The following is a 56,452-nucleotide window of genomic DNA, read 5'->3' as shown; positions in this document are numbered from 1 at the left end:
GGGGAGCGGGCACGCTGGCGAACAGTTTCTCGAGCTCCGCCCGGCGCACGGAGAGGGGTTCACCGGCGAGGTCACGGTCGCCGATCGACAGCACGTCGAAGGCGACGAACGACGCGGGGGTCTCCTGTGAGAGGCGTGTCACGCGGCTCTCGGCGGGGTGGATGCGCTGGGTCAGCGAGTCCCAGTGCAGGCGGCGTTTTCCCTCCCATTCGATCGTGACGACGATCTCACCGTCGAGCACACACGGCGGCAACAGCCGGCCGAACGCGTCCACCAGTTCGGGAAAGTAGCGGGTGAGCGGCTTGTCGCCACGACTGCCGATTTCGACTCCTGCCTCGCTGACCTGCACGATGCCCCGAAAGCCGTCCCACTTCGGCTCGTACTGCAGGTCGCCCTCCGGCACCTTCTCGACGGACTTGGCGAGCATCGGGGCGACGAGCGACATGCACCGATTCTCGCCCCGGTAGCATCGGAGGCGTGAGCACGCGTGGCAGATTCATCGTGCTCGAAGGCCTCGACGGCGCCGGCACCACCACGCAGGGGGCGCTTCTCGCTGCCCGCCTCATCGAGCACGGCATCCTGGTCGAACTCACGAAAGAACCGACCGACGGGGCGATCGGCCGGATCGCGCGGGCCTTCACCGACGGCGATCTGCACCTGGAACCCGAGACGGTCGCGCTGACGTTCGCCGCCGACCGCATCGAGCACACCGTCGAGATCCGAGCGCTGCTGGATGCCGGCACCTGGGTCGTGAGCGACCGGTACGTGGCGTCGTCGCTCGCGTATCAGACCTCGCAGGGGCTGCCGTTCGAGTGGGTGCGCACCCTCAACTCGCGGGCGATGGAACCCGACGCCACCGTCTTCGTCGACACCTCGGTCGAGGCGTGTGTCGCCCGCCTCGAGGCGCGAGGGGAGTTCAACACGGGTCCCTTCGACAAGGCGTCGGCACTCGAGAAGGCTCGCGACCTGTATCTGAAGGCCTTCGCCAGCGACGTGCCGCTCGGGCAGCTCGTCGAGATCGGCGGCGACGCGACGCGCGAGATCGTGGCCGACGCAATCTGGGACGCGCTCGCCCCGTTGCGCTGATCGGGATCAGCGCTGATGGGTTTCACGCGCGCCGAACTTGAGGCGTATCGCGACGTCGCAGTTCCCGACCTCGTCGGTGACGGGATGCAGCTGCTGTTCGTCGGCATCAACCCGGGACTCTGGACGGCGGCGACCCAGACCCACTTCGCCTACCCGGGCAACCGGTTCTACCCGGCGTTGCTCGCGGCGGGGATCATCGAGACCCTGCCCGACTTCGCATCGGGAATGACGGATGCCGAGCGCGCGGCCGTTCTCGCGCGCGGCATCGGCATCACCAACTTCGTGAATCGGGCGACGGCCCGGGCCGACGAGCTCTCGCGTGACGAGCTGCGCGCGGGGGCTCGGCGTCTCGTCGAGACGGTGCGGCGCCAGCGCCCCGCTGTCGTCGCGGTCGTCGGCATCACCGCCTACCGGCTGGGGTTCGATCGGCCGAAGGCAACAGCGGGCGAGCAACCCGACGGAATCGCGGAGGCGAGGCTGTGGGTCGTGCCCAACCCGAGCGGGCTCAATGCGCACGACACCGTCGCGACGCTCGCTGCCGCGTACGCGGAACCGGCGCGAGCCGCCGGCCTGATCCGCGGGGATCAGTCGGGGTTGTAGCCGAGCAGGTCGCCCGGCTGGCAGTCGAGCACGCGGCACATGGCGTCGAGCGTCGAGAACCGCACGGCTTTCGCCCGCCCGTTCTTGAGCACGGCGACGTTCGCCGGGGTGATGCCGATCGCTTCGGCGAAGTCGCCGACGCTCATCCCGCGCTCGACCAGCAGGCGGTCGATCGAGATGCGGATCGCCATCAGACGACCTCATCCAGTTCGGTGCGCAGGATGATGGCGCGGCGCAGCAGGGAGCGCAACACGAGCAGCAGCAGGTCGAGCACGAGCAGGCCGACTCCGCCGAGCACGAGGATGAGCATCGCACCGGGAGGCAGCGCGTCGACGATCCGCAGGATGATCACGAGCGCGACGGTGATGAGGCCGGCGAGCGTCACGGCTGCGACCAGCACGTCGACCCAGCGGATGGCCCGCGGTTCGAGGATGGTGCCGGCGCGCACCCGGGCCACGAGCACGATGGTCGCGATCACGCCGGCCTGCACACACACCCCGCCACCGATCATCAGCGCGAACAGGGGCGTGCGCAGGTGCGCGTACTGCGGAAGCTCTTCGGCGTAGTAGCCCGACAGCACGAACAGTCCGTATTGGACGACCGCGACGCCGAGAAAGAGGATGCCGAGGGCGACATACGCGGCCACCACGATGGGCAGCCACGGGCGGGGGAGCTCGACAGGCAGAGAATCGGTCATCTATCGAGTATCGATAGAAACCTATCGAAAAGCAATAGATGATCTATCGCGCGAGCGTCGCCAACCGCTGCGCCGCCTCACGCAACACCTCGGGCCGCTTGCAGAAGGCGAACCGCACAAGACCGGCGTAGGCACCGGCTGTCGCGGTGAACGCCGAGACCGGGATGCCGACCACGCCCGCCGTCGTCGCCAGCTCGCGACAGAACGCGGCGGCATCCGTCGCTCCGAAGGGAGCAGCGTCGGCCACGACGAAGTACGACCCCTCGGGAACCGACACCGTCAGGCCCGCGCGCCGCAGGCCGTCGACGAGGATGTCGCGGCCGGCGCCGAGGTCGGCGGCGATCCGCGCGTAGAACGAGTCGGGGAGGTCGAGCCCGGCGGCGATCGCCGGCTGGAACGGCGCGCCGTTCACATACGTCAGAAACTGCTTGACGCTGAGGATGGCGGTTACCAAGTCGGCGCGGGCGTGCAGCCAACCGATCTTCCAGCCGGTCGTCGAGAAAGTCTTCCCGCCCGACGAGATCGTGATCGTGCGCTCGGCCGCCCCGGGAAGGGTCGCGATCGGCTCGTGCGGCGATCCGAAGCGCAGATGCTCGTAGACCTCGTCGGTGACGATGAACGCGTCGTGACGCGTCGCGAGTTCGACGATCAGCTCGCGCGTCGCACGGTCGAGCACCGCACCCGTCGGGTTGTGCGGGTCGTTGACGAGCACGATGCGAGTGCGCGCTGTGACGGCCGCTCGAAGTCGGTCGGAGTCGGGCGCGAAGGCCGGCCACTCGAGCGGCACCGTCACCAGTCGAGCGCCCGCGAGGGCGACGATCGCGGCGTACGAGTCGTAGTACGGCTCGAAGGTCACGACCTCATCGCCGGGTTCGAGCACGGCGAGCAGCGTCGCGGCGAGCGCCTCCGTCGCTCCCGCGGTGACGAGCACCTCGGTATCGGGGTCGACCGCGAGACCGTAGAAGCGCTGCTGGTGCCGCGCGATCGCCTCACGCAGCACCGGCATCCCGCGCCCCGGCGGGTACTGGTTGATCCCGGCGGCGATCGCCTCCCGCGCGGCCTCGAGCACTTCGGGTGGGCCGTCGGTATCGGGGAAGCCCTGGCCGAGATTGATCGCACCCGTGCTCGCGGCGAGGGCGCTCATCTCGGCGAAGATCGTCGCGCCGACCGAGCCGTCGGCTGCGACGAGACCCGCGCCCGCCGCGGTGCGCAGCCACGGGCCGGGGATCGTCACGTGGTCGAGGTTAGTGGCCGAGGGCCGGCTTGATGTCGCGCACGATCGATTCCAGGATGCGAGCGTTGAAGTCGACGCCGAGCTGGTTCGGCACGGTCACGAGGATCGTGTCGGCCGCCTGCACCGCGGCATCCTGAGCCAGCTCTTCGGCGATCTTGTCGGGCGCGCCGATGTACGACCGGCCGAAGCGCGCCAGCCCGCCGTCGAGATGGCCGACCTGATCCTGACCGTCGGCTTGGGCGCGCAACCCGAAGTAGTGCTCGGTCTCGTCGTCGATGATCGGCAGGATGCTGCGGCTGATCGACACGCGGGGCTCGCGTTCGTGGCCGGCAGCTTTCCACGCGTCGCGGTACAGCCGGATCTGCTCGGCCTGCAGATCGGCGAGCGAGGCGCCGGTCTCTTCGGTGAGCAGCGTCGACGACATGAGGTTCATGCCCTGCTCCGCGGTCCAGACGGCGGTCGCCCGGGTGCCGGCGCCCCACCAGACGCGGTCGGGCAGCCCGGGGGAGCGGGGCTCGATCGGAAGGGGCTGGGAGACGCCGGTCAGCTGCGGGTTGGACATCGCGACGCCCGCCCCGGCAATCGCCGCGCGGAACACCTCGGTGTGTCGACGAGCCAGGTCGGCATCCGTCTCGCCGTCGGCGGGAACGTAGCCGAACGATTCCGCACCGCGAAGCGCGGTCTCGGGTGAGCCGCGACTGATGCCGAGTTGCAGCCGGCCGCCGCTCAGCAGGTCGGCGGCGGCGGCATCCTCGGCCATGTACAGCGGGTTCTCATAGCGCATGTCGATGACCGCGGTGCCGATCTCGATCCGCGACGTGCGGGCGCCGATCGCGGCGAGCAGCGGGAACGGGGAGGCAAGTTGCCGCGCGAAGTGGTGCACCCGCACGAACGCCCCGTCGGCGCCGACCTCCTCGGCTGCCACTGCCAGTTCCAGCGTCTGCTGCAACGCGTCGGCGGCGGTCCCGACGAGCGACCCGCGACCGGGCGCCCAGTGGCCGAACGAGAGGAATCCGATGCGCTTCACCTCCGGTGCAGCGCTGTAGCGGTGACAGACATTCCCCACCACCCGCGATCGACTCGAATCGGGCAGAGTGGCCGGGTGGTCCTTCCGCGGTTCCTTCGCGCACCCGTCGCGTGGCTGTCGCGCACCGCCGTCTTCCGCCGGGTCGGCCCGACGGTCATGCCGCCACTCGAGCTTGTCATGAAGCGGGTGACCGGCGGCCGAGTGCAACTCAGCGGGCTCGGAGTTCCGACGCTCGTGCTGCACACGATCGGGGCGAAGTCGGGTCTCGAACGCGACACCGTGCTGATGTATTGCCCCGACGGACGCGACATGCTCGTCGTCGGCAGCAACTTCGCCCGCGACGCACATCCCGCCTGGACCGCGAACCTGTTGGCGCATCCCGACGTCGCCGTCAGCCTGCATGGGCGCCGCATCGACGTGACGGCCACGCCCCTCGACGACGTCGAACGCGAACTGACCTGGCCGAAGCTCGAACGCAACTGGCCGGGCTATCGCCAGTACGAGGTCACCGCAGGGCGCACCTTACGGGTGTTCCGGCTCACTCCGCGGTGACCACCGGCTCGCCGAGGTGCGGCCCCAGCCCCAGATCGACGAGCACGACGCGGCCCGCGTAGCGCGATCCCGGTTCGAGCAGCAGGCCCGCCTTCTCGGCGCCGAACGTCACCGTGAGATCCGCCGGCAGCACCGCCGGATCGGGCACGGCACCGTCGTCGGGTCCGATACCGCTCGGGATGTCCACCGCCACCACCCGGGCGCGTTCGGGTGCATCGAGCACCGGCAGGATCGCGGCGACGATGTCGCGCGCGGCGCCCCGGAGCGCGGGGGAGCGGCCCGTTCCGGTGCCCAGGATGCCGTCGAGGATGACGTCGGCAGCCGCCGCGAGCCGGGATGCGTCGGCCGCATTCGCCCACCGGCAACCCGAAGCGAGCGCCGCAGCAGCACCCTCGTCGTGATGACGCGAGGCGGTGGGAATGAGATCGACCGAGACTCCTTCGGTAGCGAGCTCTGCCGACGCGAAGAGGGCGTCGCCCCCGTTGTCGCCGCCTCCCACCAGCACGAGCACGTGGCTCGGGGTGAGACCACGGAGCTCGGCCGCGAGCGCCGCAGCGGCGTGACGCATCAGCGGAACGCCGGCGTCGAGCAGCGGCTGCTCGGCGGCACGCACCTGTGCCGCGGTGTAGCCGGCGCGAGGACTCACGTCAGCCGAGCACCGCCCGGCGCTCCGGGTGCGTCGCGAACCAGTCGGCGACGTACCAGCAGGTCGGGATGATCGGGCCGGCACCCCGGGTCTCCACATCGCGCACCGCGAACTCGACGAGCTCTGCTGCATGGCCCTGACCGCGGAACTTCGGCACCGTCACCGTGTGATGCATCACCGTTCCCGTGCCGTGGTCGCGGTATTCGAGCACGCTCACGAGTTCGCCACCGCGACGCAGCACGTAGCGGTGCGCGTCGGGCTCGTGGGTGATCTCGTTCACCCGCTCAGCCTACGACGCGAGCTTGAGCGAATCTTGAGGATTGAGGGGGTGGCATCCTGAGGTTGGTGCGCCAGTCTGATCTCAGACGGAGCGCACCCCCCCAGTGTTCCGTCATCGGATGGCAACCCCCGCGAGGAACCCGAATCTCCTTGAAAGCCATCCGGATGAGCGGAGGGGCCGGATTCCCCCCAACCCGGCCCCCCGCTCCCCCTCACCTCGGATTCATCCGAAACGCGCCCCCCGTGATCGGAACAGCCCGGTGCCTCCCAGCGCCGGGCTTCCGTCATTTCGGGGGCGGGTGCTCCCAGCGAAGGCGGATGGCCGGCGGCTAGCCTCGGACCATGGCCATCGATACGAGTGCACGACGCATCACGTTCCGCACGATCGACGGCGAGAAGACCTCACTCGGCGACTTCGGCGACCGCACCTTGCTTGTCGTCAACGTGGCCTCGCGGTGCGGCAACACCCCGCAGTACTCGAAGCTCGAAGAGTTGCAGAAGCAGTACGGCGATCAAGGGCTGACGGTCATCGGGTTTCCCTGCAACCAGTTCCTCGGTCAGGAGCCCGGTTCCGCCGACGACATCAAAGAGTTCTGCTCGACGACCTACGGCGTGACCTTTCCGCTCATGGACAAGACGCGGGTCAACGGCATCCGCAAGCACCCGCTCTATGCGGCACTCACCCGTGAGCCCGACTCCGACGGCAAGGCGGGCAACGTCAAGTGGAACTTCGAGAAGTTCGTGATCTCGCCCGACGGTGAGGTGTCGCGATTCCGCCCGAAGGTGCAGCCCGACGCTCCCGAGGTGATCGCGGCGATCGAGCGGGGATTGTCCCGAGCGAAAGTCGCCCCGAGCTCCGAGACCAGCGCCCCGAACTAGGTTGCTCACGGGGGGCGTGGCGTCAGTATCCTGACCCCATGTTCATCGTCAGCCTGATCTTCCTGCTTGCGGGCGTCGTCGCCCTGATCGTGGCGGCGTCGAACGCCAAAGCGCGCGTCGTCGCCGCCGGCGAGACGCCGAACGGCAGCGCCTTCCGCCGCGGCACGAACGTGATCATCTCCCGCGCCGCGCGCTGGGCGGCGGTGGTGCTGTTCGTGATCGGCGCGGCATTCCTGGTCTTCAGCTCGTTCTTCCGGCAGGACGTCGGGCAGGCGAACGTGTTGCGCGACTGGACGGGTGCGATCGTCGGCTACCAGACGGCGGCGGGACTCCACTGGAAAGCTCCGTGGGTCGACACCGTCACGTTCGACGTGCGCAACCAGCGCGCCGTCTTCGTGAGCGAGCAGTCCTACGGCGAGGGCGACAACATCGGCGGCAACCCCGACGGCCCGCAGATCACGGTGCAGGACGCGGAGGGGGTGACGGCGAACATCGACATCGCCATCCGCTACTCGCTCGACCCCGATGCCGTCATCGACATCTACAGCGCGTACTACAACGAAGAGAACCTCCGCACCCGGCTGATCTTCAACGACATCCGATCGGTGGTGCGCTCCGTGCCCGGTCGCTACGCGACGATCGACATGCTCACGGATCGCGACGCCGTTCAGCAGGACATCCTCGAAGCGCTCGAACGCCGTTGGGAGAACGACGGGATCATCGTCGAAGACGTCGCCCTCCAAGAGATCCGCTACGGCGAACAGGTCACGGCGGCCTTCGCGGCAGCGCAGGAGGCCGCGATCCAGGTGCAGACCGAACAGAACCGGCTCGAGGCCGTGCAGGTGTCGGCGCAGCAGAAGATCGTGCAGGCGCAAGCCGAGGCCGAAGCCAACGCGATCCTCAACGCGAGCCTCACCGATGCGATCCTGCAGCAGCGCTACCTCGACACCCTCAAGGAGCTAGCGGCGGCGGGCAACCTCGTCATCGTTCCCGAGGGCTTCAGCGGGTTGGTCAACGTCGCCCGCTGAGCCCGCTGCGGTCAGCCGGTCGATGGCGCGGCGGTCGCGTTTCGTGGGGCGACCCGCGCCGCGTTCGCGGGTCGCGACGAGAACGCGCTCCTCGGGGGGCAGGGGAGCGGGGGTGAGGTCGTCGTAGGCGACCGCTGCCTGCGGCGCACCCACCCGTTTGGCGAGCACCTGTCGCACGACGACGATGCGGTTCACGTCGCCGGTGCGCAGCCGCACCTCGTCGCCGATCTTCACCGGCTGCGCAGCCTTCGCTCGCTCGCCGTTGAGGCGCACATGACCGGCCCGCACCAACGCCGTCGCGGCCGACCGCGACTTCACCAGACGCACGGCCCAGATCCACGCGTCGAGGCGATCGGCCATGCACCGACCCTAAGCCCGCAGCCGATCAGCCCGCAGTCGATCAGCCCGCAGTCGATCAGCCCGCGTGGCTCCTAGAGTGGAGCGCGTGACCCGCGCCACCCACGACCCCGCCGCGCGGCGACCCCGGGGCCCAGAAGACACCTGGGTCGAGGGCCCCCGCGGCCGGTACTGGGGAACGTTCGGCGCCGCGGGTCTGCTGCTCGCCCATCCGGATGCCGGGGTGCTGCTGCAATTGCGGGCGGTGTGGAGTCACCTCGGCGGCACGTGGGGGCTCCCCGGTGGCGCCCGCAAGGCCGGCGAGAGCCCCGAAGCCGCCGCGATTCGCGAAGCCGACGAAGAGGCCGGGGTTCCGCCGGAGCTGGTGACGGTGCTCGGCACCTCGGTGTTCGACCTCGGCTACTGGTCGTACACGACGGTGCTCGCGCGCGCGGACGAGCTCTTCGCCCCGATCATCGGCGACGCCGAGAGCGAAGCCCTCGACTGGGTGCCGTTCGGTGCCGTCGCCGAGCTGCCGCTGCATCCGGGTTTCGCAGCCGGCTGGCCCGAGCTCAGGTCACGCCTCGACGAGCTCCTGGGCGACTGAACTCGCCGGTTCCGCCAGCGCCGCCTTCCACGCCACGAGATGGCGCACGACCGGGCTCGGGTCGTCGGCCAGTTCGGCCATGACGTCGGCCGGCACGAAGAAGTTGACGGCCACCCAGCCGCGCACGGTGTCCGACTCGTCGTGGGCGAGCTGCCGCAGAACGTCGCACGGTGTGGTCTCGTTGCGGGCGAGCCAGGCGCGCACGCCGGCGTCGGGATCCGTCGCGAGGGCCGCGACGACATCAGCCGGTGCGTGGTAGCTACTGGCGACGCTCTCTCGGATCTTCGGGTTCTCGTGCCGCGCCAGCAGCCGAAGGCGGGCGATCTTGCTCGCCGTCACCGGGGGAGCGGGATGCCGCGCCGCGACTTCCGCAGCGGTCAGCATCGACGGCGCCATCGCCGCGAGCTGCCTGCGTTGGGCCGGGGTGTTGAACCGGATGCAGGACATGCCTTCGACGTTAACGCACGACGCCGCGCCTCCGACGGAAAGCCGGAGGCGCGGCGCCGAACTCGGGTGTCAGGGTGTGGTTCGTCCCGAGCCGAGGTAGCGGACCAAGAAGACGATCGCCGCGATGATGGCGAGCGCGATTCCGACCCAGAGCAGGAACTGTAGGGACTGGACCAGCCCCCCGGTGAGCAGAAGAGCCACCGCGATGATGGCGATGATGATTCCCAGTAGAGACATTGTTGGTGCCTCCTTCCTGCTGTCAGCCAACCCTGATCGACTCGGGATCGGCAGACCCTTGATTCCTCAGGCTGGCCGAGCTAGACGCTGTCCGCGCCGCGGTAGTGGCACGATCGCGGACGTGGTCGCCTGGTAGTCGGCATATTCCGGGTATTTCGACCTGGTGATGCTCTCGGTGAAGATCGTCGACCCGATGAAGAGCGCCGTGAGCAGCGCGGCGCCGAGCACCGTCCATTGCAGCACCGACCCGGCGGCGATCGCACCGAAGAAGAACAAGGTCCACCACTGGGCCTGCTCGAAGAAGAAGTTCGGATGGCGGGAATAGCGCCACAACCCGGTCTGCAGAAAGCGGGGGTGCGGCTGCTCACCGGCATCGAGCGCAGCCTTCTTGGCCTGGTGGAAGTCCCACTGCTGCTGGTCGGCGACGGTCTCGCCGGCGAGCAGGGCGAGGAAGACGAACGCCAGCAGGTAATCGAGGATGCCGACGGGCGTTCCGCGGTGCTCATACGCCGTGTACGCCGGAAGCGTGATGAGCACGAGCAGCGCGTGCTGGTAGAGCACGACGAAGAAGATGTTGAAGAGTGCGAACCGGGCCGGCCCGAAGCGCTCGCGCAGGATCGGCCATCGGTAGTCTTCGACCCCGGTGTAGCCACCCTTTCGGGCGAAGTTGTAGGTGAGTCGCGCACCCCACAGCGTCACCAGCCCCGCCATGATGTTCAACCGGGCATCTGCGAAGCCGGCGGCTCCGGCGAAGATCCATACGTAGACCACGGGAACGATCGACCAGAGTCGGTCGACCCAGGAGTGATCGCGGGTAACAAGTGACGCGACCCAGCAGAACGCGGCGACGGCGCCGGCGACCGCGAAGACGACGAGAAGGGGATGCATGTGATCGAGCCTAGGATGTGCGAGGGAGGTGGTGGATGGCTCCGCCGGTGAGTTCGCGGATCGTGACGATCCCGAACATCCTGTCGTTGTTGCGGCTGCTGCTCATCCCCGTCTTTCTGGTTCTGCTGGTCTTCGGGTACTTCGGCTGGGCGCTGCTGCTGATCGCGGTCTCCGCGATCACCGACTTCGTCGACGGCTACGTCGCCCGGCACTTCAACCAGGTGAGCAGGCTCGGCCAGCTGCTCGACCCCGCCGTCGATCGGCTGTTCATCCTGTCGACGTTGCTCGGGTTGGCCTTCGTCGACGTGCTGCCGTGGTGGCTGGTCGCGGTGATCATCGCGCGTGACGCGCTGCTGTTGATCCTCGGCGTCGTGCTCGCCAACCACCGGTTCGGCCCGCTTCCTGTGCATCATCTCGGCAAGATGGGGACTTTCGCGATCCTCTTCGCGATGCCGGCGCTGCTGGCCGCGGCCGCCTTCCCGGATGTCGCCGCCGTCGCCCTCCCGCTCGGCTGGGCGGCCGCGATCTGGGGTGTGTTCCTGTACTGGTGGGCGGGCGTCGCCTACATTCTGCAAGCTGCCCGGATGATCCGCGAAGTACGGGTGGCGGCGGCGACCGCATCCGATACTGTGGATCGCTAGGAGGTCAGGAATGGTCGAGCCGCACGAGGCGCCCGGGGAGCAGCCCTCGAACGACACGACTGCGCACTTCACCGACGAGTTCGTCGCGCAGCTCGCCGCCCTCGAGGCGGGGATCACGCCCGAGGAGCAAGAGGCGATCGCGGCGCTTCCGTCGGGTTCGGCACTGCTCGTGGTGAGACGCGGACCGAACGTCGGAGCGCGGTTCCTGCTGGACGCCGACCTGACCACCGTCGGGCGTCACCCGGACGCCGACATCTTCCTCGACGACGTGACGGTGTCGCGTCGTCACGCCGAGTTCGTGCGCGTGGGCACGGCATTCCAGGTGCGCGACCTTGGGTCGCTCAACGGAACGTACTACGACGGCGTCCGTATCGAATCCGCCCTGCTGAGCGATGGAGCCGAAGTGCAGGTTGGCAAGTTCAGATTGACGTTTTACGCCTCGCGCCTCGAGAGGCTTTCCGACCGCAGCGCGACGGGCCACTAGTGGCCGGAGTTGCATCCTCGACGCGAGCGTCGGGGGGATCGAGCCTTCTCAGCATCGGCCAGGTACTCGCCCGACTGAGCCCCGAGTTTCCCGACCTGTCACCGTCGAAGCTGCGGTTTCTCGAGGAGCGCAACCTCGTCACGCCGTCGCGCACCGAGTCGGGGTACCGCAAGTTCTCAGCCTCCGACCTCGAGCGCTTGCGTCTCGTGCTCTCGATGCAACGCGACTACTACCTCCCGCTCAAGGTCATCCGCTCCTACCTCGATGATCTCGACGCCGGACGCGAGCCGGTGCTGCCGGGCGGCGCGACGGTGCAGGCACCCTCGATGCTTTCGGGTGATCGCCGGCTCAGCAGGGTCGAGCTGATCAAGGAGTCGGGCGCGAACGCGATGCTCCTGAACGACGCGATCTCGGCGTCGCTGCTCGTCGCGAGCGACCACTACGGCGAGGATGCGCTGGCGGTGCTGAGGGCCCTTGTCGAGTTGCAGCGGTCGGGGATCGAGCCGCGTCACCTGCGTGGTTTCCGAGCCGCGGCCGAACGCGAGCTCGGACTGATCGAGAGCGCCCTGATTCCGGTCACCCGCCGTAAGGACGCGTCGAGTCGGGCGAAGGCTCTCGAGATGGCGCGCGAGATCGCCGGGCAGCTCGAGGTCGTGCGGTCAAGCCTCATCCGCAGTGCCCTCGGCAAGCTGTCAGGATGAGCAGCGCAGCGTGGCGACCGCGCTCGTCACGCGAAGCGGCACTCGCGCCGCAGGAGCGGCGGCGCGAATTCAGTACGACACGCCCGGATGTCATTGTCGGGTTTCGGGACGCGGGGTAGCGTGAGACCGCGAAGGAGCTTGAACCTCAAGTTCAACCTGAAGGTTAGGGAAGCGACATGGCTGAAGTGACCCGGAGCGACGCGTCGCGATATGCGGCCGAGCCGGTGCTGTTCACCGACGGCCTTCCCGAGCTCGACGAACACGCCGGCTACCGCGGCACGGTCGCGGCGAAAGCCGCCGGCATCAGCTACCGCCAGCTCGACTACTGGGCCCGCACGCAGCTCGTTGAGCCGACCGTGCGCAGCGCCGCCGGCTCCGGCTCGCAGCGCCTCTACGGCTTCCGCGACATCCTCGTACTCAAGCTCGTCAAGCGCCTCCTCGACACCGGCATCTCGCTGCAACAGATTCGCGTCGCCGTCGAGCAGCTGCGCAGCTCCGGCATCAACGACCTCGCCCAGACCACCCTCATGAGCGACGGCGCATCCGTCTACCTCTGCACCTCTGACGAAGAGGTCATCGACCTCGTCTCGCAGGGTCAGGGCGTCTTCGGCATCGCGGTCGGCAAAGTCCTCCGCGAGGTCGAGTCCAACCTCGTCGACGTCGAGTTCTCCCCTTCGGAAGACCCCTCCGACGAACTCGCGGCGCGTCGGGCTGCTCGCGCGGCTTCTTAGGCCCTTCGCTTCGCGCCCGCACTCCGCTGTGTTCGACGAAGCCGTGCGGTCATCCGTCCTTTGAAGGGCGGAGCCAGCTCAGCATCGAGAACCCGAGCCACGACGCAGGGGTGTAGGTGTCGTCCTGCGGTGACCGGACGTGATCGCCCCGGCGTGTCGACGGCGTGTCGACGAAACCGTCACCCGACAGCGACACCTTCGGCACGGACAAGCCTCATCCCACCTGAAGCGGCGTGACCCTTGAGGGTGACCCGAACCGGTTTGCGAGTCAATCGGGGTAGGGGTCCCCGCTCTGGACTCGAAAACCGGTTCGGGTTGCCCGACCCAACGAGGAGCTAGCCAGCGGAACTACCCTGCGGAGGCCGCCTCGTCGTTGAGCCGCGCCGTACGCATGACGCGCTCCAGAAGCTGGTCGAAGTTGCGGGCCATCTCTTGGGCACCGTCGCCCGGCCAGATGTGCAGAGGCTTTGCGGCACCCTGAGCTTGCTGCAAGGACGTGCGCTCGGGGAGCTGGGGGCTCAGCACGAGGGGACCGAACATGTCGCGGAGTTCCTTGATGCGGAACTGGTGTTCCAGCGACTGCACGCGGGCGCGATTGACGACGATGCCGAGGGGCTGAAGGCGGGGGGAGAGGCCGCGGCGGATCTCCTCGATCGCGCGCAGAGCGCGGTCGGCGGCGGCGACGGAGAACAGGCCGGGTTCGGTGACGACGGCGACGCGGTCGGATGCCGCCCAGGCGGTGCGGGTGAGGGCATTGAGCGAGGGGGCGCAGTCGATGAGCACGAGCTCGTAGTCGCGCTCGACGTGGGCGAGAGCCTCTTCGAGCTTCCAGATGTCTCGGATGCTGGGATGCGGGCCGTCGAAGTTGATCGCCGACGGCGATCCGATCAGCACGTCGACGACGCCTTGCCGGCCCTTTGTCCAGCCGCTCTTCGCGATGGCCGCGCGCACGATCTTCTCTTTCGGCGACGCGAGAACGTCGGCGACGTTCATGTGCCCGGCGACGTCGATGTCCATGCCGGTGGAGACGTCGGACTGCGGGTCGAGGTCGACGACGAGAGTCGACAAACCCCGCGCGAAGGCGGCCGACGCGAGCCCGAGCGTCACCGTGGTCTTTCCCACGCCCCCTTTGAGGGAGCTGACGCTGAGCACATGCACGATTAGGGAGCCTACCTTCAGTACCCTGAAAGGAGCGTCACCGCCACCGCTCAGGTCGCCCCGTCGAAAGGACTCCATGTTCCGCAAGATCCTGGTCGCGAACCGCGGTGAGATCGCGATCCGGGCGTTCCGGGCCGCGTACGAGCTCGGGGCGAAGACGGTGGCCGTCTATCCGTACGAGGACCGCAACTCGCTGCACCGGCTGAAGGCCGACGAGGCCTACCTCATCGGCGAGGAGGGGCACCCGGTGCGCGCGTACCTGGACGTCTCCGAGATGATCAGGGTGGCGAAGGAGTCGGGCGCCGACGCGATCTACCCGGGCTACGGATTCCTTTCCGAGAACCCCGACCTCGCCGAGGCGGCCGCGCAGAACGGCATCACGTTCATCGGTCCCGGCCGCACCGTGCTCGAGATGGCCGGCAACAAGGTCACCGCGAAGGAACACGCGATCTCCGCCGGGGTTCCGGTGCTGAAGTCGACACCGGCCACGACCGACCTCGACGTGCTCCTGACGGGCGCCGACGAGATCGGGTTCCCGGTCTTCGCGAAGGCGGTCGCCGGGGGTGGCGGTCGCGGGATGCGGCGCGTCGACACGCGTGAGGAGTTGCGCCCCGCCCTGGAAGCGGCGATGCGCGAAGCCGACAGCGCGTTCGGCGACCCGACGATGTTCATCGAGCAGGCCGTGGTGCGACCGCGCCACATCGAGGTGCAGATTCTCGCCGACTCATCGGGCGAGACCATCCACCTGTTCGAGCGCGACTGCTCGGTGCAGCGGCGCCACCAGAAGGTGATCGAGATCGCCCCGGCGCCGAACCTCGACGATCGCGTGCGGCAGGCGATGTTCCGGGATGCCGTCGCCTTCGCGAAGAGCATCGGCTACGTCAACGCCGGCACTGTCGAGTTCCTGCTCGACACCGCGGGGGAGCGCGCCGGGCAACACGTGTTCATCGAGATGAACCCGCGCATCCAGGTGGAGCACACGGTGACCGAAGAGGTGACGGATGTCGACCTCGTGCAGTCGCAGATGCGCATCGCAGCGGGGGAAACCCTCGCCGATCTCGGCCTGACGCAGACCTCAGTGCAGATCCACGGTGCCGCCCTGCAGTGCCGCATCACGACGGAAGACCCGGCATCCGGGTTCCGCCCCGACACCGGCAAGATCACCACCTACCGCTCGCCGGGCGGCGCGGGCGTGCGTCTCGATGGCGGCACCGTCGCCGCGGGCGCCCAGGTGTCTCCGCACTTCGACTCGATGCTGGTGAAGATGACCTGCCGCGGGCGCGACTTCGCGTCGGCGGTGCGGCGCGCGCGTCGTGGCCTGGCCGAGTTCCGCCTGCGTGGCGTCACCACCAACATCCCGTTCCTGCAGTCGGTGCTCGATGATCCCGATTTCATCGCCGGCGACCTGTCGACGGCTTTCATCGAGGAGCGGCCGTGGCTGGTGCGCGGCCGCGAGTCGCGCGACCGCGGCTCGAAGATCCTCAACTGGCTCGCCGACGTCACCGTCAACCAGCCCAACGGCGATGGCGGCGGAGCGATCGACCCGGCGCTCAAGCTGCCAGCGGTCGACCTCGAGGCTGTCGCGCCCGACGGCTCGCGGCAGCGGCTGCTCGAACTCGGCCCCGCCGGTTTCGCCGCGGCGCTGCGGACGCAAACGCCGCTCGCCGTGACTGACACGACGTTCCGCGACGCCCACCAGTCGCTGCTCGCCACCCGCGTGCGCACCAAGGATCTCGTGGCGGTGCTTCCGCATGTCGCGCGCATGACCCCGGGCCTGCTGTCGATCGAGGCGTGGGGTGGGGCCACCTACGACGTCGCGCTGCGGTTCCTCGGCGAAGACCCGTGGGAGCGGCTCGCCGCGATGCGGGAGGCGCTGCCCAACGTCGCGATCCAGATGCTGCTGCGCGGTCGCAACACCGTCGGGTACACGCCGTACCCGACGGAGGTGACCGACGCGTTCGTCAGCGAAGCGACGGCGACCGGCGTCGACATCTTCCGCATCTTCGACGCCCTCAACGACGTCGACCAGATGACGCCCGCGATCGACGCCGTCCTGAACACCGGTACCGCCGTCGCCGAAGTCGCTCTCTGCTACACCGGCAACCTGCTCGACCCGGGAGAGAAGCTCTACACGCTCGACTACTACCTGAAGCTCGCCGACCAGATGGTGAGAGCTGGCGCGCACATCCTCGCCGTGAAAGACATGGCGGGGCTCTTGCGCGCGGGCGCCGCCGAGAAGCTGGTCGCCGCTCTGCGCGAGAACTTCGACCTACCGGTGCACGTGCACACCCACGACACCGCGGGCGGACAACTCGCGACTTTGCTGGCGGCATCGCGGGCAGGGGCGGATGCCGTCGACGCCGCGAGCGCACCGATGGCGGGCACAACGAGCCAGCCGAGCCTGTCGGCACTCGTCGCCGCGACCGCGCACACCGAGCGCGACACCGGCATCTCCCTCGACGCCGTCAGTGACCTCGAACCGTACTGGGAGGCGGTGCGGCGCGCCTACAAGCCGTTCGAGTCGGGCCTTCCGGGGCCCACCGGTCGGGTGTACCGGCACGAGATCCCGGGTGGTCAGCTCTCCAACCTGCGCCAACAGGCCATCGCGCTCGGGCTCGGCAACCAGTTCGAGAAGATCGAGGACTACTATGCGGCCGCCGACCGCATCCTCGGTCGCATCCCGAAGGTGACGCCGTCGTCGAAGGTCGTCGGTGATCTCGCCCTGCAACTCGCCGCCTCGAACGCCGACCCGACGGACTTCGAGCAGAACCCTGACAAGTACGACATCCCCGACTCGGTGATCGGCTTCATGGCCGGCGAACTCGGCGACCTTCCCGGGGGGTGGCCGGAGCCGTTCCGCACGAAGGTGCTCGCCGGACGTGACGTGAAAATCGGGGTGACCCCCCTCGAGCTGGCCGATGTCGAAGCGCTCGCCGGCGAGTCGGTGGCCCGCCGCGCGGCGCTCAACCGCCTGCTGTTCCCCGGGCCCGCGACACAGTTCGAGCAGGTGCGCGACCAATTCGGCGACCTCTCAGTGGTTGACACGGTCGACTACCTCTACGGGCTGCGTCCCGGGGTCGAGCACACGGTGGCGATCGCACCGGGCGTCGACCTGCTGCTCACCCTCGAGGCGATCGGCGAGGCCGACGGGCAGGGCATGCGCACGGTGATGACGACCATCAACGGGCAGTTGCGCCCCGTGTTCGTGCGCGATCTTTCGATCACGGTCGAGACGAAGACGGCCGAGAAAGCGGATGCCGCCGTGCCCGGCCAGGTCGCGGCGCCGTTCTCAGGGGTCGTCACCCTCAAGGTCGCCGAAGGCGACACCGTGACCGCCGGTCAACCCATCGCGTCGATCGAGGCGATGAAGATGGAGGCCGCCATCACGACGCCGGTCGCGGGAACCGTAAAGCGTCTCGCGATCCGCGCGACAGAGCAAGTGGAGGCGGGCGACCTTCTGGTCGTGGTCGAATAGAAGGATGCGCAAAGACCCTGACGACGATCTCGCGACCGCGTTGCCGTCGAGCCTGACGGTCGACCTGCAGCTTCCTGAGCCCGTGCACGAGGCACCGCCGGAAGAGGCGGTGGTCGCACTCGACGCGATCGCCGTGACCCCGGCGGTCGATTCGGCCGTTCCCACGATGTCGATCGCCATCTCGACATCCGTCGTGCCCGTAATCGCCGCAGACCCCGACGAGCAACCCGACGAGCCCGCCGAGATCGTGCCGCTTCCCGAAGAAGTGGTAGCCGCGGCGACCCCTGCGAAGGCAGCGCGCAAGCCACAGAAGGTCCGCAAGCCCGCCAAGCCCGGCCGGAAGCCCGTACCCGAGGGCACCTGGCCCGAGCTGGTGTACGCCGCGACACTGCACCTGGTGAACCTCGGCGACTCCGCCGCCGTGCGCGAACGCAAAGAACTCGACGCGCGAATCGCGCGTCCGTTTACCGACCGACCCCGGTTCATCCCGGTGCTCAGCCGAAAGGGCGGCGTCGGCAAGACGACCGTCACCGTGCTGCTCGGCATGGCCCTGGCCGACGTGCGCGACGACTACGTGCTCGCCATCGACGCCAATCCCGACCGTGGAACCCTCGCCGATCGAGTGCCCAAGCAGACCCGGTCGACGGTGCGCGATGTCGTCCTGCACGCCCCTGAACTCGCCGCTCACCACGACCTGGCGACGCACCTGTCGCGCGACGCCACCGGACTCGATGTCGCCGCCTCTGACTCCGACCCTCTGCTCGCCGAAGCGTTCGACGACGGAGGCTACAACGTCGTCGCAGACCTCGCCTCGCCGCACTACGGCATCGTCGTCACCGACAGCGGCACCGGCGTCGTGCACTCGGTCATGCGCGCCGCCCTGCAACGGGCCGACGCGGTCGTCGTGGTCTCGGGGGGCAGCATCGACGAGGCGCGGCTCGCGTCCGAAACGCTCACCTGGCTCGAAGCGAACGGCTACGGCGCCCTCGCGGCGAACGCCGTCGTCGCCCTCAACGCGTCGACGCAGGGCACCGACCTCGACAAACTCCACGACATCGAAGACCACTTCCGGTCCCGCGTGCGGGCCGTCGTGCGCATCCCCTACGACCCAGAGCTCGCCGCCGGTTCAGTGGTGCGCTACGACTCCCTACGGCCGTTCACCCGGGACTCCGCGCGGCAACTCGCCGCCTTGGTCGTCGATGGACTCCCGGGCGAGGGCGAGTGACGGAGCGGCAAATCCGCCTGTTCGGCGACCCGGTCCTGCGCTCACGCACCGACCCCATCACCGTCGCCCCCGGCGACCCCAAGCTCGCCGCCCTCGCCGAAGATCTGATCGACTCGGTCACCCCCGACGGCCGGGCCGGCGTCGCTGCGAACCAGATCGGCGTCGGCTTACGGGCGTTCAGCTACAACATCGACGGCGAGATCGGGTATGTGTTCAACCCCGTGCTCGAAGTCTCGGGTGAACCCGAACTCGTCGACGAAGGATGCCTCTCCGTTCCCGGCTTCTTCTTCCCACGGCTGCGTCACCCGTGGGCTCGCGTCACCGGAGTCGACGCCGACGGCAACCCCGTGGATGTCTCGGGGGAGGGTCTCATGGCCCAGGCGCTCCAGCACGAGTGCGACCACTTAGAGGGTCGGCTCTACGTCGAGGGACTTGAGCCCGAAACGAAGCGTGAAGCCATGCGAGCGATCCGACAGGCTCCCTGGTTCAAGGCGCCGTGAAACGTCGCGATGTCTGACCCGCCCCGAGGGCGCGACCGCGCTCGTGCTCTCGGGGGCGCACGCGTGCCGCAGAAGCGGCGCGCCAGGCTAGCTCAGTGCACCAAGCTTTCGCCCTGGGTGGCGGGTTGTTCGTACATGGCCTCGATCTGGGCGCCGAAGTCATTCATGATCGGGCCGCGCTTGATCGACATCTTCGGGGTCAGGTGGCCCGACCCTTCCGTGAACTCGGTCGCGAGGATCGTGAACTTGCGGATCGACTCGGCGCGCGAAACGCGTGAGTTGGCGGCATCCACCGCCTTCTGCACCTCGGCGATGACCTTCGGGTTGGTGGCCGCCTCTTCCAGCGACATCGACGCCGACTCGCCGTTGGTGTTGAGCCACGGCGGGAGCATCTCGGAGTCGAGGGTCACCAGTGCCGAGATGAACGGCCGCTGGTCTCCGACGACGACGACTTGACCGATGATCGGGTGGGATCGAATCGGGTCCTCGAGCAGAGCCGGTGAGACGTTCTTGCCCGCCGAGGTGACGATGATCTCCTTCTTGCGGCCGGTGATCTTGAGGTATCCGTCGTCGTCGAGTTCACCGATGTCACCCGTCTTGAACCACTCGCCGTCGAAGGTCTCCTTCGTCGCCTTCTCGTTGTTCCAGTACCCCGCGAACACCGCGATGCCCGTGACGAGCACTTCGCCATCCTCGGCGATCTTGATGCCGTTCCCGGGGAGTGCGGGGCCGACCGTGCCGATCTTGAACTTGTCGGCGCGATTCACTGTTGCGGGAGCGGACGTCTCGGTGAGCCCGTAGCCCTCGAGGATCTTGACGTCGAGGCTGCGGTAGAAGTGACCCAGCCGCGGGCCGAGCGGCGCGCCACCTGACACGGCGTACTTGACGTTGCCGCCCATGACGGCCCTGAGCTTGCCGTACACGAGCTTATTAAAGAGGGCGAACTTGATCTTCAGCCCGAGCGGGATCTTGCCCGCATCGACGGCTTTGGAGTGCTCGATCGCGGTCTCCACGGCCTGGTGGAAGATGTTGCCCTTGCCGCCGGCGATCGCCTTCTGCTCGGCCGAGTTGTAGACCTTTTCGAATACGCGAGGCACGGCGAGGAGGAAGGTCGGTTTGAAAGATCCGAGAGACTCGACGAGCTTCTTGGTGTCGTGCTGATGCCCCACCTTGACCCCGGCGTGAATCGAGAGGATCGAGATGAAGCGCGCGAATACGTGCGCGGTCGTGATGAAGAGGAGCGTCGATGCGCCCGGCGCGTTCACCACCTCGTCCATCGCGACCGCGGCGTTACGGCTGAGGTCGACGAAGTTGGAGTGGGTGAGGATGCAGCCCTTCGGGGTGCCCGTGGAACCCGACGTGTAGATCAGGGTCGCGAGGTCTTTACCCTTGGCGGTGGTGCGGCGCGTCTCGAGATCGGCGTCGCTGACGTCGCCTCCTGAGCCGGCGAGCTTCTCGAGGTCGCCGAGGTGCATCTGCCACACCTTGTCGACCTGCGGCGAGTCGCCGCGGATCTCGTCGAAACGGGTGAAGTGCTCGGCGGTCTCGACGATGATTCCGGTCGCTCCCGAGTCGGTGAGGATGTATTGGACCTGCGGCGGCGAGGACGTCTCGTAGATGGGAACGACGATGGCGCCGGCATAGGCGATCGCGAAGTCGACCAGGGTCCACTCGTAGCGCACCTTGCACATGAAGCCGATCTTCTCGCCTGGCTTCACGCCCGCAGCGATGAAGCCCTTGGCGAGGGCGACGACCTGCTCATGGAACTGCGCCGCCGTCACGTCGGTCCAGCTGCCGTCCGCTGCGGGGACCGCGAACAAGGCGTTGTTCGGGGTCTGGGCAACACGCGCGACCAGCAGGTCGGTGATGTTGGCGTTGGGATCGGGCTGGACTGCGAGTGGTGTGAAGTTCTCTTTCACGGCGACTCCTTTGGGGCCGGGGATGGTCAGGCCGAGCTTAGCCGTGCGATTTGTGCCCCCACCACGGAATTAGGCTGTGTCGGGTGCACGCCATCGGGATCGACATCGGAGGGACCAAGGTCGCCGGAGCCCTCGTGACCGAGGGCGGTGACATCCTTCGTCTCGAGCGTCGCCCGACCCCGGCCGGTGACCCGGACGCGATCGTCGATATCGTCGTCGAACTGGTACGCGAACTCGGCGATGGGGAACGGATCGTTGCCGCCGGCGTTGCGGCGGCCGGCTTCATCGACGCCGCGCAGTCGACCGTCTATTACGCGCCGAACATCAAGTGGCGCAGCGAACCGCTCCGCGATCGGCTGTCGGTTCGACTGCCGGGCATCGACATCACGATCGACAACGACGCGAACGCCGCGGGGTGGGCCGAGTACCGCTTCGGAGCAGGGCGCGGAACGACCGACATGACCATGTTGACGATCGGCACGGGGGTCGGCGGGGCGATCGTCACCGAAGGGCGCCTGCTGCGCGGCGGGTTCGGTGCTGCCGGTGAGATCGGGCATCTCCGAGTCGTGCCAGACGGGCACCCCTGCGGCTGCGGCCAGAAGGGCTGCATCGAGCAGTACGGGTCGGGTCGGGCGCTGATGCGGTTCGCGGGCGAGATCGCGGATGCCGGCGGCATCGGCCAGCCGCTCGCCCGGGCGCGCGAAGCCAACGGCGGGGCGCTCGACGGCACGGTCGTCGCCGCACTCATCGCCGACGACGACCCCGGTGCCCTCGAGGCGCTTCGGGAGCTCGGCGACTGGCTCGGCCAGGCGTGCGCCTCCATCGGCGCGGTGCTCGACCCGCAGGTGTTCGTCTTCGGCGGGGGAGTGGCGATGGCCGGCGATCGGCTGCTCGACCCCGTGCGGGAGTCGTTCCTCGCCCACCTGCCGGCCCGTGGCTTTCACCCCGAGCCGCAATTCCTCGTCGCGCAATTGGTGAACGACGCCGGCGTGGTCGGCGCCGCCGACCTCGCGCGCATCCATGCCGGTAGCTCGGGATAGGCGGCCAGGCGATGCCCTTTCTCTTCTGGCTGGTCAAGTTCGTGCTTCTGGGTCCGTTCCTGCACACCGTGTACCGGCCGTGGATCGTCGGCGCCGAGAACGTTCCGGAGTCTGGCCCGGTCGTCTTCGCAAGCAATCACTTGTCGTTCGTCGACTCGATATTCCTTCCGCTGCTCGTGGACCGACACATCGTATTCCTCGCGAAGAGCGAGTACTTCACGGGCACCGGGGTGCGGGGACGATTCAGCCGATTCTTCTTCTCGGGTATGGGCCAAGTGCCGATCGATCGCTCAGGGGGGAAAGCCGCTGAGGCGGCGATCGCGGCGGGGAGGGGAGTGCTGGCGGAAGGTCGCCAGCTCGGGATCTACCCGGAGGGCACCCGCAGCCCCGATGGCCGCCTCTACCGCGGTCGCACCGGCATCGCCCGGATGCTGCTGGAATCGGGGGCGACGGTGCTGCCGGTCGCGATGATCGACACCGACAAGGTGTTGCCGACCGGCACCTACTTTCCGAAACTGCGGAAGGTCGGCGTCGTGGTCGGGGAACCGATGGACTTCTCGCGCTTCGCCGGGATGGAGGGCGACCGGTTCGTGTTGCGGTCGATCACCGACGAGATCATGCACGAGCTCTCGAAACTGAGTGGCCAGGAGTACGTCGACGTGTACGCGAGTTCGGTCAAGAACCGCTCGAAACCAAGCGTCCGACGGTGACCTCGGCACCCGGCTAGGCTGAGCGGCTGGGCGCGTTCGCGCCCGACACCCTCCGATAGAGAGTCGTTCCGTGGTAGACCCGACCGAGACCGTCGTCCAGGCTGATCCGAGTGTGATCGAGGGTCTCGACTATTGGCGGACTCTGCCGATCAAGCAGCAGCCCGAGTGGCCCGACGCCGAAGCCGTCGCCGTCGCCTCCGCCGAGATCGCCTCCTACCCTCCGCTCGTCTTCGCCGGTGAGGTCGACATCCTGCGCGACCGGCTCGCGCGCGCGGCCCGCGGGGAGTCCTTCCTGCTGCAGGGCGGCGACTGCGCCGAGACCTTCGCGGGCGCGACGGCCGACCAGATCCGCAACCGCGTGAAGACGCTGCTGCAGATGGCAGTCGTGCTCACCTACGGTGCCTCGATGCCGGTCGTCAAGATGGGCCGCATGGCGGGACAGTTCGCCAAACCCCGGTCGAGCGATACCGAGACCCGGGGCGATGTGACCCTGCCGGCCTACCGCGGCGATATCGTCAACGGCTACGACTTCACTCCCGAGTCGCGGGCAGCCGATCCGCGCCGACTCGTGCGGGGGTACCACACGGCCGCGTCGACGCTCAACCTCATCCGCGCCTTCACGCAGGGCGGTTTCGCCGACCTGCGCCAGGTGCACTCCTGGAACAAGGGCTTCGCCACCAACCCGGCGAACCAGCGCTACGAGGGCCTCGCGAAGGAGATCGATCGCGCCGTCAAGTTCATGGAGGCGGCCGGTGCCGACTTCGACGAGCTGCGCCGGGTGGAGTTCTACACCTCGCACGAGGGTCTTCTCATGGACTACGAGCGGCCGATGACTCGCATCGACTCGCGCAACGGCACCCCGGTCAACACGAGCGCGCACTTCCTGTGGATCGGGGAGCGCACCCGCGATCTCGACGGTGCCCACGTCGACTACTTCTCGCGCATCCGCAACCCGATCGGCATCAAGCTCGGTCCCAGCACGACGCCCGACGTGATGGAGAAGCTGATCGACAAGCTGGACCCCGAGCGCGAGCCGGGCCGACTCACCTTCATCACCCGCATGGGTGCAGAGAAGGTGCGCGACGCGCTGCCCCCGCTGCTCGAGGCGATCCAGGGGATGGATGCCACCCCGCTGTGGGTCACCGATCCGATGCACGGCAATGGGCTCACGACGCCCACGGGATACAAGACGCGGCGCTTCGACGACGTCGTCGACGAGGTGCGGGGATTCTTCGAGGCCCACCGGGTGGCCGGCACCTTCCCCGGCGGCATCCACGTCGAGCTCACCGGCGACGACGTCACCGAGTGCCTCGGCGGATCGGAACAGATCGACGAGGCGACCCTCGCGACGAAGTACGAGTCGCTCTGCGACCCGCGCCTCAACCACATGCAGTCGCTGGAGCTCGCGTTCCTCGTTGCGGAGGAACTCGGCAAGCGCTAGCTAGCCGACCGCGAGCCGCACGGTGATGATGTCGCCGCGCCGCACGATCACCCCCGGCTCGGGGTCGGCTCGCGTGACGCGCGAGCTGTTCGGGAAGCTCTGCGCCAGCTCTTCGTCGATCTGGCGGTCGAACTCGTAGCCGAGTCCTGCGGCCTCGAGGGCGGTTCTCGCGTCGGTCCACGACATGCCGACGATCTCCGGAACGGCGACCGGGGAGGGACCGCTCGAAATGTTGAGACCCACGTCGTCGCCGGGCCTCACGGGAGCGCCGGTGTCGACCAAGCCGATGACGGTTCCCTCGGGAACGGTGTCGTCGTTGCTCTGCAGCTCGAGGCTGTCCACCACCGTGAGATCAACCGCAGCAAGCGCGGTTCGCGCTTCGTCGGGAGTCTTCCCCACGAGATCAGGCAGAGGGCCGGCCGACACGACGAGGGTCACCGGTTGGAGTTCGCCGTATTCGGTTGCGTCGAGCAGGCTGCCGCCGCCGGCGCCGAGGGCGTCGATGAGCTGGCCCGCCGCGACCTCCGAGTGGAACTGCACGTCGGTGGCTTCCAGGGTCCAGTGCTCGGCGACGATCGTTTCGGCCTCGGCTTGCGGCATGCCCTGGTCGAGGTTGAACGCGATCATCTCGGGCCCGGTGGAGAGCAGAATGACGACTGACGACCCAGGCTCGACGGGCTCGCCGATCTCGGGTTTGGTCTGAGCCACGAGGTCGAAGGGCACATGGGGCGAGTCGATCGATCCGGGCTGTTCGGCCACGACCAGCCCGAGGCTCTCCAGTTCGAGCGTGGCCTGCTCGAACGTGAGTCCCTCGATGCTTTTCGGAATGGTGACGCGAGCGCCCGGCCCGAACACGAACCACCAGCCGACTCCGGATGCCGCGAGCAGCAGGGCGCCGAGCACGGCGACGATCGGGATCCACCGCCGGGTGCGCCGGGGTCGGGGAGGGGGGTCGGCGACCGCGAGTTCGGTGCCGGGTCCGTCGGGCGTTCGACGCGCGCCCAGCACCTGGGTCGCTGCCTCGCTGAACGGTCGCTCGGGCCGCAGCGCCGACGTCAGCGACGACGGGTCGGTCGAATGGCGCGAACCGCTCGACGCGGCCGGAAGCACCTGGGTCTTCTGCGGCCGGGCGGGGGTGCCGGCGGGGAGGTCGAGCAGTGCTTCGGTGTCGCGCACCTGTTCGAGCAGGGCGCGGGCGTCGGCCGGTCGCTGGTCGGGATCTTTCGCCGTCGCCCAGAGCACGAGCTCGTCGAGTTCCCGCGGCACCTTCGAGTTCTTCGAACTCGGCGCGGGCAGAGGCTCGTTGGCGTGGCGGTAGGCGATCTGCATCGGCTGCTCGCCGGTGAACGGCTGCTCGCCGGTGAGCATCTCGTACATCATGATGCCGACCGCGTAGATGTCACTTCGGGTGTCGGCAACCCCGCGGGTGACGAGTTCGGGGGAGAGATAGGCGATCGTGCCGAGCAGGGCCGCCCCCGTGGCGGTGTTGGCCGAGGTCGCGCGGGCGAGCCCGAAGTCGCCGATCTTGATGCGTCCGTCGTCGGCGAGCAGCACGTTCTCGGGCTTCAGATCGCGATGCAGGATGCCGGCCTTGTGAGCGGCTCCCAGCCCGGCGAGCACCGCCTCGGTGATGTCGATCATCTGTTGCGGGGTGAGCGACCCGTACTCATCCAGCAAGTCGCGCAGCGTGATACCGGGCAAGTACTCCATGACCAGGTAGGCGGACTCGCTGTCCTGCCCTTGGTCGAAGACGTTGACGACGTTCGGGTGCGCGAGTCGAGCGGCGCTGCGCGCCTCCTGGATGAAGCGCTGCTTGAACTGGCTGTCGTCGGCGAGGTGTCCGTGCATGACCTTGACCGCCACGCGGCGCTCGAGACGCAGATCGGTCGCGAGATAGACCGTCGCCATCCCGCCTCGGGCGATGCGTGAGCGTACCTGATACCGGCCATCGATAAGCCGGCCGATCAGCGGATCGGTGGCGTTGACACTCACCCTCGGATTCTAGGTTCGCACCGCCGCCGAGCCTGGGAGGACACCCGAAAGGCGCAGGATCAGGCCGTTGTCAGGCCAGCGCCGCGAACCAGGCGCGCGCGCTCGTCTCCCACTTCGCGTAGGCGTCGGGGTACGCCGAGATCTGCACTTTCTGGGCCGCGACGGTGAGCGGCATCGACTGCCAGCCGGAGATGTCGAGCAGTCCCCGCGTGTAGCCGCTGCGGCCCTGGTAGAAGAGGAACGCCGAGTGGTACGGGTTCATGATGTCGTCGACGCTGCCCCAACCCGTGCTGGTGCGCTGCTGGAAGAGGCCGACCGAGTCACGGTCGCCGTAGTCGATGTTGCGAAGGCTCGATTCCTGCATCGCCGTGGCGAGCGCGATGATGATGCCGTAGTCGGGCACCCCCTGCTCGCGGCCGACCTGGATGATGATGCGGGCGTTCGTCTCCTGCTCCGCGGTGAGTACCGTGACCGACCCGTTGGAGCTACCAGCCGACGACCCGCCCGCCGACGAACCGCCGGACGACGATCCGCCACCGGGAATGACGATCTTCTGACCGGGATAGATGATGCTCGACGCGGTGAGTCCGTTCGCGGCGAGGAGGGCGCTCGTCGTCACCCCGAAGCGGGCCGCGATCGCCGAGATCGTGTCGCCGGACGTGATCGTGTAGGTCGAAACCGGGGCTGGGGCTGGGGCGGGGGCGGGCGCGGGTGCCGGCGTGCTCGACGACACCAGCTCGATCGCGGGGGCTGCCGATGGGGCAGCCGGTATCGCGATCGTCTGGCCCGGATAGATGATGCTCGACCAGCCGAGCCCGTTGGCGCTCAGCACCGATTCGACGGAAACGCCGAACCGCGCGGCGATGCGAGAGATCGTGTCGCCCCGGGCGATCGTGTATCGACCACCCTCCTGGGTGGTGGCGGGCGCGACGCTCGCACCCGGAGCCAGCTTGAGCACCTGGCCGGGAAAGATCAGCGACTTCCAACCGAGGCCGTTGAGGGCGAGAACGGATGCCGTGGACAGCCCGTGCCGTCCGGCGATCGCCGCGACGGTGTCACCGGCCTTCACCGTGTACTGCGTCGGCGACGCGGAGCTTCCGCCGCCGGTTGCGACCCGGGCCGCTGCTCCGACCAGGCTGCGCATCGACGTCGTCAGGTCTGACTTGGGCTTCGCAGGCTTCTTCGGCGCGGCCGAGACCGGTTCGACCGGACCTGTCAGGTTGAGCCCCATCGTCATCGCGCTCGCGACGACGAACGGCAGGGTCTTGCGGAAGCCGTCGCCGAATGCACGCCCGCGGCGCTCGCTGCGGTGCCTGCCGCCCGCGTTCGGGGTCGCCGTTGACGACACCAGCCCTGGGAACAGGGGTCGCGCGGTGTCCTCCGCGTCGGATACGTCCGTCATCTCCGCCTCAATCTCCCTCAGCCCCCCGAGGATTCGTGTCGGCACTCCTCCCAACCGTGACACAGCTGTACATGCGTGTCAATCAACGTGGCGGGTGTTGCAGGAGTTTACAAGACCGAAACATTTCACCGTGGCACTCTAGAGGGGTGACCGCACCCGCCCCGCGGACCTGGCTGACCGTGCCGGAACTCGTCGACATCCTCAGCGAACCACCCGGCCGCATCAGACGGCTCATCGACGACCACACCCTCCCCGGCACCCGCATCGACGGCGTGCTCAAAGTGCCCGCCGACTTCATCAAAGACGGCGAACCCCTCCACGACGCGCGCGGCACCGTCATCGTGCTCCACGACGCGGGCTACAGCGACGACGAAGCGTTGAACTGGATGCTCGCGGACAACGAGGTGCTCGGGGGAGTTGCTCCGGTGGATGCGTTGCGGGCTGGGCGTAAGGCCGAAGTTCGCAGAGTCGCTCAAGCGCTCGGCTTCTGAGTTACTCGGGGGCTACGCGGCCGGATCCCGTTCAAGAGTCAAGAGCGAGGACCCCGACCCCGATTGACGCGGAACGCCTCGTCTTCGAGACCTGCATCGGAAATGTCGCTCTGGGATGACGGTTGCTTCGACACGCCCACGACACGCCGTGTCGACCGCGTCCGGTCCCCGCAGAGCGACACCGCCGAAGGCGCCGAACCGCCGCAGAAGGATGTGGGTCCCCTCGGGGGCGAGGGAGCCGTGCCCCGAGACGCACCTCGTCTCCCTGGAAGCATCCGCTGGACGAGGATCCGACCGTGTGGCTGTCTCCCCGGAAACCGTGTGGCTGTCTCCCCGGAAACGTGGTGTCCTCGTGGGTGCCCGCCTCCCCCGTGAGAGGAGGCTGGGGTGGGGTGCCCGGTGGTTTCGGGTGTGCGCCCGACGTCCCGGCGTCCTTGCCGTGTTTTAGAAGGTGCGGGTGGTGGCGGCGTCGGCCAGGGCGGTGAGTTCTTCGCGGGCGGAGCGGGAGATGGGGGCGTCGGCCAGTGCTGCGCGGGCCTGGGTGAGGTGGTGGGCGATCGCACGTTCCACGTGGTCGACGGCGCCGCTGTCGCGGACGGCCGTTTGGAGCATGGCGATTTGGTCGCTATCCAGGGTGCGGTCGCCGAGGAGCTCGTCGAAGACTCGGGCGGCGGATGCCGGGAGCTTCTGTCGCACGAGGGTGACCAGGACGGTGCGTTTTCCCTCGCGCAGGTCGTCGCCCGCGGGCTTGCCGGTCACCGACGGGTCGCCGAAGACGCCCAGCAGGTCGTCGCGCAGCTGGAATGCGATCCCGAGCGGCAGGCCGAAGTCGCGCAGCGCCGCGATCTGCGCCAGTGAACCGCCGGCGAGGGAAGCCCCGATCGCCAGCGGAGCCTCGACGCTGTATTTCGCCGACTTGAACACGATGACCCGTTGGGCACGGGAGAGATGCTCGCTCTCGGGTACCGTGCGCCACGCCATCTCCTCGAAGATGTCCAGGTACTGGCCGGCCATCACCTCGGTGCGCATCCGCGCGAATTCGGCACGGGCCGCACGGCCGGCCGCGACGTCATCCACACGGGCGACACCGTCATCCACCAGTTGGTCGCTCCAGCCGAGCAACACGTCACCCAGCAGCAGCGCCGCCGAAAGGCCGTACGCGTCGGCGGAGCCGTCCCAGCCGCGCTCGTTGTGCAGAAAGCCGAACGCCCGATGGGCGCTCGGTTGACCGCGCCGCAGGTCGGAGTTGTCCATGATGTCGTCGTGCACAAGTGCCGCGGCGTGGAATGCTTCCAGCCCCGCGGCGATCGAGACGATCGCCGCGAGATCCGCCTCGGTCGAGCCCTCATCGAGCGGGTCGAACTCGGCCGCCTCGGCGCCCACGGCACGCCAGCCCCAGTAGCAGAACAGTGCGCGGAAGCGCTTGCCGCCGGAGAGGAGCCGACGGGCGCCGTCGTTGACGATCTCGAGATCGGGGGCGATGCCGCGCAACTCCTCGCCGCGCTCGGCGAGGAAGTCATCGAGTCGGGACTGCACCAGGTCCACCAAACGCGGACTCACAGGCACGCGCCTACCTTATCCAGGCTCGAGCGGCCTACAATGAGTTTCTCGCGGTCAAGGAGTTCACCATGCCACTTTCAGAGCAGGAGCAGCGCCTCCTCGATGAGATGGAGCGCAACCTCTACCACCACGACGCCGATGATGTCGCCAAAGTCGGCATCCGTGGGCGCGCCAACTACACCGCTATCGCCCTCGCGATCGTCGGCGGCGTCGCTGGGATCGTTCTCCTCATCCTCGGCGTGATCGTGCAGCAGCCCCTGGTCGGGCTCCTCGGGTTCGTCGTGATGTTCATCGGCGCCCTCCTCGGATTCGCGCCGCCGCGCCGACTGACCGTCGCGCGCGACGCTGACGCCAAGAGTCGGCGTGCGAGCTTCATGGACACCCTCGGCGAACGCTGGGAGCAGCGCCGCGACTCTGAGGACTGACCTCCCACCCCCATCCTTTCGAAACAGGCCGACCTTCGGGTCGGCCTTTTTTCGTTGCCCGAAAGGGAGCACCGGCGTCCCCAAATGGAGGAGAAGTGGGGCAAAAGGGTTGTGTGGGGAGGAAAGTGGAGTAATGTGGAGCCACCTCAGACGTCTGGCCGGAGAAGTGAGGGGGTGGCCGCATGTTGCTCGGCACCTTCGCGCCCAAGCTCGACGAGAAGGGGCGCGTCATCCTCCCGGCCAAGTTCTGGGACGAGTTCTCCGGCGGGCTCGTCATGACCCGCGGGGTGGACCGCTGCGTGTTCGTCTACTCCGAGCGTGAGTTCGAGAAGGTGCACGAGAAGATGAGCAACGCCCCCGTGACCACGAAGGAGGGGCGCGACTACATCCGCCTCTTCCTCTCTGGCGCGACGCAGGAGATCCCCGACAAGCAGCGCCGAGTCACCGTGCCGGCGATGTTGCGCGAGTACGCCGGCCTGGATCGCGAGCTCACGATGATCGGCGCCGGGACGCGCGCCGAGATCTGGGACTCGGCCGCCTGGAACGAGTTCTACGCCGCCACCGAGTCCGGCTACGCCGCCGCCGACGGGGAGGTGATCGCGGGCCTCTTCTAGATCCCTCGAACCCGACCCTCAGCCGCGCACCCTGGCTCACTTCCCCGGAGCCAGGTCGCAGCGGATGGGGATCAGGTTCGAGGGCCCGGCCCCACTCCTCATGACGGATGCATCGAACGACGCCCTGCACACCCCGGTCATGCTCGACCGCTGTCTCGACCTGCTCGCGCCCGCACTGACGTCTCCGGGTGCGGTTTTCGTCGACGGAACACTGGGGCTCGGCGGCCACGCCGAAGCGTTCCTGCGTCGATTCCCCGAACTCACCCTGGTCGGGATCGACCGGGATCCGGAGGCGCTGCGCCTGGCGGGGGAGCGGCTTGCGCCGTTCGCCGACCGCACGCACCTCGTGCACGCGGTATCGGATGCGCTCCCGACCGTGCTCAGCGACCTCGACATCCCCGAGGTCGCCGGCATCCTCTACGACCTCGGGGTGTCGTCGATGCAACTCGACCGCATCGACCGGGGCTTCTCGTACGCGCGGGATGCCGCACTCGATATGAGGATGGACCCGACCGCGCCGCTCACGGCCGCCCGGATCATCGCCGAGTACGACGAAGGGGCGCTGCGGCGCATCTTCTTCGAGTACGGCGAAGAGAAGCTCAGTGCCCGGTACGCCCGGAAGATCGTGCAGGCGCGCGCGACCGCGCCGATCGAGACGTCGGCGCAGCTCGTCGACCTGCTGCAAGCGGCGACGCCTGCCGCGCTCAAGAACGCCGGACACCCCGCGAAGCGGGTCTTCCAGGCGCTGCGCATCGAGGTGAACGCCGAACTCGACGTGCTCGCGCGAACGATCCCCGCCGCGCTCGACGCGCTCGAGGTCGGCGGCCGCATTGTCGTGCTCGCCTACCAGTCGCTCGAAGATCGCCTGGTCAAGCGCGAGTTCGCTGCCCGGTCGGCCTCGACAGCTCCGCGCGGGCTTCCGGTCGAACTGCCCGAGCACGCCCCCGAGTTCACGTTGCTGGTGCGTGGCGCCGAGTTGGCGAGTGACGCCGAGAAGACCCGCAACCCGCGGGCGACTCCGGTGCGGCTGCGTGCTGTCGAGCGACTGCGCAGGGCGGCCGCATGAGCGCGCTTCCCCTCGCCTCACCGCGCCCGGCTCGCGCGCCGGCGCCGCGTCGGCACCTCGAGGTCGCGCCGACGCGCGCGCAGCGTCGTGCCCGCCCTCGCGTGCTCCCGGCGATCGTCACGATCGGCGGGATCGGCGTCATCCTGCTGGCCCAGTTGCTGCTCAGCATCGTGCTCGCCGACGGCGCCTACACGATCGCGGGCCTTCAGACGCAGCAGCGCGATCTCGAGCGCCAAGAGCAGGCGCTCACCGAAGAGCTCGAGGTGCTGTCGTCGACCCAGAACCTCATCGCGAATGCCGAGAACCTCGGCATGATCGCGAGCGGCAACCCGGTGTTCCTCGACCTGTCGACGGGTGCCGTCTCGGGCAATCCCACGCCCGCCGGCGGCAGCCTCACCGGGTCGCAGGGCAACCAGATCGGCAACTCGCTGCTCGCCGGTCACACCCTCGTCGAACCGGCGGCGGCCGACGAGCCGACAAGTTCTGCTCAGAGTTCGACCGGAGGCGGCGGGTCGGCAACGCAGTCGCCGTCGTCGCCTGGCACGATCCCCTCGCCGACCACTCGCTGACGCGCAGGCAAAAGGGGCAGGGATGACGAACTCACGGCTCACCGCGCGGCGCCTCGCGCTGACGCTGTTCGCCGTCTTCGCGATCGTCGGTCTGTTCGTCGTCAAGCTTGTCGACATCCAGGTGGTGCGCGCCGAGGAGCTGACGGCAGCAGCGCAGGCGCGACGCTCGAGCACGGTTCTCGTGCACGGGGTGCGCGGCAGCATCGTCGACGCGAACGGGGTCGCCTTGGCCGACAGCGTGGAGCGCTACGACATCACCGCCGCGCCCGTCAACGTGGGAGAGCAGACGACGATCACGATCGACGGCGAGAAGGTCAAGGTGCCGACGACCGAGGCGATCGCCCGGTTGGCCGAGGTCACGGGCACGCCTGCCGCCGACCTCTACGCGGCGCTCACAGCCGACCCGGAGTCGAAGTTCACATATCTGGTCAAAGGAGTCGAACTCGACATTCTGACGGCGGTGTGGGACCTCGACATCGCATGGATCTACTCCGAGATGCGGCCCTCGCGCACCTACCCTCGCGGTGCGATTGCGGGCAACCTCGTCGGCTTCCTCGGCACCGACGGCGCGCTCGCCGGCACCGAGCTCCAGGCCGACGAGTGTCTCGCGTCTACGCCGGGAACCTCGACGTTCGAACGCAGCGCCGACGGGGTGCGCCTTCCCGGCAGCCTCGAGGTCGAGCAGGAGGCCGTCGACGGCGGCACGGTGCACCTCACCATCGACGCGGATCTGCAGTGGTACGCCCAACAGCAACTCGCCCAACAAGGGGCGGCGGTCGGTGCCGAGTGGGGTACCGCGATGGTGGTGCGGGTCGACACCGGCGAGATCGTGGTCGCCGCCGACTGGCCGTCGATCGACCCGAACGACCTGAATTCGGTGAGTGCCGAGAACTCGGGCGCGCGCAGCTTCACGGCGCCGTTCGAGCCGGGCTCGATTATGAAGCCCGTCGCGTTCGCGACGCTCCTCGACCGCGGCCTGATCACCCCGAACACGCAGGTCACCGTGCCCGGCAACTACACCAACGGACTTCCGGCGGGAGAGAACATCACGGATGTCTTCGCCCATGGCGATCTGCGCTGGACGGCCACCGGCATCCTCATGAACTCATCGAATATCGGTACGGTGATGCTCAGCGAGCGCCTGACCGCCGAGCAGAAGTACGACGCGTTCCAGGCCTTCGGGTTCGGGCAGCCGACCGAGGTGGAGTTCCTCGGCGAGTCGGTGCCCGGCAACCACGGTCAGGTCTACACGCCTGAGCAGACCAAGGCCGACACCGTCACGCTCGCGGCGCAGATGTTCGGCCAGGGCATCACAGCGACGAGCGCCCAGATGGCGAGTCTCTACCAGACCCTCGGCAACGGCGGGGTGCGGATGCCGCTGACGCTGGTCGCCGGGTGCGAGCACCCCGACGGCACGTGGACGGAGGTGCCCGTGCCGACCGGCGAGCGTGTCGTGAGCGAGTACGCCGCTGAAACGACGTTGCAGATGATGGAGACCGTCGCCAGCCAGGGCGCGTCGCGCGACGTGGTGAGCGTTCCGGGTTACCGCATCGCGGCGAAGACGGGCACGGGCGAGGTCGCCGAGAACGGTCGATACGGGTCGGAGCGCATCGTCTCGTACGCGGGCGTCTTCCCGGCCGACCGACCCGAGTACGCCATTGTCGTGACGATCGGCAAGCCCGATACGATGAAGTCGTCCGCCGCCGCAGCCCCCGTCTTCAACGCGATCATGGAACAGGTCATCAAGACCTTCCGGGTCACGCCCTCGACGGAAGCGGCGCCGAGTCTCCCGCTCACCTGGTAGGTGGGTGGGAAAGCAGAGAGAAGGAGTCGGGTGAGTTCTCGGATCCCCCCGGTCCTTCGACCGGAGCATCCATCGCCCCGCTCGCTCGCCGGATTCGTCGAGGAGTTCGGGATCGACCACCGGGGCAGCATCGACGGTGTCGAGATCAGCGGGGTGACCCTCAGCACGAGCGACCTGCACCCCGGTGACCTCTTCGTCGGCGTGAAGGGGGCCAAGGGGCACGGTGCCGGGTACGCCGCCCAGGCCCGAGAGGGCGGCGCGGTGGCGCTGCTCACCGACGACGAGGGGGCGGAATTGGCGGCGGATGCCGGGCTGCCGATCCTTCTCGTCGAAAGCCCGCGGCTCGCGCTCGGCGAGATCGCCGCCTGGGTATACCGCACGCGGGAGAACCCGCCCCTGCTGTTCGGCACCACCGGCACGAACGGCAAGACGTCGACGTCGTACCTTCTCGAGGCCGTCCTGCGGCAACTCGGACTCGTCACCGGGCTGTCGTCGACGGCGGAACGGCACATCGGCGACCTGACGATCGTCAGCCGACTGACCACGCCCGAGGCGAGCGAGATGCACGCACTGCTCGCCCGGATGCGGGAGAGCGGCGTGCGCGCCGTCGCCGTCGAGGTGAGCGCTCAGGCTCTCACCCATCACCGCGTCGACGGGCTGCTGTTCGATGTCGCCGGGTTCACCAACCTCAGCCACGACCACCTCGACGACTACGCCGACATGGAGGAGTACTTCCACGCGAAGCTGCCGCTGTTCCAGCCGCAGTTCGCCAAGCGCGCCGTCATCTGCCTCGACACGGCCTACGGGGCGCGGGTCGTCGAGGAGGCGCACATCCCGGTGACCACGATCGCGACCGTCGGGCACGCGAACCCCGACGACGTCGCGAGCGCCGACTGGACGGTCGAGATCCTCGACTCGACGGCTGCCTACACCGAGTTCCGGGTGGCGGGACCCGAGGGTCGGTCACTCGTGACGCGCGAGCCGCTCATCGGCTGGCACATGGCCGCCAACGCCGCCCTCGGCATCGTCATGCTCGTCGAGGCGGGATTCGAGCTCGAGGCGATCGGAGCGGCGCTGGATGCCGACGGCGGCATCCGGGCCTACCTGCCGGGCCGTACCGAACGGGTGTCGGGGGATCGCGGCCCGAGTGTCTACGTCGACTTCGGGCACAGCCCCGACGCTTTCGAGAACACCCTCGCGGCCGTGCGGCAGTTCACGACCGGTCGCACGATCATGGTGTTCGGAGCCGACGGGGACCGCGACGCGTCGAAGCGCCACGCGATGGCTCGGGTCGCGGCCGAGGGCAGCGACATCCTGATCATCACCGACCATCACCCGCGCTTCGAGAACCCCGCTTCCATCCGAGCGACCCTGCTCGAGGGAGCCGCGCAGGCCGAGAACCAGCCGGAGCTCTACGAGGTCAGCCCGCCGGAAGCGGCGATTCTCAAGGCCGTTTCACTCGCCAAGGAGGGCGACTCGATCCTCTGGGCCGGCCCCGGGCACCAGGACTACCGCGACATCGAGGGCGAGCGCACTCCCTACTCCGCACGCGACCTCGCGCGCGCCGCCCTGCGTGAGGCCGGCTGGTGATCGCCCTCACTCTCGCCGAGATTGCAGATGCGCTCGGCGGCCGCATCGTGCGGGGTGACCCCGAGGCAGCCGTCGACGGCAGCGTCGAGACCGACTCCCGCCTGGTGTCGACCGGTTCGGTGTTCTTCGCGCTTCCCGGCGAGACCACCGACGGGGCGTTGTTCGCGCCGTCCGCCGTCGAGGCTGGTGCGGCGTTGGTCATTGCAGAGCGAGAGCTGGACGTCGCGGCATCGCTGATCGTCGTGCCCGACGGGGTCGCCGCGCTGGCGGCTCTCGCGAAGACGGTTGTCGCCCGCGTGCGCGCCCTGGGCGCCCTGAAGATCGTCGCGATCACCGGGTCGAACGGCAAGACGACCACAAAGAACCTGCTGCGTGCGGTACTCACCGCAGAGGGACCGACCGTCGCCCCTGAGGGCTCGTTCAACAACCATGTCGGCGCGCCGATCTCCATGTTGCGGGTCGACGAGGCGACGCAGTACCTCGTGGTCGAGATGGGGGCCTCGCACGTCGGCGAAATCGCCCGCCTGATCTCGATCGTCACCCCCGACATCGGCATCGTGCTCAAGGTGGGGCTCGCACACGCCGGCGAGTTCGGGGGCATCGAAGCGGTGCAGCGCGCGAAGGCCGAGATGGTCACCGACCTGCCTCCGGATGCCGTCGCCCTGCTGCACGGTGACGACCCGCGGGTCGACGAGATGGCGACCATGACCCGCGCGCGCGTCGTGCGCTTCGGGGTGGGCGAGTCCAACGAACTCCGCGCCGACGACGTTCAAGCGACCGCCACCGGAACGACGTTCGACTATCTGTCGGACGGCGGGCGCCATCCGGTGTCGCTTCGCATCCTCGGCGAGCATCACGTCGCCAACGCCCTCGCGGCCCTTGGAGCGGCCCGAGAGCTCGGGATCCCCGCTGAACGTGCGATCGCCGCGATCGAGACCGTGCCGCGCGCCGAACGCTGGCGCATGGAGGTGCTCGAGCCGGGAGACGGCGTCACGATCATCAACGACGCGTACAACGCGAGTCCCGACTCCACCGCGGCCGCGCTGAAGACCCTCGCCCAGATCACTCGAGGCAGGCCCGGACGCTCCATCGCGGTGCTCGGCGAAATGGCGGAACTGGGGGAGTACGCCCAGGAGGAGCACGATCGCCTCGGCCGGCTCGTGGTGCGGCTGAACATCTCGCAGCTCGTCGTCGTCGGCGAGCGAGCCCGCCACATCCACGCCGCGGCCGGGCTCGAAGGGTCGTGGGACGGGGAGTCGGTGTTCGTCGCGGACGCCCAGGCGGCCTACGATCTCCTTCGGGAAGATCTCCGCGCCGGCGACGTCGTGCTCGTGAAGTCCTCCAAATCCGCGGGACTCCGGTTTCTCGGCGACCGACTCGGAGGTGTGACGCAGTGATCGCCCTCCTGATCGCCGGTGGCTTCTCGCTCGCGTTCACGCTCTTCCTCACCCCCCTCTTCATCCGGCTGTTCCGCCGCATCGGCTGGGGGCAGTTCATCCGAGACGACGGGCCGCAGAGCCACCACACCAAGCGCGGCACTCCGACGATGGGCGGCATCGTCTTTCTCATCGGCGCCTTCCTGGGCTATCTCGTGGGGCACCTGGTTGCCGGAGTGCCGTGGACGATGGTGGGCGTCCTAGTGTTCGGCATGGCGTTCGGCCTCGGACTCGTCGGATTCGTCGACGACTTCGCCAAGATCCGCAAGCAGCGCAGCCTCGGCATCGGGGGGTGGACGAAGATCGCCGGACAGGTGATCGTCGGATCCGTCTTCGCTGTCTTCGCGATCACCGAGAACTTCCGCGACGAGAACAACTTGACGCCCGCATCCACACTCATCTCCGGCGTACGCGACATCAGCTGGCTCAACCTGTTCGCCTTTGGGTCAGTCGTCGGATTCGTGCTCTTCGTCGTCTGGGTGAACATCATCACGACGAGCACGTCCAACGCCGTCAACGTCACCGACGGCCTCGACGGCCTCGCGAGCGGCGCCGCGATCTTCGCGATCTCGGCCTACATCTTCATCGGGTTCTGGCAGGCCAACCAGTCGTGCTTCAACGAGAACGTCATCGGGTCGAGCACCTTCTACAAGTGCTACGAGGTACGTGACCCACTCGACCTCGCGGTCGCCGCCGCGGCGCTGAGCGGATCCCTGGTGGGGTTCCTGTGGTGGAACACCTCGCCCGCGAAGATCTTCATGGGCGACACCGGGTCGATGGGGCTCGGCGGCGCCCTCGCCGCCCTCGCGATCATGACCCGCACCGAGTTGCTGCTCATCCTGATCGCGGGCCTGTTCATCATCGTGACCGGCTCGGTCATCATCCAGCGGGCGTACTTCAAAGCCACGAAATGGCGATTCGGTCAGGGTCGCCGGGTGTTCCTGATGAGCCCACTCCAGCATCACTTCGAGCTGAAGGGCTGGGCCGAGATCACCATCGTCGTGCGGTTCTGGCTCATCGCGGCGCTCTTCGTCGCGGCCGGTGTCGGCGCCTTCTACCTCGAGTGGGCCAGTCGCTAGTGAGGGATCTGTCGCGCCTCGTGAGCTGGGGCTCCGACTGGCAGGGACTGCGCGTCGCCGTGTTCGGTGTCGGCGTGACGGGGTTCGCGGTCGCCGACACTCTCGTGGAACTCGGTGCCGAGGTGCTCGTGGTCGCGGCGCGGGCATCCGACGAGCACGTGCAACTCCTCGAGGTGATCGGCGCTCGGCTCGACCTGCACCCCGACGAGACGACGGTTCCGGATGCCCTCCCGGCGTTCGACCCTGATTTGGTGGTGGTCTCGCCCGGCTACCACCCCGACCACCCGCTCCTGGTGTGGGCGGCCGAGCGCGGCATCCCGGTCTGGGGCGACATCGAACTGGCGTGGCGCCTCCGCGACAAGGTGCCACGCGCCGACGGCGAGCCGGCCGACTGGATCTGCATCACCGGAACCAACGGCAAGACGACCACCACCCAGTTGACGGCGACGATGCTGGTCGCCGGCGGGCTCCGCGCGGCACCGGCCGGCAACATCGGCATCCCGGTGCTCGACGCGATCCGCGACCCCGAGGGATTCGACGCGCTCGTGATCGAGCTGTCGAGTTACCAGTTGCATTGGGTCAACACCAACGCGGGCGGCGAACTCTCGCCGTTGGCGAGCGTGTGCCTCAACCTCGACGACGACCACCTCGACTGGCACGGGTCGGCACGCGGGTACCGGGACGCGAAGGCGAAGGTCTACGCGAACACCCGGCTCGCGTGCGTGTTCAACCAGGGCGACCCCGCGACCCGCGAGATGGTCGAAGACGCCGAGGTGCAGGAGGGCGCTCGCGCGATCGGCTTCACGCTCGGCGTGCCCGGACCGAGCGACGTGGGCCTTGTCGACGACATCCTCGTCGACCGGGCGTTCCTCGACGAACGCCACAACTCGGCGCTCGAACTGGCGACCCTGGGCGACCTGCGGGCTTCCGGGCTGGGCACTCCGCACGGCATCGCGAACACCCTGGCGGCGGCGGCCCTCGCCCGGGCGGCGCGCGTTGCGCCGACGGCGATCCGGGATGCCATCCGCTCCTTCGCGCTCGACCGTCACCGCACCGAGGTGGTGCTCGTCCACGACGGGATCACCTACGTCGACGACTCCAAGGCGACGAACGCCCACGCCGCCAATGCGGCTCTGGCCGCGTTCGACTCGGTCGTCTGGATCGCCGGCGGGTTGCTCAAAGGCGTCGATCCCGCGCCGCTGGTGAAACGGCACGCGGCCCGGTTGCGGGGTGCCGTTCTGGTCGGAATCGACCGTGCGGCGCTGCGCGAGGCGTTCGAACGACACGCGCCCGGCGTCCCCGTCGTCGAGGTCGCCGAGTCGGAGACTGAGGTGATGCCGGTCGCGGTGCGCGCGGCAGCGGCGCTCGCCCGACGCGGCGACGTGGTGCTGCTCGCGCCCGCGGCGGCGTCGATGGATCAGTTCATCGACTACGCGGACCGGGGACGCCGGTTCGCCGAAGCGGTACGGGAGTGGACGGGAGGCGACGATGGCGAGAGTCCCGCGTCCCGGTCCGGTTCGCCCGAGCCCGCGTAGCCGCCCCGCGGAGCCGGCGGCGGGGAAGGCCGCCCCGTCGGCGGTGATCGCCGTGCGGAAGCTGTTCGCGGCCGAGACGCCCGAATTCTTCCTGCTGCTCGGCACCACCCTGTTCCTGCTGATCTTCGGGCTCGTGATGGTGCTCTCCTCGTCGGCGATCCAGTCTCGGATCGACGACGGTGACTTCTTCGCGCGTGCCGCTCGACAGGGCTTGTACGCGGTCATCGGGCTGCCGTTGCTGCTGCTCGCCTCGCGCGCCCCGCTCTCGTTCTGGAAGCGGTGGGCGGGCTGGGCGGTCATCGCCGGCGTCCTGCTTCAGATGCTGGTGTTCACCGATCTCGGCTACGAGACCGGCGGCAACCGTGGCTGGCTCGACTTCGGGGCCTTCACCGCCCAGCCGTCCGAGCTGATCAAGCTGGCCCTCGTCATCTGGCTGCCCTGGATTCTGGTGAAGCGGGCCGCTCTGCTCGACGACTGGCGCTACGTGGTGGTGCCGATCGGCCCGATCGTCGCCGTCTGCGTCGGGCTCGTGCTGCTCGGCAACGACCTCGGGTCGGCATCGATCATCATCTTGCTCGTGCTGGGCACCCTGTTCTTCGCCGGCATCCGCCTGCGGTTCCTCGCGGTCGCGGTCGCGGTCATCGCGGTGCTCGGGTCGGGCGTCGCGATGTTGAGCCTCTCGCGTCGGGATCGCATCGACGCGTGGCTCACCGGGTGCGCCGATCCCGATCTGCTCGGGGGTGAGTGCTGGCAGACCGTGCACGGTTGGGAGGCGCTCGCCCACGGCGGAGTCCTGGGCGTCGGCCTCGGCAACTCCGCCGGGAAGTGGTCGTGGATCCCCGAGGCCGACAACGACTTCATCTTCGCGATCATCGGCGAAGAACTCGGCCTGCTCGGGTGCATTCTGGTGCTCGCGTTGTTCGTCGTGCTGGCGATCTGTTTCGTGCGCATCATCCGGATGGCGCGTGACCCGTTCGCGCGGATCGCGACGGCAGCGGTGATGACGTGGATCATCGGCCAGGCCTTCGTGAACATCGCCGTGGTGCTCGGGGTGCTTCCCGTTCTCGGGGTGCCGTTGCCTCTCGTTTCCGCGGGCGGTTCGGCACTGCTGACGACGATGGCTGGGATCGGCATCGTGCTCAGCTTCGCCCGTCATCGACCCCAACCCGAGGATCGCGCGGCGCTCGCTCCGCGGTCGACCACAATCGTCAAGTGACCACGTACCTGTTCGCCGGTGGCGGCACCGCCGGCCACGTCAATCCGTTGTTGGCGACGGCCGACCGGCTCCGCGACCGCGAGCCCGACGCAATCATCCTCGTGCTCGGCACCGCGGAGGGCCTCGAGGCGCGGCTCGTTCCGGAACGCGGCTACGAACTGGTGACCGTGCCGCGGCTGCCTTTTCCACGACGTCCGAATCGCGATGCCCTGCGTTTTCCGGCGCGGTGGCGCGCATCCGTCGACCGCGTGCGCGGAGTTCTGCGCGATCGCGGCGTGGATGTCGTGGTGGGGTTCGGCGGGTACGCCTCCGCTCCCGCCTACGCGGCCGCCCGCAAGGAGCGGTTGCCGATCGCGGTGCATGAACAGAACGCGCGCCCCGGGATCGCGAACCGGCTGGCGGCGCTCTGGACCCGTCACCTCGGGGTGACCTTCGCCGGAACGCCGCTGCGTCACGCCCGGGTCGTCGGGCTGCCGTTGCGCGCGGAGATCGAGCGTCTCGACCGCCCGGCCGCGCGGGTCGAGGGCCTGGGGTCGTTCGACCTCGCCGCCGACAAGCCGGTGCTGCTCGTCACGGGCGGCTCGACCGGCGCACTGCGGCTCAACACCGCGATCAGCGAGTCGGTCGCCGCGCTGCTCGGTGCCGGCTGGCAGGTGCTGCACATCACCGGCAGCCGCTCGCCGGTCAAAGATCCCGAACTCGCCGGCTACCGCATCCTCGAGTACTGCGACCGGATGGATCTCGCGTTGGCGGTCGCTGACCTCGCGGTGTCCCGCGCCGGAGCCGCGACGGTCTGCGAGCTCGCTGCCGTGGGCGTGCCCGCCGTCTTCGTTCCCTACGCGGTCGGCAACGGCGAGCAGGCGCTCAACGCGCGGGGTGCCGTGGATGCCGGGGGAGCGGTGCTCGTGGCCGACGCCGCGTTCACGCCGGAGTTCGTCGCGCGCGAGCTGCCGCTCCTGCTACAAGACCGCGCTCGCGTGGCGCACATGGCGGCGCGAATGGCGTCCGTCGGGGTGCGCGACGGTGCCGACCAGATGGTCGAGCTCGTGCTCGAAGCGCGCGTCTCGGTGCACCGGTAGCGTTGAAGCGATGATCAAGCCCGACCTCGACCTGGAGATCCCTGCGGATCTAGGGTCGCTCCACTTCGTCGGCATCGGTGGTTCCGGCATGAGCGGCATCGCCCGGCTGTTCCTCGAGGCCGGGCATCGGGTCACCGGTTCCGACCGCAGCGAGAGTGCCGCCGTACGGGAGTTGCGCGACCTGGGCGCGGAGGTCTGGGTCGGCCACGACGCCGTCCACGTGGGCGACGCCGACACCCTCGTCGTCACGGGCGCACTCTGGCAGGACAACCCCGAATATCAGGAGGCCCTGCGGCGCGGCATCCCGGTCCTCCACCGGGCGCATGCACTCGCGTGGCTCGTCCGCGGCACCCGACTCATCGCCGTCGCGGGGGCTCACGGTAAGACGACCACCACCGGAATGATCGTCACGGCGCTGCGCGAACTCGGTGCCGATCCGAGCTTCGTCAACGGCGGCGTGATCGCCGGCTATGGCCGCAGTTCGGGCCGAGGCCAGGGCGAATGGTGGGTCATCGAAGCCGATGAGTCCGACGGCTCGTTCGAGCTGTACGACCCTGCGGCGGTACTCGTCACCAACCTCGACAGTGACCACCTCGACCACTACGGCACGCAGGTCGCCGTTGAGGATGCCTTTGTGCGCGTCGCATCGGGCGCCCGCGAGCTGCTCGTGACCTGCGCCGACGACGCCGGCGCCGGCAATGTCGCCGCGCGGGCATCCGCCCCCCGAGCCCTGAACTACGGAGCGGCCGCAGATGCGGACGTGCGCCTGTTCGACGTGGATGCCGGCGAGACGGTGGCGTTCGGCCTGTCGTTCGCGGGCGCGGAGTTTCGGGTGCGACTGAGCGTCGCGGGCGCGCACAACGCCCTCAACGCCGCCGGCGCGTTCGCGGTGCTCGCCGGGCTCGGGTTCGAGCCCGGCGCCATCGCGCGCGGCCTCGAGGCGTTCACCGGCACCGGCCGGCGCTTCGAGCACCACGCCACGGTGGCCGGCGTGCGCGTCTACGACGACTATGCCCACCATCCGACCGAGGTCGTCGCCGCCCTGGAGACCGCGCGTTCCGTCGTGGGGGCCGGTCGCGTCATCGCGGTGCACCAGCCCCACCTGTACAGCCGCACGCAGGCGATGGCGGCAGAGTTCGCGGAGGTCTACGAGCGGCTCGCCGATCACACCGTGGTGTTGGATGTCTACGGTGCACGGGAAGACCCCATCCCCGGGGTGACCGGCGCCCTCGTCGCCGACCGGTTCAACGACGCCTCGCGCGTCGACTATCTTCCCGACTGGCAGCAGGCCGCCGAGCGGGTGGGTGAGATCGCACGGCCCGGTGACCTCGTGATGACGCTCAGCTGCGGCGACGTCTATCGCATCATCCCGCAACTGGTCGCCGCGCTCGAGCCGTGAAGCGTCCTGAGCGCTCGTCCGCGCATCCACCCCCGGCGGTGAAGGCGTCGAAGCCGTCGCCGAAAGCGGACGAACAATCTGCCACGCGGGTGCCGGCGCCCCGGGCTCCTCGACGCGAGCCGAAGCCAACGGTGGAACGCACCGTGCGGAAGGCGGAGCGCATCAAGCAGCGTGACGAGCGGGCCGAGGTCAAGCGCTTCACGCGCCACGCCCGTCGACGGCGGATCGGGTGGCTCACGGTTCTCGCGATTCTCGGGGTCACGGCCGCGCTCATCGCGGTGGCGGTGTTCTCGCCGATCCTGGCGTTGCGTGAGATCCGCATCGAGGGCACCACCCGTCTCGACGCTGCCGTTCTGGAGGATGCGGTGTCGGAACAGCTCGGCACCCCGCTCGCGCTGATCGACGAGAGTCGCATCCGTGACGAGCTCGGCCAGTTCAGCGGCATCCGCAGCTATGCCACCGAGTTGATCCCGCCGGGCACGCTCGTCATCCATATCGTCGAGCGCACCCCGATCGGCGTGATCGGGACCCCGGCCGGGTTCGACATCGTCGATGCCGCCGGCGTCGTGCTCGAGGCGTCGCCGGCGCGCCCGGACGGCCTCCCCGTTCTGCAGGTCGCCGAGGCCGGCGCAGACGACACTGGCTTCGAAGCCATGGTGGAGGTGCTGATCGCCCTGCCGCCCGGCGTGCTCGCCCAGGTCGATTCGATCACCGCGCGGACGCGGGACGACGTGACCCTGACTCTCGTGGGCAGCGGCCAGCGGGTCGTCTGGGGCAGCGCGGCGGATTCCGACCGCAAGGCCGACATCCTCGCGGCGCTGCTGGAACGCTTCGCGGCAGCCGGCCCCGGGGAGTACGACGTCTCGGCCCCGGGCAGCGCGGTCTTCCGTCTGGATTGACCGCCGCGCGACGACACGCGCAGGGATGTCCAAGGTGTTGCCAGTCACCACGCTTACCGTGGGGACGAACATCGTAATGAGAAAGACTCTCAACTTCAAGTTGAGGTTGAGACTTTCACTCGGAGGCCGGAACGTGACGTCGAACCAGAACTACCTGGCGGTGATCAAGGTCGTCGGCATCGGCGGCGGTGGGGTCAACGCCGTCAACCGCATGATCGAACTCGGCCTGCGCGGGGTGGAGTTCATCGCGATCAACACCGATGCCCAGGCCCTGCTGATGAGCGACGCCGACGTCAAGCTCGACGTCGGGCGGGAACTCACTCGCGGGCTCGGCGCAGGCGCCGACCCGGAAGTCGGTCGCCGTGCCGCCGAAGATCACGCCGAAGAGATCGAAGAGGCCCTCGCCGGAGCCGACATGGTCTTCGTCACCGCAGGTGAAGGCGGCGGAACCGGAACCGGCGGCGCCCCCGTCGTGGCCCGCATCGCCAAGTCGATCGGGGCGCTCACGATCGGCGTGGTCACCAAACCTTTCGCCTTCGAAGGAAAGCGCCGTTCGGCTCAAGCCGAGGTCGGGGTGGCCGCGCTCAAGAACGAGGTCGACACCCTCATCGTCGTGCCCAACGATCGTCTGCTCGAGATCAGCGACCGCGGCATCAGCATGCTTGAGGCCTTCACGACCGCCGACCAGGTGCTGCTCGCAGGTGTTCAGGGCATCACCGACCTCATCACCACACCCGGGCTCATCAACCTCGACTTCGCCGACGTGAAGAGCGTCATGCAGGGCGCGGGCTCGGCGCTCATGGGAATCGGCGCGAGCCGAGGCGCCGACCGGGCGATCAAGGCGGCCGAACTCGCCGTCGCCTCCCCACTCCTCGAAGCCTCGATCGACGGAGCGCACGGCGTGCTGCTCTCGATCCAGGGTGGCTCGAACCTCGGAATCTTCGAGATCAACGACGCCGCCAAGCTCGTGCAGGAGGCCGTGCATCCCGAGGCCAACATCATCTTCGGTGCCGTCATCGACGACACCCTCGGCGACGAGGTGCGCGTCACCGTCATCGCCGCGGGGTTCGACGGCGGGGAGCCCTCGACGTATCGTCCCGCTCCCGCGCGCCGCGATTCGTTCGTCGCCGCCGAAGCACCCGTGACGGTCGCCGCCGGCGCGACGGGAGCCATCGACAGCCCGGGATGGGCCGCCGAGCCCGACGCTCCGCTGGGGGCGCCGCTCGATCGCGAGTTCGACGACGAGGGCGACCTCGACATCCCGGAGTTTCTCAAGTAGCGGAGCCGAAGAGATCGAGCCCACACTCGCCGATCGGCTCGCCGCGGTCGACTCCGCCATCGCTGACGCCGTACGCGAGGCCGGAGGAGCGCCGCCGACCCGCATCGTGGTGACCAAATTCCAACCGGCTTCACTGGTGCGCGAACTCGCCGACCTGGGCGTCCGCGACATCGGCGAGAACCGGCATCAGGAGGCGGTGGTCAAGGCGGCCGAGGTCGACGACGCGCGGCTCGCGTGGCACTTCGTCGGCCAGTTGCAGAGCAACAAGGCGAAGGCAGTACGGCGATATGCCTCGACGGTGCATTCCGTCGACCGGGCGTCACTCGTCGATGCGCTGACGGTCGATGACGGGACCGACGTCGGGGTGTTCCTCGAGATCGGGCTGAGTGACGAGCCGGGACGCGCGGGAGTCGCGCCCGACGACATCGATCGCCTCGCCGAACGCGTGCTCGCGGCCCCCGGGCTCCGGTTGCTCGGGGTGATGGGCGTCGCGCCCCTCGGAGCCGAGCCACGCCAAGCCTTCGCCCGGCTCCGCGAGGTCGGCGCGCAGCTGCGGCGCCTCGAGCCCGCAGCCACCGCGATCTCGGCCGGGATGTCGGGAGACTTCCGCGAGGCGATTCTGGAGGGCGCGACACACCTTCGCATCGGTACGGCAATCACCGGATTTCGGCCGTTCCCCGGTTAATGTCGAGAACGGATGCCGCACCTTTTGACCCGCGACACCGATCCTTCGGGAGGACGACATGGCGAATCCGATGCGCAAGGCGATGGTCTATCTCGGCCTGGCCGACGAAGACTACGACGACCACGTGCCGGCAGCCCCGGTCGCGCCGGTGACGTCGACCGCGGGCCGTGCCCCCGTGACGCCGCTGCGGCGCCCGGTCGCGGCGAGCACCAAGCACGCCGCCCCCGGGATGAACGAGATCCTCACGGTCAACCCGCGTCAGTACAAGGATGTGCAGGCGATCGCCGAAGCGTTCCGTGAGGGGGTTCCCGTGATCATGAACCTCTCGCAGATGCCGGAACCGGATGCCCGGCGCCTTATCGACTTCGCGAGCGGCCTCGCCTCCGGTCTCTACGGAAAGATCGAGCGCGTTACCAACAAGGTGTTCCTGCTCTCGCCCGAACACGTCGCCGTCAGCGGTGAGGCGGAAGCGCCCGAATCGGATGTCGACGCGAGCTTCTTCGGTCAGTGAGCGTCGGCGAACTCGCTGACAGACTGAAACCAACCTTCGGCCGATGCGGTCGGGGGTTGTACGCTGGAACCCTCACCCGTTTCCTGAAGGTGAGATGTCGATTTCGTCATCGAGGCGCGACCGGAAGGCCGCGGGGGTGATGGCGAGCAATGCGTGAGGTGAAAGACATGGCCTTGACTCCTGAAGATGTGGTCAACAAGCGGTTCAACCCGACGAAATTCCGCGAGGGCTACGACCAGGACGAGGTCGATGACTTCCTCGACGAGGTCGTCGTCGAACTGCGTCGGCTCAACCAGGAGAACGAAGAGTTGCGTCAGCGCCTCGTCGCCGGTGAGTCGCGTCTCGCCGAACTCCAGCGCAGCGCCGCGCAGCAGCAGGCAGCGCCCCAGCAAGCTGCACCTCAACAGGCCGCCCCTCAGCAGGTGCAGGCGCCCGAGCCCGCGTACGCGCCGGCCGGGTTCGACCCCAACGCCATGGACCCGGGCAACACCAACAACCTGCTCCAGCTCGCGCGCCGCCTTCACGAGGAGCACGTGCGTGAGGGCATGGAGAAGCGCGACGCCCTGATCGCCGAGGGGCACGCCGCCGCCGCGCGGGTGGTCTCGGAAGCCGAGCAGGGTGCGCGCAGTCAGCTCGACGCCATCCAGCAGGAGAAGAACGAACTCGAGCGTCAGGTCGAAGAGCTGCGGCAGTTCGAGCGTGACTACCGCACGAAGCTGCGCGGCTACATCGAGGGTCAGTTGCGCGAGCTCGAGAGCTCGAACGCGCTGAGTGCCGCACCGTCGCAGCCCGCCGTTGCGGCCGCCCCGCAGCAGTACGCGCCGGCCGCTCCGACGAACTACGGCCAGCCGCCGCAGGGCGACTTCGCAGCTCCGGCTTACGGCGTCCCGCCCACCGAGTACTCGGGTTTTGGCCCGGGCAACTGACCCGATCGCGCCGGACGCCGCACCGCTCAAGCGGCGGGTGAGTCCCCGCGCGCTCGGGCTGCTCGCCGCCGTCGCCGTGGTGGCCTACGGGCTGGATCAGCTCTCGAAGTATCTGGTGACCACGAATCTCGAGCTGGGCGAGACGGTGCCGGTGTTCGGCGAGGTGCTGCAACTGCACTACGTGACGAACCCCGGCGCGGCGTTCTCGCTCGCGACCGGGTTCACCTGGATCCTCTCGGTCGTCGCGATCGGGGCGATCGTCTTCATCATCTGGTTCGCCCCCCGCATCCGGTCGCTCGGCTGGGCGACAATGTTCGGCCTGGTGCTGGGCGGCGCGTTCGGCAACGTCACCGACCGGCTGACCCGGCCGCCCGGTTTCGGAGTGGGGCACGTCATCGACTTCATCCAGGTGTGGGGTTTTCCGGCGATCTTCAACGTCGCCGACATGGCGGTCGTCTCGGCGATGGGGCTCTTCCTGCTGCTCTCGCTGCGCAACGTCGGACTCGACGGGGTGCGCCGCAAGGGCGAACCCGAGAAGTCCTGATGGCCGGTCCCCACTGATGGAGAGCCGGAGCCTCCCGGTTCCCGACGGCCTCGCCGGGGAGCGGGCGGATGCCGGGATCGCCAAGCTGCTCGGGTTCTCGCGAAGCTTCGCCGTCGAGGTGCTCGAGGCGGGGGGAGTGCGGCTCGACGGGATCCTGCTGGGCAAGTCGGACCGGCTGCGGGCCGACGGCTGGCTCGAGATCGAGTGGGCGCCCAAGGAGGCGCCGCGCGTCATCCCGCAGCTCGTGCCCGGATTCCGCATCGTGCACGACGACGACGATCTGGTGGTGATCGACAAGCCGGTCGGCATCGTCGCGCACCCGGCGCCCGGATGGAGTGGCCCCACGGTTCTCGGTGCTCTCGCCGCGGCGGGCTACCGCATCTCGACCTCGGGGTCCAACGAGCGGCAGGGCATCGTGCACCGACTCGATGTCGGCACGAGCGGACTCATGGTCGTCGCGAAGTCGGAGTCGGCCTACACCGAACTTAAGCGGCTGTTCCACGATCGCGAGGTCGACAAGATCTACCACGCCGTGGTGCAGGGACACCCCGACCCGCTCGCCGGCACGATCGACGCCCCCATCGGGCGGCACTCGTCCAACGACTGGAAGTTCGCGATCCGGGTTGAGGGCAAACACGCCGTCACGCACTACGAGGCGATCGAGGCGATGCGCGCCGCGAGTCTGCTCGAGGTCACGCTCGAGACGGGTCGCACTCACCAGATCCGGGTGCACCTGGCCGCACAGCGGCATCCCTGCGTCGGCGACACCCTCTACGGCGCCGACAAGGGACTGACCGAACGGCTCGGCCTCACCCGGCAGTGGCTGCACGCCCACAAGCTGGGATTCCGGCACCCGGCGACGGGTGAGTACGCCCTGTTCGAGTCGCCCTACCCCGACGACCTCCAACACGCTCTCGATGTTCTGCGCGCCGACTGACCCCGCCGTATCCTGGGGGTCGACCCCGGAGAGCTAGTGACCGATTCTTTCGTGCATCTGCACGTGCACAGCGAGTATTCGATGCTGGATGGTGCGGCGCGAGTCGGCGAACTCATGGCGGCCGTCGCCGAGCAGGGGATGCCGGCGGTCGCGATTACCGACCACGGCAACAACTTCGGCGCCTACGACTTCTACAAGCAGGCCAACGCCGTCGGGGTGAAGCCCATCATCGGCACCGAGGCGTACCTCACGCCGGGCACGCATCGCACCGACAAGACGCGCGTGCGCTGGGGCGACGGCGGGCAGGATGACGTCTCGGGCTCCGGCGCGTACACCCACATCACGCTGCTCGCGCACGACACGCAGGGCATGCACAACCTGTTCCGGATGTCGTCGCTGGCCTCGATCGAGGGTTACTACTTCCAGCCCCGCATGGACCGCGACCTGCTCAGCACCTACGGTAAAGGGCTCATCGCCACGACCGGGTGCCCCGGCGGCGAGGTGCAGACCCGGCTGCGGCTCGGCCAGTGGGATGAGGCGGTCGCGGCCGCCGCAGAGTTCCGCGATATCTTCGGTCGGGACAACTACTTCGTCGAGATCATGGACCACGGGCTCCAGATCGAGCGCCGCGTGCAGTCCGACCTCATCCGGCTCTCGAAAGAGCTCAATCTGCCGCTCGTCGCGACCAACGACCTGCACTACACGCACGCCGCCGACGCGCACGCGCAGGAGATCCTGCTGTGCATCCAGTCGGGGTCGACCATGGACGACCCGAACCGCTTCAAGTTCGAGGGCAACGAGTACTACCTGAAGTCCGCCGTCGAGATGCGGCAGCTGTTCCGGGATTACCCGGAGGCGTGCGACAACACGTTGCTCATCGCCGAGCGGTGCGCTGTCGAGTTCGAGAAGCGCGACCTCATGCCGCGATTCCCCGTGCCGGAGGGTGAGACCGAGGCGTCGTGGTTCGAGAAGGAGGTCGAGCGCGGCCTGAACGTGCGCTTCCCGGGCGGGGTGAGCGACGAGCACCGCCGCCAGGCCGCCTACGAGGTGGATGTCATCAAGCAGATGGGCTTCCCGGGGTACTTCCTCGTCGTCGCCGACTTCATCACTTGGGCGAAGCAGCAGGGAATCCGGGTCGGCCCCGGCCGCGGTTCGGCCGCCGGTTCCCTCGTGTCGTACGCGATGGGAATTACCGAACTCGACCCGCAGCGCTACGGCCTCATCTTCGAGCGCTTCCTCAACCCCGAGCGCGTGTCGATGCCCGACGTCGACGTCGACTTCGACGACCGCCGCCGCGGCGAGGTCATCCGCTACGTCACCGACAAATATGGCGATGACCGGGTCGCGCAGATCGTCACCTACGGCACGATCAAGGCGAAGCAGGCGATGAAGGACTCCGCACGCGTGCTCGGGATGCCGTTCAGCGTCGGCGAGAAGCTCACGAAGGCGTTCCCGCCGCCGGTGCTCGGCAAGGAGATGACCCTCACGGATGTCGTCACCTCGACGTCCGAGCGCTACAAGGAGGCCGGCGATCTTCGGGCCATCCTCGAGACCGACGCCGAGGCGGCCCAGGTGTTCGAGACGGCGCGCGGCATCGAGAACCTCAAGCGGCAGTGGGGTGTGCACGCTGCGGGTGTGATCATGTCGGCCGAACCGCTCATCGACGTCGTTCCGCTCATGAAGCGCCAAGACGACGGTGCGATCATCACGCAGTTCGACCAGCCGCCGCTGGAAGACCTCGGTCTGCTCAAGATGGACTTCCTCGGGCTGCGCAATCTCACCGTCATCCAAGATGCGCTCAATGCGATCGAGAAGAACACCGGGCAGCCACTCGAGATCGAGGGTCTCGACCTCGACGCCGACCCGGCGACCTACGACCTGCTGTCGCGCGGCGACACCCTCGGGGTGTTCCAGCTCGACGGGGCGCCGATGCGGGCGCTGCTCAAGCAGTTGAAGCCCACCAACTTCGAAGACATCTCGGCCGTCATCGCCCTCTACCGTCCGGGTCCGATGGGCATGAACTCGCACACCAACTACGCGCTGCGTAAGAACGGGCTGCAGAAGGCCGAGCCGATCCATCCCGAACTCGCGGAGCCGCTGCAGGAGATCCTCGGCACGACGTTCGGCCTCATCGTCTACCAGGAACAGGTCATGGCCGTGGCGCAGAAGGTCGCCGGGTTCACCCTCGGCCAAGCCGACGTGCTGCGCCGGGCGATGGGCAAGAAGAAGAAGTCCGAGCTCGACAAGCTGTTCGCCGAGTTCAAGGCGGGAATGACCGACAACGGCTACTCCAAGCAGGCCGTGCAGGTGTTGTGGGACACGCTGATGCCGTTCGCCGACTACGCGTTCAACAAGGCGCACTCGGCCGGCTACGGCGTGCTGGCGTACTGGACCGCGTACCTCAAGGCGAATCATCCCGCCGAGTACATGGCGGCACTGCTGACGAGCGTCGGCGACGCGAAAGACAAGCTCGGGCTCTACCTCAACGAGTGCCGGCGGATGGGCATCCGGGTGCTGCCCCCCGACGTCAACGAATCGGCGGGGGACTTCACTGCGGTCCCGAGCGAGGCGGGTGTGGGCGACATCCGATTCGGTCTCGGTGCGGTACGCAACGTCGGATACGGCGTCGTCGAGCACATCCGCGTCGCCCGTGAGAAGGAGGGTCGTTTCGTCGCCTTCCACGACTTCCTGCGCAAGGTCCCGATCCCCGTCGCCAACAAGCGCACCGTCGAATCCCTCGTCAAGGCGGGCGCGTTCGACTCGCTCGGCCACACCCGCCGATCGCTCATCGAGATCCACGAGGGCGCCGTCGAGCGCGCCGTGAGCGACAAGCGCAACGAGGCCAACGGACAGGTCGGCTTCGACTTCGACTCCCTGTGGGACGAACCCGAGCACGCGACCGAGTCGGTGCCGGAGCGGCCGGAGTGGAGCAAGCGCGACAAGCTCGCCTTCGAGCGCGAGATGCTCGGCCTGTACGTGAGCGACCACCCGCTCGCCGGGCTCGAACAGACCCTCGCGAAGCACGCGACGATCTCGATCGGCGAGCTCATCGGCGGAGAGGCGGCGAACGACGGCGAGCAGGTCACGGTCGCCGGGCTGCTCACGAGCGTGCAACACCGCACCGCGCGCAACTCCGGCAACCAGTACGGGATGGTGACCGTCGAAGACTTCGGCGGGGAGGTCACCGTGCTGTTCATGGGCAAGACGTACCAGGAGTTCTCCCCGGCCCTGCAGAACGACTCGATCGTCGTCATCAAGGGTCGGGTTGCCACCCGCGACGACGGGCTCAATCTCCACGCCGTCAGCCTCTTCGTGCCGGACACCGGAGCTTCACTGGGGGCCGGCCCGCTCGTCATCTCGGTGCCCGAGCATCGCGCGACGACCGACGTGGTCTCGGCGCTCAACGACGTGCTCATCCGGCATCGCGGCGACAACGAGGTGCGGCTGCGGCTGGTGCGCGGCGAGAGCGCGCGGATGTTCGAGGTGCCCTACCCGGTCACCGTCACCGCCGACCTCTACGGGGAACTGAAGTCGCTGCTCGGGCCGAACTGCATCGCCTGAGCGCCGCTACGGGGTGAGGGGAGCGCCGGGCGCCATGTAGGTGCGCTCGTGGTACAGCAGCGCGTCGTCATCCACCCCGAGCCCGCCGTCTTCGACCTGCACAACGACGACGGCGTTGTCGGCGACCGGAAACCGTTCGACGATGCGCCCGAGCATCCAGGCGGGCACGTCGTTCAGCAGCGGCAGATCGAATGGCCCGGGTGACCAGTGATCACCCGCGAAGCGCTCGTCGTGCGGCCCCGAGAGCCGATCGGCGAGCGCGCGGTTGCGGGCGCCAAGCAGATGGATGAGCACGTGCGTCGTGCCCTCGACGGCCGGCCAGGCGGTGGAGACGCGCGCCATGTTGAAGGTCGCGAGTGGCGGTACGGCGGCGAGCGAGGCGAGCGACGTCGCCGTGAAGCCGACGGGCGTGCCGTCGGGGGTGCGTGCCGTCACCACCGCGACTCCCGCCGCGTGTCGACGGAACGCGAGCTTGAAGGCGGAGAGATCGTCGACGATGTGCGGTTCCACGTCACCAGTCAACCCTGTCCGCAGGGCAGGCATTCCGCGGCCCGAAACCGCCCGTAACATGGACGGGCCATGATCCAGACGATCGATCTCCGCGGCCGCCGTCCCACCCCCGGGGAACTCCGGGCGCTCGTGCACCGTGCGGAAGTCGACGTGTCGGCCGCCATTCCGGTCGCCGCCGACCTCATCCGGGATGTGCGCGAGCGCGGCACGATCGCACTCGACGAGCAGGCCGACCGGTTCGACGGGGGGCGAGCGTCGACCATCCGCGTCGACCCGGCCGCGATCACCGCCGCCGTCGCACGCCTGCCGAAACAGATCCGTGCCGCCCTCGACGAGGTCGTCAGTCGCGAGCAGGCGGCCAGCCGGGCGCAGGTGCCCGCTCCGGCGGTCACCAGGGTTGCGCCCGGGGCGCAGATCACCCAGCGCTGGCAGCCCGTCGACCGCGTCGGGCTCTACATCCCGGGCGGCAAGGCCGTCTATCCGTCGAGCGTCGTCATGAACGTCGTGCCGGCTCAGGTCGCCGGCGTCGGGTCGATCGCCCTCGCGTCTCCGCCGCAAAGGGATTTCGAACACGGCATCCACCCGCTCATCCTGGGTGCGGCGGGAGTGCTCGGCGTCGACGAGGTCTACGCAATGGGGGGAGCGGGCGCGATCGGTGCGCTCGCCTACGGCATCCCGTCGCTCGCCCTCGACCCCGTCGATGTCGTCGCCGGGCCCGGCAACGTCTATGTCGCGGCCGCCAAACGCGTCGTTCAGGGCGATGTCGGCATCGACGCCGAGGCCGGCCCGAGCGAGGTGCTCGTGATCGCGGATGCCGACGCCGACCCCACCGTCGTCGCGGCCGACCTGATCAGCCAGGCCGAGCACGACGAGTCCGCCGCGGCGGTGCTCGTAACCGATTCCCCGGAACTCGCGGATGCCGTGCGGGCCGAACTGGAACGGCAGGTCGCGCAGACGTCGGCGCGTGATCGGGTGGTGATCGCGCTCGGTGGGCCGCAGTCGGCGATCGTGTTGGTCGACGATCTCGAGACGGCCGCGCGGGTGAGTGACGCCTACGCGCCCGAACACCTGGAGATCCAGACCGCGGATCCCGGTGCGCTGCTCGACCGCGTCTCCCACGCGGGCGCCATCTTCCTCGGAACGTACTCGCCCGTCAGCCTCGGCGACTACCTCGCCGGGTCGAATCACATCCTGCCGACCGGGGGCACCGCGCGGTTCGCGGCGGGCATCTCGGCCGTGACGTTCCTGCGCCCGCAGCAGGTCGTCAGCTACGACGCCGACGCGCTCCGGGGCGTCGCCCACCACATCCGCGCGATGAGTGACGCCGAACACCTTCCCGCGCACGGCGACGCGGTGGACGCCCGCTTCCGGGCGTAGCCGGGGGAGGGCATCTATCCTGGTGCCACCATGTTCTGTCCGTTCTGCCGGTACCCGGATAGCCGCGTCGTCGACTCGCGCACGAGCGACGACGGCCTCGCCATCCGCCGCCGTCGACAGTGCCCCGAGTGCGGTCGCCGGTTCTCGACGACTGAGACGGCGAGCCTCTCGGTGATCAAGCGGTCGGGAATCGTCGAGCCGTTCAGCCGGGAGAAGATCGTCTCCGGCGTGCGCAAGGCCTGCCAGGGTCGGCCGGTGAGCGACGCCGACCTCGCCCTGCTCGCCCAACGCGTCGAGGAGAGCATCCGCGCGACGGGCGTCTCGCAGATCGACGCGAACGACATCGGCCTGTCGATTCTGCCCCCGCTGCGGGAACTCGACGAGGTCGCCTACCTGCGATTCGCGAGCGTCTACCAGGGCTTCGACTCCCTCGACGACTTCGAGTCGGCCATTGCCCTCCTCCGAGTCGAGAACGCAAGCACTGGCGAAACCTCGGTGGTCGAGTAGCCGCCACAGGCGGCGTGTCGAGACCCCAGGTGCCGATAACCTGAACTCGATGTACGCCCTCCTGTTCCGGCTGGTGTTGCGCCGGATGGATCCCGAACGCGCCCACCACCTGGCATTCCGCGTCATCCGGCTCGTCCCCGGCTTCCTGCGCGGCCTCGGTCGGCCGCATCCGTCGCTCGCCGTCGAGGCGCTCGGTCTGCGCTTCCCGTCGCCGTTCGGTCTCGCCGCGGGTTTCGACAAGGAGGCGGCCGGCATCCGCGGTCTCGGCGTTCTCGGCTTCGGCCACGTCGAGGTCGGCACGATCACGGCCGTGCCGCAGGCCGGCAACCCGAAGCCCCGCCTGTTCCGGCTCGTCGCCGATCGCGCGGTGATCAACCGCATGGGCTTCAACAACGCCGGAGCCGAAGCGGCAGCGCGTCGGCTCGAGCGGGAACGTCGGCGGCGCATCCGCCCGGTCATCGGCGTCAACATCGGCAAGTCACGGGTCGTGCCGGTCGACGACGCGCTCGACGACTACCTCACGTCGACGCGGCTGCTCGCGCCGCTCGCCGACTACCTCGTCGTCAATGTCAGTTCGCCTAACACCCCTGGGCTGCGGGGCCTGCAAGAACTCGACAAGCTCGCGCCACTGCTCGAGGCGGTGCGGGATGCCGCCGCCGGGGTGCCCGTACTCGTCAAGATTGCTCCCGACCTCACCGACGACCAGGTGTTGCGGATCGCCGCGCTCAGCGTCGAGCTCGGCCTGCCGGGGCTGGTCGCCACCAACACGACGACCTCGCGGGAGGGGTTGCGTTCCGCCCCGGCCGAGATCGCGGCTGCGGGGGAGGGGGGGCTCTCGGGTCGCCCGCTCGCCCTCCGGTCACTCCAGGTCCTGCGCCTGGTGCGCGCGGC

The 56,452-nt window shown here is 68.6% G+C and carries 57 protein-coding genes (2 of these 57 cut by a window edge); 40 read left to right on the top strand and 17 right to left on the bottom strand.

Going from position 1 to position 56,452, the window contains the following annotated elements; genetic code table 11:
• Positions 1-445, bottom strand: the start of a protein-coding gene (locus WBL06_RS03565) for an ATP-dependent DNA ligase (protein WP_424454601.1). It extends 572 nt beyond the left edge of the window; the window shows 445 of its 1,017 coding nt (coding positions 1-445); it begins with the start codon at positions 443-445; the stop codon falls past the left edge of the window.
• A gap of 32 nt (positions 446-477) precedes the next feature.
• On the opposite strand from WBL06_RS03565, the gene tmk reads away from it, so the two are divergent.
• Entirely contained in the window at positions 478-1,086 is a 609-nt protein-coding gene (gene tmk / locus WBL06_RS03560; RefSeq protein ID WP_424454600.1) for a dTMP kinase, read from the top strand.
• Between the two features lie 15 nt (positions 1,087-1,101).
• Positions 1,102-1,686 (top strand): mismatch-specific DNA-glycosylase, encoded by a 585-nt coding sequence (locus tag WBL06_RS03555; RefSeq protein WP_424454599.1) that lies wholly within the window; start codon positions 1,102-1,104, stop codon positions 1,684-1,686.
• Here WBL06_RS03555 and WBL06_RS03550 read toward each other — a convergent pair.
• From WBL06_RS03550 to WBL06_RS03535, 4 genes are read right to left on the bottom strand one after another with little or no spacing between them, the layout of a single operon-like run.
• Positions 1,671-1,877, bottom strand: a complete 207-nt coding sequence (locus tag WBL06_RS03550; RefSeq protein ID WP_424454598.1) for a helix-turn-helix domain-containing protein — start codon at positions 1,875-1,877, stop codon at positions 1,671-1,673. The two genes, WBL06_RS03555 and WBL06_RS03550, sit on opposite strands and share 16 nt — an antisense overlap.
• Positions 1,877-2,383, bottom strand: a complete 507-nt coding sequence (locus WBL06_RS03545; RefSeq protein ID WP_424454597.1) for a DUF2975 domain-containing protein — start codon at positions 2,381-2,383, stop codon at positions 1,877-1,879. The genes WBL06_RS03550 and WBL06_RS03545 overlap by 1 nt, the downstream gene beginning before the upstream one ends.
• A gap of 43 nt (positions 2,384-2,426) precedes the next feature.
• Positions 2,427-3,617, bottom strand: coding sequence for an aminotransferase class I/II-fold pyridoxal phosphate-dependent enzyme (locus tag WBL06_RS03540; protein WP_424454596.1), 1,191 nt, complete (start codon positions 3,615-3,617; stop codon positions 2,427-2,429).
• A gap of 10 nt (positions 3,618-3,627) precedes the next feature.
• Positions 3,628-4,644 (bottom strand): LLM class flavin-dependent oxidoreductase, encoded by a 1,017-nt coding sequence (locus tag WBL06_RS03535; protein WP_424454595.1) that lies wholly within the window; start codon positions 4,642-4,644, stop codon positions 3,628-3,630.
• Positions 4,645-4,719: 75 nt separating this feature from the next.
• On the opposite strand from WBL06_RS03535, the gene WBL06_RS03530 reads away from it, so the two are divergent.
• Positions 4,720-5,196 carry a nitroreductase family deazaflavin-dependent oxidoreductase gene (locus WBL06_RS03530; protein WP_424454594.1) on the top strand — a complete coding sequence of 159 codons (477 nt, stop codon included), beginning with the start codon at positions 4,720-4,722 and terminating at the stop codon, positions 5,194-5,196.
• On the opposite strand, the gene WBL06_RS03525 is transcribed toward WBL06_RS03530, so the two are convergent.
• Positions 5,183-5,842 carry an NAD(P)H-hydrate epimerase gene (locus WBL06_RS03525; RefSeq protein WP_424454593.1) on the bottom strand — a complete coding sequence of 220 codons (660 nt, stop codon included), beginning with the start codon at positions 5,840-5,842 and terminating at the stop codon, positions 5,183-5,185. The two genes, WBL06_RS03530 and WBL06_RS03525, sit on opposite strands and share 14 nt — an antisense overlap.
• Position 5,843: 1 nt before the next feature.
• Complete coding sequence (locus tag WBL06_RS03520) at positions 5,844-6,122, bottom strand: GNAT family N-acetyltransferase (RefSeq protein WP_424454592.1); 279 nt, start codon at positions 6,120-6,122, stop codon at positions 5,844-5,846.
• Between the two features lie 341 nt (positions 6,123-6,463).
• Here WBL06_RS03520 and WBL06_RS03515 point away from each other — a divergent pair, with 341 nt between their 5' ends.
• Positions 6,464-7,000: a glutathione peroxidase gene (locus tag WBL06_RS03515; protein ID WP_424454591.1), complete on the top strand. Its 537-nt coding sequence runs from the start codon at positions 6,464-6,466 to the stop codon at positions 6,998-7,000.
• 38 nt (positions 7,001-7,038) lie between these two features.
• Positions 7,039-8,028 (top strand): SPFH domain-containing protein, encoded by a 990-nt coding sequence (locus WBL06_RS03510; protein WP_424454590.1) that lies wholly within the window; start codon positions 7,039-7,041, stop codon positions 8,026-8,028.
• Here WBL06_RS03510 and WBL06_RS03505 read toward each other — a convergent pair.
• Positions 7,960-8,388 (bottom strand): RNA-binding S4 domain-containing protein, encoded by a 429-nt coding sequence (locus tag WBL06_RS03505; protein WP_424454589.1) that lies wholly within the window; start codon positions 8,386-8,388, stop codon positions 7,960-7,962. The two genes, WBL06_RS03510 and WBL06_RS03505, sit on opposite strands and share 69 nt — an antisense overlap.
• A gap of 85 nt (positions 8,389-8,473) precedes the next feature.
• Here WBL06_RS03505 and WBL06_RS03500 point away from each other — a divergent pair, with 85 nt between their 5' ends.
• Complete coding sequence (locus WBL06_RS03500; RefSeq protein ID WP_424454588.1) at positions 8,474-8,971, top strand: NUDIX domain-containing protein; 498 nt, start codon at positions 8,474-8,476, stop codon at positions 8,969-8,971.
• Here WBL06_RS03500 and WBL06_RS03495 read toward each other — a convergent pair.
• The 3 genes from WBL06_RS03495 to WBL06_RS03485 all read right to left on the bottom strand — a co-directional run bounded on the left by WBL06_RS03495 (position 8,942) and on the right by WBL06_RS03485 (position 10,543).
• Positions 8,942-9,418 (bottom strand): hypothetical protein, encoded by a 477-nt coding sequence (locus tag WBL06_RS03495; protein ID WP_424454587.1) that lies wholly within the window; start codon positions 9,416-9,418, stop codon positions 8,942-8,944. The two genes, WBL06_RS03500 and WBL06_RS03495, sit on opposite strands and share 30 nt — an antisense overlap.
• Before the next feature lie 69 nt (positions 9,419-9,487).
• Positions 9,488-9,655: a hypothetical protein gene (locus WBL06_RS03490; protein WP_424454586.1), complete on the bottom strand. Its 168-nt coding sequence runs from the start codon at positions 9,653-9,655 to the stop codon at positions 9,488-9,490.
• 66 nt (positions 9,656-9,721) lie between these two features.
• Entirely contained in the window at positions 9,722-10,543 is an 822-nt protein-coding gene (locus WBL06_RS03485) for a DUF1295 domain-containing protein (protein WP_424454585.1), read from the bottom strand.
• Between the two features lie 47 nt (positions 10,544-10,590).
• Between WBL06_RS03485 and WBL06_RS03480 the strand changes: the two genes are divergently transcribed.
• From WBL06_RS03480 to WBL06_RS03465, 4 genes are all read left to right on the top strand, one after another.
• The gene (locus WBL06_RS03480; RefSeq protein WP_424454584.1) at positions 10,591-11,184 is read left to right on the top strand and encodes a CDP-alcohol phosphatidyltransferase family protein; all 594 of its coding nucleotides are present in this window, start codon (positions 10,591-10,593) and stop codon (positions 11,182-11,184) included.
• Between the two features lie 10 nt (positions 11,185-11,194).
• Positions 11,195-11,668: an FHA domain-containing protein gene (locus WBL06_RS03475; protein WP_424454583.1), complete on the top strand. Its 474-nt coding sequence runs from the start codon at positions 11,195-11,197 to the stop codon at positions 11,666-11,668.
• A complete protein-coding gene (locus WBL06_RS03470; protein WP_424454582.1) occupies positions 11,668-12,369 on the top strand; it encodes a MerR family transcriptional regulator in 702 nt (233 codons plus the stop codon). The genes WBL06_RS03475 and WBL06_RS03470 overlap by 1 nt, the downstream gene beginning before the upstream one ends.
• Before the next feature lie 176 nt (positions 12,370-12,545).
• Positions 12,546-13,100, top strand: a complete 555-nt coding sequence (locus WBL06_RS03465; protein WP_191282198.1) for a MerR family transcriptional regulator — start codon at positions 12,546-12,548, stop codon at positions 13,098-13,100.
• 348 nt (positions 13,101-13,448) lie between these two features.
• Here WBL06_RS03465 and WBL06_RS03460 read toward each other — a convergent pair whose 3' ends face one another.
• Positions 13,449-14,258 carry a ParA family protein gene (locus WBL06_RS03460; protein ID WP_424454581.1) on the bottom strand — a complete coding sequence of 270 codons (810 nt, stop codon included), beginning with the start codon at positions 14,256-14,258 and terminating at the stop codon, positions 13,449-13,451.
• Positions 14,259-14,334: 76 nt separating this feature from the next.
• Here WBL06_RS03460 and WBL06_RS03455 point away from each other — a divergent pair, with 76 nt between their 5' ends.
• Genes WBL06_RS03455 through WBL06_RS03445 form a run of 3 tightly spaced genes read left to right on the top strand, consistent with a single transcriptional unit; the run spans position 14,335 to position 19,458 of the window.
• The gene (locus WBL06_RS03455) at positions 14,335-17,733 is read left to right on the top strand and encodes a pyruvate carboxylase (protein WP_424454580.1); all 3,399 of its coding nucleotides are present in this window, start codon (positions 14,335-14,337) and stop codon (positions 17,731-17,733) included.
• Positions 17,734-17,737: 4 nt separating this feature from the next.
• Positions 17,738-18,958 carry an AAA family ATPase gene (locus WBL06_RS03450; RefSeq protein WP_424454579.1) on the top strand — a complete coding sequence of 407 codons (1,221 nt, stop codon included), beginning with the start codon at positions 17,738-17,740 and terminating at the stop codon, positions 18,956-18,958.
• The gene (locus WBL06_RS03445; RefSeq protein WP_424454578.1) at positions 18,955-19,458 is read left to right on the top strand and encodes a peptide deformylase; all 504 of its coding nucleotides are present in this window, start codon (positions 18,955-18,957) and stop codon (positions 19,456-19,458) included. Before WBL06_RS03450 ends, WBL06_RS03445 begins: the two co-directional genes overlap by 4 nt.
• A gap of 92 nt (positions 19,459-19,550) precedes the next feature.
• Here WBL06_RS03445 and WBL06_RS03440 read toward each other — a convergent pair whose 3' ends face one another.
• Positions 19,551-21,377: an AMP-dependent synthetase/ligase gene (locus WBL06_RS03440; protein ID WP_424454577.1), complete on the bottom strand. Its 1,827-nt coding sequence runs from the start codon at positions 21,375-21,377 to the stop codon at positions 19,551-19,553.
• 83 nt (positions 21,378-21,460) lie between these two features.
• Between WBL06_RS03440 and WBL06_RS03435 the strand changes: the two genes are divergently transcribed.
• The 3 genes from WBL06_RS03435 (at position 21,461) to WBL06_RS03425 (ending at position 24,568) form a co-directional block, all read left to right on the top strand.
• Entirely contained in the window at positions 21,461-22,417 is a 957-nt protein-coding gene (locus WBL06_RS03435; protein WP_424454576.1) for an ROK family protein, read from the top strand.
• Between the two features lie 11 nt (positions 22,418-22,428).
• On the top strand, positions 22,429-23,127 hold the full coding sequence (locus WBL06_RS03430) for a lysophospholipid acyltransferase family protein (RefSeq protein WP_424454575.1): 699 nt from the start codon (positions 22,429-22,431) through the stop codon (positions 23,125-23,127).
• 70 nt (positions 23,128-23,197) lie between these two features.
• The gene (locus WBL06_RS03425) at positions 23,198-24,568 is read left to right on the top strand and encodes a class II 3-deoxy-7-phosphoheptulonate synthase (RefSeq protein ID WP_424454574.1); all 1,371 of its coding nucleotides are present in this window, start codon (positions 23,198-23,200) and stop codon (positions 24,566-24,568) included.
• Here the strand turns inward: WBL06_RS03425 and pknB are convergent, their stop codons facing one another.
• Positions 24,569-26,560, bottom strand: coding sequence for a Stk1 family PASTA domain-containing Ser/Thr kinase (gene pknB / locus WBL06_RS03420; RefSeq protein WP_424454573.1), 1,992 nt, complete (start codon positions 26,558-26,560; stop codon positions 24,569-24,571).
• A gap of 70 nt (positions 26,561-26,630) precedes the next feature.
• Complete coding sequence (locus WBL06_RS03415) at positions 26,631-27,962, bottom strand: LysM peptidoglycan-binding domain-containing protein (RefSeq protein ID WP_424454572.1); 1,332 nt, start codon at positions 27,960-27,962, stop codon at positions 26,631-26,633.
• 146 nt (positions 27,963-28,108) lie between these two features.
• Between WBL06_RS03415 and WBL06_RS03410 the strand changes: the two genes are divergently transcribed.
• Complete coding sequence (locus WBL06_RS03410) at positions 28,109-28,453, top strand: Rv2175c family DNA-binding protein (protein ID WP_424454571.1); 345 nt, start codon at positions 28,109-28,111, stop codon at positions 28,451-28,453.
• 444 nt (positions 28,454-28,897) lie between these two features.
• Here the strand turns inward: WBL06_RS03410 and WBL06_RS03405 are convergent, their stop codons facing one another.
• On the bottom strand, positions 28,898-30,019 hold the full coding sequence (locus tag WBL06_RS03405; protein ID WP_424454570.1) for a polyprenyl synthetase family protein: 1,122 nt from the start codon (positions 30,017-30,019) through the stop codon (positions 28,898-28,900).
• Between the two features lie 62 nt (positions 30,020-30,081).
• On the opposite strand from WBL06_RS03405, the gene WBL06_RS03400 reads away from it, so the two are divergent.
• From WBL06_RS03400 to dnaE, 20 genes are all read left to right on the top strand, one after another.
• Positions 30,082-30,438: a DUF3040 domain-containing protein gene (locus tag WBL06_RS03400; RefSeq protein ID WP_424454569.1), complete on the top strand. Its 357-nt coding sequence runs from the start codon at positions 30,082-30,084 to the stop codon at positions 30,436-30,438.
• Positions 30,439-30,620: 182 nt separating this feature from the next.
• Positions 30,621-31,052 carry a division/cell wall cluster transcriptional repressor MraZ gene (mraZ, locus tag WBL06_RS03395; RefSeq protein ID WP_424454568.1) on the top strand — a complete coding sequence of 144 codons (432 nt, stop codon included), beginning with the start codon at positions 30,621-30,623 and terminating at the stop codon, positions 31,050-31,052.
• A gap of 100 nt (positions 31,053-31,152) precedes the next feature.
• Positions 31,153-32,118, top strand: a complete 966-nt coding sequence (gene rsmH, locus WBL06_RS03390; protein WP_424454567.1) for a 16S rRNA (cytosine(1402)-N(4))-methyltransferase RsmH — start codon at positions 31,153-31,155, stop codon at positions 32,116-32,118.
• Positions 32,115-32,687: a hypothetical protein gene (locus WBL06_RS03385; protein ID WP_424454566.1), complete on the top strand. Its 573-nt coding sequence runs from the start codon at positions 32,115-32,117 to the stop codon at positions 32,685-32,687. The genes rsmH and WBL06_RS03385 overlap by 4 nt, the downstream gene beginning before the upstream one ends.
• 22 nt (positions 32,688-32,709) lie before the next feature.
• Positions 32,710-34,491 carry a peptidoglycan D,D-transpeptidase FtsI family protein gene (locus WBL06_RS03380; RefSeq protein WP_424454565.1) on the top strand — a complete coding sequence of 594 codons (1,782 nt, stop codon included), beginning with the start codon at positions 32,710-32,712 and terminating at the stop codon, positions 34,489-34,491.
• Between the two features lie 30 nt (positions 34,492-34,521).
• Entirely contained in the window at positions 34,522-36,081 is a 1,560-nt protein-coding gene (locus tag WBL06_RS03375; RefSeq protein ID WP_424454564.1) for a Mur ligase family protein, read from the top strand.
• Positions 36,078-37,478, top strand: coding sequence for a UDP-N-acetylmuramoyl-tripeptide--D-alanyl-D-alanine ligase (locus WBL06_RS03370; RefSeq protein ID WP_424454563.1), 1,401 nt, complete (start codon positions 36,078-36,080; stop codon positions 37,476-37,478). The genes WBL06_RS03375 and WBL06_RS03370 overlap by 4 nt, the downstream gene beginning before the upstream one ends.
• Entirely contained in the window at positions 37,475-38,596 is a 1,122-nt protein-coding gene (gene mraY, locus WBL06_RS03365) for a phospho-N-acetylmuramoyl-pentapeptide-transferase (RefSeq protein ID WP_424454562.1), read from the top strand. The genes WBL06_RS03370 and mraY overlap by 4 nt, the downstream gene beginning before the upstream one ends.
• A complete protein-coding gene (gene murD, locus WBL06_RS03360) occupies positions 38,596-40,131 on the top strand; it encodes a UDP-N-acetylmuramoyl-L-alanine--D-glutamate ligase (protein ID WP_424454561.1) in 1,536 nt (511 codons plus the stop codon). The genes mraY and murD overlap by 1 nt, the downstream gene beginning before the upstream one ends.
• Positions 40,085-41,347 (top strand): putative lipid II flippase FtsW, encoded by a 1,263-nt coding sequence (gene ftsW / locus WBL06_RS03355; protein WP_424454560.1) that lies wholly within the window; start codon positions 40,085-40,087, stop codon positions 41,345-41,347. The genes murD and ftsW overlap by 47 nt, the downstream gene beginning before the upstream one ends.
• A complete protein-coding gene (locus WBL06_RS03350; RefSeq protein WP_424454559.1) occupies positions 41,344-42,426 on the top strand; it encodes a UDP-N-acetylglucosamine--N-acetylmuramyl-(pentapeptide) pyrophosphoryl-undecaprenol N-acetylglucosamine transferase in 1,083 nt (360 codons plus the stop codon). Before ftsW ends, WBL06_RS03350 begins: the two co-directional genes overlap by 4 nt.
• A 10-nt stretch (positions 42,427-42,436) precedes the next feature.
• Positions 42,437-43,825, top strand: coding sequence for a UDP-N-acetylmuramate--L-alanine ligase (murC, locus tag WBL06_RS03345; RefSeq protein ID WP_424454558.1), 1,389 nt, complete (start codon positions 42,437-42,439; stop codon positions 43,823-43,825).
• A 131-nt stretch (positions 43,826-43,956) separates the two neighbouring features.
• On the top strand, positions 43,957-44,724 hold the full coding sequence (locus WBL06_RS03340) for a cell division protein FtsQ/DivIB (protein WP_424454557.1): 768 nt from the start codon (positions 43,957-43,959) through the stop codon (positions 44,722-44,724).
• 133 nt (positions 44,725-44,857) lie between these two features.
• Positions 44,858-46,003, top strand: a complete 1,146-nt coding sequence (gene ftsZ / locus WBL06_RS03335) for a cell division protein FtsZ (protein WP_424454556.1) — start codon at positions 44,858-44,860, stop codon at positions 46,001-46,003.
• A gap of 13 nt (positions 46,004-46,016) precedes the next feature.
• Positions 46,017-46,688 carry a YggS family pyridoxal phosphate-dependent enzyme gene (locus WBL06_RS03330; RefSeq protein ID WP_424454675.1) on the top strand — a complete coding sequence of 224 codons (672 nt, stop codon included), beginning with the start codon at positions 46,017-46,019 and terminating at the stop codon, positions 46,686-46,688.
• A 58-nt stretch (positions 46,689-46,746) separates the two neighbouring features.
• On the top strand, positions 46,747-47,199 hold the full coding sequence (locus WBL06_RS03325; protein WP_424454555.1) for a cell division protein SepF: 453 nt from the start codon (positions 46,747-46,749) through the stop codon (positions 47,197-47,199).
• 167 nt (positions 47,200-47,366) lie between these two features.
• Entirely contained in the window at positions 47,367-48,125 is a 759-nt protein-coding gene (locus WBL06_RS03320) for a DivIVA domain-containing protein (protein WP_424454554.1), read from the top strand.
• Positions 48,109-48,669: a signal peptidase II gene (gene lspA, locus WBL06_RS03315; protein WP_424454553.1), complete on the top strand. Its 561-nt coding sequence runs from the start codon at positions 48,109-48,111 to the stop codon at positions 48,667-48,669. Before WBL06_RS03320 ends, lspA begins: the two co-directional genes overlap by 17 nt.
• Positions 48,670-48,685: 16 nt before the next feature.
• Positions 48,686-49,606 (top strand): RluA family pseudouridine synthase, encoded by a 921-nt coding sequence (locus tag WBL06_RS03310; protein ID WP_424454552.1) that lies wholly within the window; start codon positions 48,686-48,688, stop codon positions 49,604-49,606.
• 36 nt (positions 49,607-49,642) lie between these two features.
• Positions 49,643-53,167, top strand: a complete 3,525-nt coding sequence (dnaE, locus tag WBL06_RS03305) for a DNA polymerase III subunit alpha (RefSeq protein WP_424454551.1) — start codon at positions 49,643-49,645, stop codon at positions 53,165-53,167.
• A 6-nt stretch (positions 53,168-53,173) separates the two neighbouring features.
• Here dnaE and WBL06_RS03300 read toward each other — a convergent pair whose 3' ends face one another.
• The gene (locus WBL06_RS03300; protein WP_424454550.1) at positions 53,174-53,710 is read right to left on the bottom strand and encodes a flavin reductase family protein; all 537 of its coding nucleotides are present in this window, start codon (positions 53,708-53,710) and stop codon (positions 53,174-53,176) included.
• A 36-nt stretch (positions 53,711-53,746) separates the two neighbouring features.
• Between WBL06_RS03300 and hisD the strand changes: the two genes are divergently transcribed.
• The 3 genes in view from hisD to WBL06_RS03285 are tightly spaced (at most 49 nt apart) and all read left to right on the top strand, a layout consistent with a single transcriptional unit that may run on beyond the window.
• Positions 53,747-55,054, top strand: coding sequence for a histidinol dehydrogenase (gene hisD / locus WBL06_RS03295; protein ID WP_424454549.1), 1,308 nt, complete (start codon positions 53,747-53,749; stop codon positions 55,052-55,054).
• 30 nt (positions 55,055-55,084) lie between these two features.
• Positions 55,085-55,561, top strand: a complete 477-nt coding sequence (gene nrdR, locus WBL06_RS03290) for a transcriptional regulator NrdR (RefSeq protein WP_424454548.1) — start codon at positions 55,085-55,087, stop codon at positions 55,559-55,561.
• 49 nt (positions 55,562-55,610) lie between these two features.
• On the top strand, positions 55,611-56,452 hold the 5' portion of the coding sequence (locus WBL06_RS03285; protein WP_424454547.1) for a quinone-dependent dihydroorotate dehydrogenase. Its footprint extends 184 nt past the window's final position; the window shows 842 of its 1,026 coding nt (coding positions 1-842); it begins with the start codon at positions 55,611-55,613; its stop codon lies beyond the right edge, outside the window.

This window comes from Pseudolysinimonas sp., from assembly GCF_049651805.1.
Lineage (GTDB): Bacteria > Actinomycetota > Actinomycetes > Actinomycetales > Microbacteriaceae > Pseudolysinimonas_A.
This window is presented reverse-complemented; position numbering and strand designations above follow the sequence as displayed.

Bases quoted from the DNA above. Each gene is read 5' to 3' on its own strand.
- WBL06_RS03555 (WP_424454599.1), top strand. From the start codon at position 1,102: ATGGGTTTCACGCGCGCCGAACTTGAGGCGTATCGCGACGTCGCAGTT.
- WBL06_RS03550 (WP_424454598.1), bottom strand. From the start codon at position 1,877: ATGGCGATCCGCATCTCGATCGACCGCCTGCTGGTCGAGCGCGGGATG.
- WBL06_RS03545 (WP_424454597.1), bottom strand. From the start codon at position 2,383: ATGACCGATTCTCTGCCTGTCGAGCTCCCCCGCCCGTGGCTGCCCATC.
- WBL06_RS03515 (WP_424454591.1), top strand. From the start codon at position 6,464: ATGGCCATCGATACGAGTGCACGACGCATCACGTTCCGCACGATCGAC.
- WBL06_RS03510 (WP_424454590.1), top strand. From the start codon at position 7,039: ATGTTCATCGTCAGCCTGATCTTCCTGCTTGCGGGCGTCGTCGCCCTG.
- WBL06_RS03505 (WP_424454589.1), bottom strand. From the start codon at position 8,388: ATGGCCGATCGCCTCGACGCGTGGATCTGGGCCGTGCGTCTGGTGAAG.
- WBL06_RS03495 (WP_424454587.1), bottom strand. From the start codon at position 9,418: ATGTCCTGCATCCGGTTCAACACCCCGGCCCAACGCAGGCAGCTCGCG.
- WBL06_RS03490 (WP_424454586.1), bottom strand. From the start codon at position 9,655: ATGTCTCTACTGGGAATCATCATCGCCATCATCGCGGTGGCTCTTCTG.
- WBL06_RS03485 (WP_424454585.1), bottom strand. From the start codon at position 10,543: ATGCATCCCCTTCTCGTCGTCTTCGCGGTCGCCGGCGCCGTCGCCGCG.
- WBL06_RS03475 (WP_424454583.1), top strand. From the start codon at position 11,195: ATGGTCGAGCCGCACGAGGCGCCCGGGGAGCAGCCCTCGAACGACACG.
- WBL06_RS03465 (WP_191282198.1), top strand. From the start codon at position 12,546: ATGGCTGAAGTGACCCGGAGCGACGCGTCGCGATATGCGGCCGAGCCG.
- WBL06_RS03455 (WP_424454580.1), top strand. From the start codon at position 14,335: ATGTTCCGCAAGATCCTGGTCGCGAACCGCGGTGAGATCGCGATCCGG.
- WBL06_RS03450 (WP_424454579.1), top strand. From the start codon at position 17,738: ATGCGCAAAGACCCTGACGACGATCTCGCGACCGCGTTGCCGTCGAGC.
- WBL06_RS03430 (WP_424454575.1), top strand. From the start codon at position 22,429: ATGCCCTTTCTCTTCTGGCTGGTCAAGTTCGTGCTTCTGGGTCCGTTC.
- WBL06_RS03415 (WP_424454572.1), bottom strand. From the start codon at position 27,962: ATGACGGACGTATCCGACGCGGAGGACACCGCGCGACCCCTGTTCCCA.
- WBL06_RS03400 (WP_424454569.1), top strand. From the start codon at position 30,082: ATGCCACTTTCAGAGCAGGAGCAGCGCCTCCTCGATGAGATGGAGCGC.
- mraZ (WP_424454568.1), top strand. From the start codon at position 30,621: ATGTTGCTCGGCACCTTCGCGCCCAAGCTCGACGAGAAGGGGCGCGTC.
- rsmH (WP_424454567.1), top strand. From the start codon at position 31,153: ATGACGGATGCATCGAACGACGCCCTGCACACCCCGGTCATGCTCGAC.
- WBL06_RS03385 (WP_424454566.1), top strand. From the start codon at position 32,115: ATGAGCGCGCTTCCCCTCGCCTCACCGCGCCCGGCTCGCGCGCCGGCG.
- WBL06_RS03380 (WP_424454565.1), top strand. From the start codon at position 32,710: ATGACGAACTCACGGCTCACCGCGCGGCGCCTCGCGCTGACGCTGTTC.
- ftsW (WP_424454560.1), top strand. From the start codon at position 40,085: ATGGCGAGAGTCCCGCGTCCCGGTCCGGTTCGCCCGAGCCCGCGTAGC.
- murC (WP_424454558.1), top strand. From the start codon at position 42,437: ATGATCAAGCCCGACCTCGACCTGGAGATCCCTGCGGATCTAGGGTCG.
- WBL06_RS03325 (WP_424454555.1), top strand. From the start codon at position 46,747: ATGGCGAATCCGATGCGCAAGGCGATGGTCTATCTCGGCCTGGCCGAC.
- WBL06_RS03320 (WP_424454554.1), top strand. From the start codon at position 47,367: ATGGCCTTGACTCCTGAAGATGTGGTCAACAAGCGGTTCAACCCGACG.
- WBL06_RS03310 (WP_424454552.1), top strand. From the start codon at position 48,686: ATGGAGAGCCGGAGCCTCCCGGTTCCCGACGGCCTCGCCGGGGAGCGG.
- WBL06_RS03300 (WP_424454550.1), bottom strand. From the start codon at position 53,710: ATGCCTGCCCTGCGGACAGGGTTGACTGGTGACGTGGAACCGCACATC.
- hisD (WP_424454549.1), top strand. From the start codon at position 53,747: ATGATCCAGACGATCGATCTCCGCGGCCGCCGTCCCACCCCCGGGGAA.
- nrdR (WP_424454548.1), top strand. From the start codon at position 55,085: ATGTTCTGTCCGTTCTGCCGGTACCCGGATAGCCGCGTCGTCGACTCG.